At 43.8% G+C, this 57671-nt stretch carries 32 protein-coding genes and 1 pseudogene (2 of these 33 only partly in view); 18 read left to right on the forward strand and 15 right to left on the reverse strand.

The annotated features are described in order from the left end of the window. Both BSCG_RS19595 and BSCG_RS19590 read left to right on the forward strand, forming a co-directional pair. A protein-coding gene (locus BSCG_RS19595; protein ID WP_008775372.1) for an efflux RND transporter permease subunit crosses the window boundary here: on the forward strand, positions 1 to 1555 show its end. It extends 1625 nt beyond the left edge of the window; the window shows 1555 of its 3180 coding nt (coding positions 1626-3180); its start codon lies beyond the left edge, outside the window; it ends in the stop codon at positions 1553 to 1555. 12 nt (positions 1556 to 1567) lie between these two features. Further along, positions 1568 to 2932 (forward strand): efflux transporter outer membrane subunit, encoded by a 1365-nt coding sequence (locus BSCG_RS19590; protein WP_008641485.1) that lies wholly within the window; start codon positions 1568 to 1570, stop codon positions 2930 to 2932. Between the two features lie 157 nt (positions 2933 to 3089). Here the strand turns inward: BSCG_RS19590 and BSCG_RS19585 are convergent, their stop codons facing one another. Further along, on the reverse strand, positions 3090 to 7034 hold the full coding sequence (locus BSCG_RS19585; protein ID WP_008775375.1) for a hybrid sensor histidine kinase/response regulator transcription factor: 3945 nt from the start codon (positions 7032 to 7034) through the stop codon (positions 3090 to 3092). Between the two features lie 36 nt (positions 7035 to 7070). Next, positions 7071 to 9518, reverse strand: coding sequence for a glycosyl hydrolase family 95 catalytic domain-containing protein (locus BSCG_RS19580; RefSeq protein WP_008775376.1), 2448 nt, complete (start codon positions 9516 to 9518; stop codon positions 7071 to 7073). A 485-nt stretch (positions 9519 to 10003) separates the two neighbouring features. Between BSCG_RS19580 and BSCG_RS19575 the strand changes: the two genes are divergently transcribed. The 7 genes and pseudogenes from BSCG_RS19575 (at position 10004) to BSCG_RS19545 (ending at position 26243) form a co-directional block, all read left to right on the forward strand. Continuing rightward, positions 10004 to 11737 carry an ATP-binding protein gene (locus BSCG_RS19575; protein ID WP_004312058.1) on the forward strand — a complete coding sequence of 578 codons (1734 nt, stop codon included), beginning with the start codon at positions 10004 to 10006 and terminating at the stop codon, positions 11735 to 11737. 838 nt (positions 11738 to 12575) lie between these two features. Continuing rightward, a complete protein-coding gene (locus BSCG_RS19570; protein WP_032849393.1) occupies positions 12576 to 15902 on the forward strand; it encodes a SusC/RagA family TonB-linked outer membrane protein in 3327 nt (1108 codons plus the stop codon). 15 nt (positions 15903 to 15917) lie between these two features. Then, on the forward strand, positions 15918 to 17783 hold the full coding sequence (locus BSCG_RS19565; protein WP_004312055.1) for a RagB/SusD family nutrient uptake outer membrane protein: 1866 nt from the start codon (positions 15918 to 15920) through the stop codon (positions 17781 to 17783). 28 nt (positions 17784 to 17811) lie between these two features. Next, positions 17812 to 19704, forward strand: coding sequence for a DUF5006 domain-containing protein (locus BSCG_RS19560; RefSeq protein WP_008775378.1), 1893 nt, complete (start codon positions 17812 to 17814; stop codon positions 19702 to 19704). Between the two features lie 107 nt (positions 19705 to 19811). Further along, positions 19812 to 22135 (forward strand): annotated as a pseudogene (locus BSCG_RS19555) (family 20 glycosylhydrolase). A gap of 72 nt (positions 22136 to 22207) precedes the next feature. Then, positions 22208 to 23341 carry an acyltransferase family protein gene (locus tag BSCG_RS19550; protein ID WP_004312052.1) on the forward strand — a complete coding sequence of 378 codons (1134 nt, stop codon included), beginning with the start codon at positions 22208 to 22210 and terminating at the stop codon, positions 23339 to 23341. 22 nt (positions 23342 to 23363) lie between these two features. After that, positions 23364 to 26243 (forward strand): hypothetical protein, encoded by a 2880-nt coding sequence (locus tag BSCG_RS19545; protein ID WP_004312051.1) that lies wholly within the window; start codon positions 23364 to 23366, stop codon positions 26241 to 26243. 200 nt (positions 26244 to 26443) lie between these two features. Here BSCG_RS19545 and BSCG_RS19540 read toward each other — a convergent pair whose 3' ends face one another. Continuing rightward, a complete protein-coding gene (locus BSCG_RS19540) occupies positions 26444 to 28123 on the reverse strand; it encodes a SulP family inorganic anion transporter (protein WP_004312050.1) in 1680 nt (559 codons plus the stop codon). A gap of 248 nt (positions 28124 to 28371) precedes the next feature. On the opposite strand from BSCG_RS19540, the gene rbr reads away from it, so the two are divergent. Continuing rightward, entirely contained in the window at positions 28372 to 28950 is a 579-nt protein-coding gene (rbr, locus tag BSCG_RS19535) for a rubrerythrin (RefSeq protein ID WP_004312048.1), read from the forward strand. A gap of 130 nt (positions 28951 to 29080) precedes the next feature. Here the strand turns inward: rbr and BSCG_RS19530 are convergent, their stop codons facing one another. The 9 genes from BSCG_RS19530 to nadB form a co-directional block, all read right to left on the reverse strand. Then, a complete protein-coding gene (locus BSCG_RS19530; protein WP_008775380.1) occupies positions 29081 to 33034 on the reverse strand; it encodes a hybrid sensor histidine kinase/response regulator transcription factor in 3954 nt (1317 codons plus the stop codon). A 118-nt stretch (positions 33035 to 33152) separates the two neighbouring features. Then, positions 33153 to 34856, reverse strand: a complete 1704-nt coding sequence (locus BSCG_RS19525; RefSeq protein WP_008775381.1) for a hypothetical protein — start codon at positions 34854 to 34856, stop codon at positions 33153 to 33155. A gap of 59 nt (positions 34857 to 34915) precedes the next feature. Further along, positions 34916 to 36469, reverse strand: coding sequence for a RagB/SusD family nutrient uptake outer membrane protein (locus BSCG_RS19520; RefSeq protein ID WP_008775382.1), 1554 nt, complete (start codon positions 36467 to 36469; stop codon positions 34916 to 34918). A gap of 24 nt (positions 36470 to 36493) precedes the next feature. Continuing rightward, a complete protein-coding gene (locus tag BSCG_RS19515; protein ID WP_004324170.1) occupies positions 36494 to 39562 on the reverse strand; it encodes a SusC/RagA family TonB-linked outer membrane protein in 3069 nt (1022 codons plus the stop codon). Positions 39563 to 39579: 17 nt separating this feature from the next. After that, positions 39580 to 41313 (reverse strand): hypothetical protein, encoded by a 1734-nt coding sequence (locus tag BSCG_RS19510; protein ID WP_032849395.1) that lies wholly within the window; start codon positions 41311 to 41313, stop codon positions 39580 to 39582. Continuing rightward, positions 41297 to 42559, reverse strand: a complete 1263-nt coding sequence (locus tag BSCG_RS19505; RefSeq protein WP_004298829.1) for an MFS transporter — start codon at positions 42557 to 42559, stop codon at positions 41297 to 41299. Before BSCG_RS19505 ends, BSCG_RS19510 begins: the two co-directional genes overlap by 17 nt. Beyond that, positions 42559 to 43617 carry a glycoside hydrolase family 130 protein gene (locus BSCG_RS19500; RefSeq protein WP_008775385.1) on the reverse strand — a complete coding sequence of 353 codons (1059 nt, stop codon included), beginning with the start codon at positions 43615 to 43617 and terminating at the stop codon, positions 42559 to 42561. The genes BSCG_RS19505 and BSCG_RS19500 overlap by 1 nt, the downstream gene beginning before the upstream one ends. Positions 43618 to 44084: 467 nt before the next feature. Continuing rightward, complete coding sequence (locus BSCG_RS19495) at positions 44085 to 44360, reverse strand: DUF4884 domain-containing protein (RefSeq protein ID WP_004312856.1); 276 nt, start codon at positions 44358 to 44360, stop codon at positions 44085 to 44087. 2 nt (positions 44361 to 44362) lie between these two features. Then, on the reverse strand, positions 44363 to 45934 hold the full coding sequence (nadB, locus tag BSCG_RS19490; protein WP_004298834.1) for an L-aspartate oxidase: 1572 nt from the start codon (positions 45932 to 45934) through the stop codon (positions 44363 to 44365). A gap of 106 nt (positions 45935 to 46040) precedes the next feature. Between nadB and BSCG_RS19485 the strand changes: the two genes are divergently transcribed. From BSCG_RS19485 to dacB, 4 genes are all read left to right on the forward strand, one after another. Further along, positions 46041 to 46493 carry a PH domain-containing protein gene (locus tag BSCG_RS19485; protein ID WP_008775386.1) on the forward strand — a complete coding sequence of 151 codons (453 nt, stop codon included), beginning with the start codon at positions 46041 to 46043 and terminating at the stop codon, positions 46491 to 46493. A 41-nt stretch (positions 46494 to 46534) separates the two neighbouring features. After that, a complete protein-coding gene (lpdA, locus tag BSCG_RS19480) occupies positions 46535 to 47878 on the forward strand; it encodes a dihydrolipoyl dehydrogenase (RefSeq protein WP_008775387.1) in 1344 nt (447 codons plus the stop codon). Positions 47879 to 47942: 64 nt separating this feature from the next. Further along, positions 47943 to 49145 (forward strand): TlpA disulfide reductase family protein, encoded by a 1203-nt coding sequence (locus BSCG_RS19475; protein ID WP_008775388.1) that lies wholly within the window; start codon positions 47943 to 47945, stop codon positions 49143 to 49145. A gap of 48 nt (positions 49146 to 49193) precedes the next feature. Continuing rightward, complete coding sequence (gene dacB / locus BSCG_RS19470; RefSeq protein WP_008775389.1) at positions 49194 to 50600, forward strand: D-alanyl-D-alanine carboxypeptidase/D-alanyl-D-alanine-endopeptidase; 1407 nt, start codon at positions 49194 to 49196, stop codon at positions 50598 to 50600. A gap of 314 nt (positions 50601 to 50914) precedes the next feature. Here dacB and BSCG_RS19465 read toward each other — a convergent pair whose 3' ends face one another. Both BSCG_RS19465 and BSCG_RS19460 read right to left on the reverse strand, forming a co-directional pair. Next, positions 50915 to 52414, reverse strand: coding sequence for an acetyl-CoA hydrolase/transferase family protein (locus BSCG_RS19465; RefSeq protein ID WP_008775390.1), 1500 nt, complete (start codon positions 52412 to 52414; stop codon positions 50915 to 50917). Positions 52415 to 52548: 134 nt separating this feature from the next. Then, entirely contained in the window at positions 52549 to 53019 is a 471-nt protein-coding gene (locus tag BSCG_RS19460) for a hypothetical protein (RefSeq protein ID WP_008775391.1), read from the reverse strand. Positions 53020 to 53355: 336 nt separating this feature from the next. On the opposite strand from BSCG_RS19460, the gene miaB reads away from it, so the two are divergent. After that, on the forward strand, positions 53356 to 54729 hold the full coding sequence (miaB, locus tag BSCG_RS19455; protein ID WP_004310131.1) for a tRNA (N6-isopentenyl adenosine(37)-C2)-methylthiotransferase MiaB: 1374 nt from the start codon (positions 53356 to 53358) through the stop codon (positions 54727 to 54729). A gap of 74 nt (positions 54730 to 54803) precedes the next feature. On the opposite strand, the gene BSCG_RS19450 is transcribed toward miaB, so the two are convergent. Beyond that, positions 54804 to 55517 (reverse strand): S24 family peptidase, encoded by a 714-nt coding sequence (locus BSCG_RS19450; protein WP_008775392.1) that lies wholly within the window; start codon positions 55515 to 55517, stop codon positions 54804 to 54806. A gap of 482 nt (positions 55518 to 55999) precedes the next feature. On the opposite strand from BSCG_RS19450, the gene BSCG_RS19445 reads away from it, so the two are divergent. From BSCG_RS19445 to BSCG_RS19435, 3 genes are all read left to right on the forward strand, one after another. Continuing rightward, a complete protein-coding gene (locus tag BSCG_RS19445) occupies positions 56000 to 56401 on the forward strand; it encodes a hypothetical protein (RefSeq protein ID WP_032849396.1) in 402 nt (133 codons plus the stop codon). A 21-nt stretch (positions 56402 to 56422) separates the two neighbouring features. Continuing rightward, positions 56423 to 57292: a DUF4373 domain-containing protein gene (locus BSCG_RS19440; RefSeq protein WP_008775394.1), complete on the forward strand. Its 870-nt coding sequence runs from the start codon at positions 56423 to 56425 to the stop codon at positions 57290 to 57292. Between the two features lie 204 nt (positions 57293 to 57496). Further along, positions 57497 to 57671: the beginning of an HU family DNA-binding protein gene (locus BSCG_RS19435; RefSeq protein ID WP_004302871.1), read on the forward strand. 344 nt of this gene lie beyond the right edge of the window; only the first 175 of its 519 coding nucleotides appear in the window; its start codon is at positions 57497 to 57499; the stop codon falls past the right edge of the window.

Genomic DNA, 57671 nt, shown 5'->3' on the forward strand with positions numbered 1-57671 from the left:
TTCACTGGCTGTTGCCGTTGCCTTGCTGGTTTACCTGATGAGTACCACTAAAACGGGACTTGTGCCGCAGGAAGACCAGGGTGTCATTATGGTGAATGTCAGCATTTCACCGGGAAGTACGCTCGAAGAAACCACGAAAGTGATGGACCGCTTGGAAAATATCCTGAAAGATACGCCCGAAATAGAACACTACGCCCGCGTAGCAGGATACGGACTGATATCCGGTCAGGGAACTTCGTACGGTACGATGATTATCCGCCTGAAAGACTGGAGCGAACGAAAGGGCAAGGAGCATAGCTCGGATGCTGTGGTGTCACGCCTCAACGGACAATTCCAGGCGATAAAGGAAGCGCAGGTATTCAGCTTCCAGCCTGCCATGATTCCGGGTTACGGTATGGGTAACTCCCTCGAACTGAACCTTCAGGACATGACGGGTGGAGAATTGGCTACGTTCTATGAAGCGGCTATACAGTTCCTTGGTGCTCTGAACGAGCGTCCGGAGGTAGCGATGGCTTATACATCGTATGCTATCAACTTCCCGCAGATATCGGTGGAAGTGGATGCTGCCAAATGTAAGCGTGCAGGAATTTCGCCGAGTGCGGTGCTCGATGCGGTGGGCAGTTATTGTGGTGGCGCGTATATCTCCAACTATAACCAGTATGGTAAAGTATATCGTGTGATGATGCAGGCTTCGCCTGAATACCGCCTCGACGAGCAGGCATTGAATAATATGTTTGTACGCAATGGTACGCAGATGGCTCCGGTGAGCCAGTTCGTGACGCTGAAACAAGTGCTGGGACCGGAAACGGCCAACCGTTTCAATCTTTACAGCACCATCACCGCCAATGTGAATCCTGCCGACGGTTACTCCTCCGGCGAGGTGCAGAAAGTGATTGAAGAAGTGGCTGCGCAATCTTTGCCGGCAGGCTACGGATATGAATATGGTGGTATGGCACGCGAAGAAGCAAGTAGCGGTGGTGCGCAGACGGTTTTCATTTACGCCATCTGTATCTTCCTTATCTATCTGATTCTGGCCTGTCTTTACGAAAGTTTCCTCATACCGTTTGCCGTTATCTTCTCCGTGCCGTTCGGGCTGATGGGGTCGTTCCTTTTCGCCAAAATACTCGGGTTGGAGAATAATATCTATCTGCAGACGGGTGTGATTATGTTGATCGGTTTGCTGGCTAAGACGGCCATTCTGATTACGGAGTACGCCATAGAACGTCGCCGCAAGGGAATGGGTATCGTGGAGTCTGCCTACTCTGCCGCACAAGTCCGCTTGCGTCCTATCCTGATGACGGTGTTGACGATGATCTTCGGTATGCTTCCGCTGATGTTCTCCTCCGGTGCGGGTGCCAATGGCAACAGTTCGCTGGGTACGGGTGTTGTGGGCGGTATGGCTGTCGGGACACTGGCATTGCTCTTTGTCGTTCCGGTTTTCTACATCATCTTTGAGTTTTTGCAGGAGAAAATCCGCAAACCGATGGAAGAGGAACCAGATGTGCAGGTGCTTTTAGAGAAAGAAAAGAGTGAAGTTGAACGCGAACGTAAATAAATGAAAGAAAGAATGAAGAAGAATATCATCACATTAGTTGCCATCAGTCTGTCGTTGAGCGGTTGTGGCATCTATACCAAATACGAACCCGCCACTGTCGTTCCCGACGATCTTTACGGCGGGGAAGTGGTGACCGAAGACACTGCCGGTCTGGGTAATATGGACTGGCGGGAACTCTTCACCGACCCTTATTTGCAGTCTCTCATTGAAGTGGGATTGCAGACCAATACCGACTATCAGTCTGCCCAGCTCCGTGTGGAAGAAGCACAGGCCGTACTGATGTCCGCCAAACTTGCTTTTCTACCCGCTTTTGCGCTTGCTCCGCAGGGAACAGTGAGCAGTTTCGATACGCACAAGGCTACGCAGACTTATTCGTTGCCCGTTACTGCCAGTTGGGAGTTGGACGTTTTCGGGCGTATGCGCAACTCCAAGAAACAGGCGAAAGCGCTTTATGCTCAAAGCGAGGATTACCGTCAGGCAGTCCGTACGCAGTTGATAGCAGGTATCGCCAATACCTATTATACCCTGTTGATGCTGGACGAACAACTCGACATCTCCCGCCAGACGGAAGAGGCATGGAAAGAAACCGTTGCGTCTACCCGTGCATTAATGAATGCGGGACTGGCAAACGAATCGGCTGTGTCGCAGATGGAGGCGGCCTATTATCAGGTGCAGGGCTCGGTCCTCGATTTGCAGCAGCAGATCAGTCAGGTGGAGAACAGTCTTGCCTTATTATTGGCGGAGACGCCACGCAACTATGAGCGTGGTGTATTGGCAAAGCAACAGTTTCCTGCCGACTTCTCGATAGGAATTCCTGTACGGATGCTTTCTTCCCGTCCGGATGTCCGTTCGGCAGAGCGGACGTTGGAAGCGGCGTTCTATGGCACCAATGCGGCACGTTCGGCTTTCTATCCTTCCATCACTTTGAGCGGGAGTGCCGGATGGACAAACTCCGCCGGGGCGATGATTATCAATCCGGGCAAGTTTCTCGCGTCGGCGGTAGGTTCGCTTACGCAGCCGCTCTTTAACAGAGGACAGGTGGTGGCACAATACCGCATTGCCCGTGCGCAACAGGAAGAAGCGGCGCTCGGTTTTCAGCAAACGTTGCTCAATGCCGGTAGTGAGGTGAATGATGCGTTGATTGCCTATCAAACCTGTCAGGGAAAAAGAATCTTGCTGGATAAACAGATCACTTCCCTGCAAACGGCTCTGCGAAGCACTACTCTGTTGATGGAGCATGGTAATACAACCTATCTGGAAGTGCTTACCTCCCGGCAGTCGTTGCTTAGTGCGCAACTCTCGCAGACGGCCAATCATTTTACTGAAATACAAAGTTTAATTAACCTATACCGTGCTTTAGGAGGAGGTCAGGAATAAACTGTATCATACTCTCTGTTTTCTAATTTAATGAAAGAAGGGCTGCCGGAGAAGTGATTCTGTGGCAGCCCGTTTGTTAATCGGTCAATATCGGTCAATATGCGGCGAATTGGCTTGCAGCCGGAAACTTCAGCCAGCATAAAGAATAATGATGGTATTATTTATCAGCCAGACCTTTCTTTTTCCTTTCTTTATATTGACTAGGTGTTTCCCCGGTATATTGCTTGAAAGCCGTACTGAAATAACTCGGAGTGGTAAACCCGGTTTTCTCTGCAATTTCAGAGAAGGGCATATCCGTGCCGGATATCAATGTAATAGCTTTTTCTATACGGAGCTTACTGATATACTCGTTCGCTCCCATGCCTGTAAGTGCTTTCAGTTTGTTATAAAGCGAAGAACGGCCCAATCCTACTTCCTGGCAGATAAACTGGATGCCCAGGTTGGAATTTTCTATATTTTCCTGGATGATACTATTCAGTTTAATCAGGAATGTTTCGTCTGTCAGGCTGATGGTGCTTTCTTCCGGAGTGGGGATTAATCCTGCATTCAGATACCTTTTCTTGGTATATTCCCGGTTTTTCAACCGGTTGCGGATAAGTTCCATTAGCATTTCCACTTCGAAAGGTTTGCTTAAATAGCCGTCCGCTCCATTCTTATAACCGCTTATTTGGCTTTGCCTGTCATCTCTGGCAGTTAGCAGAATGACTGGGATGTGACTGATATTGATATCCTCTTTAATCGTTTTACAAAGTTTATACCCGTTCATCCGAGGCATCATCACGTCACTGACTATAATATCAGGGACATGGCTTCTGACCAGTTGAAGGGCTTCCACCCCGTCTCCGGCGATAATTATCCGTTTGAAGTATCCTTCGAACGTTCTTTTCAGAAAGTCTGTCATATCCGGATTGTCATCCACTACGAGAATAGTGTATGGAGTGGTGTCGAATACCTCTTTCGCGGACGGCTGCCCGCTGTTATCATCCATCATCAACTCGTTCAGATAAGCTTTTGGCTCGCAGATGATTTCTTCCGGTTCCTGCCTCAACGGCAACTCAAAGAAAAAGCTGGCTCCGGTTTCTTCATTATCCTGTGCGCCGATAGAGCCGCCGTGCAGTTCCACCAGAATCTTGGAGTAAGACAAGCCGATTCCTGTTCCGCTCTGTTCTCCCGTTCCCTGGTAGAAGCGGGTAAAGAGCTTGTGCGTATCCACTTGCTTTAGTCCGCATCCCTGGTCGATGACGGAGATACGCACCCGGTTTTCTTCGGGCAGCAGTTCCGAAGCAATCGTTATTTCCGTGTCCTGCGGACTGTGTTTCAAAGCATTGATAAGCAGGTTACTTAGGATAATCTCGCATTTGTCCTTATCGAAACTGACTTTCTCTATCCGTGGGTCGAGCTGATAGCGGATATGCACATTCTTTGCTTCCCCCTCACTGATAAAATCCTGCGAAACGTGTTCAATCCATTGATTGAGCGGATGAGGCTGAATTTGCAGTTTACTCTCCCCTACTTCCATTTTCCGCACGTCGAGCACCATATTAATCAAGTTCTTCATCCGTTGTGCCTGCCGGTAGATGGCTTTTAACGGCAGATATTGGCTGTCTCCGGAAGAGAGCGACTTCAAAATCTGATTGAGTGGCGCATGAATCAGCGTCAGCGGAGTCCGTAGTTCGTGGCTGATATTGATAAGAAAACGTACCTTTTCCTCGTACATCTGTTTCTCATGCTCTTTCATCGCCCATTTCAGTTTTTCCTGATTACGTTTCAATGTTCTGCGGAAAGTTTCGATGATTATGGTGGCAATGAGAATGGTGCAACCGAGAATGAACCACCACGTGCGATACCATGGCGGAAGTACGGTTAGTTCTAGTATTTTCTGGTTGGGAATCCAGCTGCCGTCTTTCGCTGTGCATGAAGCCATAATCTTGTAATTGCCCGGTGGTAACGACCGGATTACCAATTCCGGCTGGTACGATTCGATATACTGGTCGTTCAGCCCCTCTATCCGATAGCGGTAGACTTTCTTACGGAAGATATCCTCTTCTTTCGACATGATTCGGATGGTGATATTGCTGTCCCATGGGACAGAGATTGCTGCCGGATGACTATATAGCTTGTTCTGTGCAGGCTCACCATTGATGATAATATCCAACAGTTGCAGTTCCGGCATTTCCGATGTATTCAGCAGCAGTTGGCCGTCAATGCGCAGCATACCCTTTACACCGCCGATATAGACATCCCCCTCATTGTTTACCAACCGGGCGTTGGGCAGATATTCGTTTTGGATAGCTCCGTTCGACTCTCCGAAGAGAACGAACTTCTGTTCCTGTATAAGCCAGGCGAAAAGCAGATTATCCGCACCTATCCATACTTTGCCCCTCTGGTCGCATTGCACCATGTTGACTTCGGTAAACAGGTTGGTAGGGATGTGCGTCTGCTTTTGGGAAACGGGGTTGTAGTGGATAAGGCCAAAATTGCTTCCTATCCAGAAATCACCGTGCTCGTCGTGTGACGCCGAACTGATTACGGTATCCTGATAACATTCGAAGGTTGTTTTCAGCAAGGAATCCCCGTCATGCAGTTCGTAGATATGTTTGAAGTCGTTGATATAAGTCCGATTGTTCTCGTGCTTGAAGGGGACGAGCGTGCCGACAATACTTTTCCCTTCTTCTCCGGTGACCTTGTCGAATTTCTTTTCTTTCAGGTGATACTGGTAGACATGGTCGCCCAGTAATAACACGGTGTTGGGGGTGTTCTGGTATAAGTTGACCGATTTTCCCCGGTTGCAAAGTTGCGTCGTCGTTTCTTTGTCGACAATGGTAAAAGGTTGTTTCTCCCCGGTTGCGGGATTGAATACAAATACTCCTTTGGAGAAAAGGGAAATCAGTAGTTTTCCGGGAGTGAATCCGCTGATAAACGCTATTTTATCGTTCCAAGTAGAAAGATAATGGGTGAATTTCTCGATACGCGGGTTAAAGAGGTTGATACCGCCGCCGTCCGTACCAATCCAGATACTGTCGGGCGATTGGCGGTAAAGGCTTCGCACGGTGCTGTTGCTTAGTCCGCGGTCGTTTCCGGGGACTACGTCGGTGTAGGTTTTCATGAACACTTCCCGGATGCTGATCAATCCGTTGCAGGTGCTTCCTGCCCATATATTGTTGTTGTGGTCGTTGTGCAGGCAGAGAATAGAGTTGGCGGGGAGAGAGTAGTTTTCACGTCCCGGGATATATTCCAGTTGGAAGATTTCCCCAGTTTCGGGGGTGAGGATATTGATTCCGCCGCCGTCCGTTCCTATCCACAGTTGCCCTTCCCTTTCGGCGAGGCTTAGGACGATGTCGTTACTGAGGGCGGAGTTGCGGGTGGAGTACGAAGCCAGTAGTTTGCCGTCGTATGAGTAGCAGCGTAGTCCGCCGCTGTAAGGGGCAATCCATATTCTTTTCCGGCTGTCGGTCATCATAGTGGTAATTTCCGGCCCGCAGTCGAAAGGGGGGCGTCTGTGCTCTCCGGTATGCAGATCTACGAGGTATATGCCTGTCCAACGGCTGCAACAAAACAACGTCTTTGAATCCCACATACTGATAGCGTTGATTTTAAAAGAGTTGGCGTTGAAATATTGCAGAAGCCGGAGAGAAGAATCGTCATAACTATATTTGTAAATCCTGTCTTTGCCGCCAAAGAGGATTCCGTCCGGGACAAGGCAGAAGGAATAGGCGGTGATATTCTTCCCGTCCTCGTCCGTGGGGAACGTGAAGTCGTTGCTCTGCTGTTGGTAGCGGGCAATACCTTTTTCAGTCAGTACCCAGATATTGTGTTGCTTGTCTTCGGCAATCTGATAAATCAGGTTGTGGAGAAGCGAGTTCGGGTCGTTTGCTTGGTGTTTGTATCTTTTCAGTTCGTGCCCGTCGAACTTTCCCAGTCCCGATTTGGTGCCTATCCATACGAATCCTTGCTCATCCCGGAGAATACAGCGCACGTTGGACGGCAGCCCTTCTTTCAGAGAGATTTGTTTAAAGTAATAGTGTTCTGCCCGGAGAGGGAGAACACCGATTAACTGTATGATAAAGAAAAGGCTTGACAGAACAGCGTATTTTGTTTTCATGTGAAGCAGATTTGTTTGTGATGACAGATGCCTTCTTTATAGAACGGTCAACCTGTCTCCTTTTAAAGTGATTTCGTATTTCTTCTCTTTTACGGTCTTGAACTTGAGCGTCTTGTCTCCGTATCTTACGTTGCAGGGAACCCCGGATTTGGAATGAATGATAGCTTTCTCCAGTTGTCCCTCTTTCCAGGAGACAGAAACCTCAAAATTCCCTTTGGCGCAGATTCCGCTTATCGAGCCGTTTGCCCAGGCATCCGGCAAAGCGGGAAGAAGTTGGATGAATCCCATGTGGCTTTGCAATAACATCTCGGTTATTCCTGCCGTACCGCCGAAGTTTCCGTCTATCTGGAAAGGCGCATGGGTATCCCAGAGGTTATCCAACGTACCGTTTTTCAACAAATTGCCGTACAGTTTATACGCATGGTTTCCGTCTTGCAGTCGTGCCCATTGGTTGAGTTTCCAACCCATGCTCCAGCCGGTAGCGCCGTCTCCGCGATGTTCCAGTACCACTTTGGCTGCCTGTGCAAGTTCGGGGGTAGTCACGGGAGAGATGGTATGTCCCGGATGCAATCCGAACAGGTGGTTGACGTGCCGGTGTTCATCTTTCGGATCGTCTATGTCGGTAGACCATTCCAGTAACTGGCCGTAGCGTCCTATGCGGTACGGAACGAGTTTGGTCAATACGTTTTCCCATTGCTTGCGCTCTTTGGCGTCCGTTCCGAGTACCTTGCTTGCCTGAATAGCGTCCAGTAATATTTCACGTACTACGGCATGCGCGAAAGTGACTCCCTCGTCCACCGGACCGTGTTCGGGAGAGGTGGAAGGCGCGGCGGTGTAAGTCCCGTCGGGCTTGTGCCACAAGTGGTCTACCGCAAACTGTGCGCTGCTTTTGATAAGGTCGTAGCCGATTTCCTTTAAGAATTTCGTGTCACGCGTATAATCATAATACTCCCATATATGCGTTGCCAGCCACGGACCGGCAGTAGGATTCAGGTTCCATGCCATAGATTTGCTGGATAAGGGAGCTGTGAATCCGAAGATATTGGCAGAGATGGACGCTGTCCACCCGCGGGCGTTGAAATAGGCTTGCGCTGTTTTCTCGCCAGGTTTTACCAGACTACGTATAAAGTCTATCAAAGGCCATGTACATTCCGGAAGATTGGTGGGGCACGCAGGCCAGTAGTTCATTTGAATGTTGATATTATTGTGGTAATCTACCCGCCACGGGCCGTCGGTATTGTTGTGCCACAATCCTTGCAGGTTGGCGGGCATATTGCCGGGGCGTGAACTGGCTATGAGCAGGTAACGTCCGAACTGATAGTATAATTGTTCGAGCTGATAGTCCGGCGTACCTTTCTTATAGTTAGCCAGTCGTTTGTAGGTCGGCAGGTTGGGACTGCCGATTTCCTGATTAATTTCAAAACGTACCCGATTGAACAGTGCGGTATAATCGGCTTCGTGATTACGATAAAGCTCGTCATAACCTTTTTTCAGGACATTGTTCATCATAGCCAGAGTCGTTTGTGACGGGTCGTTGCCGACGTAGGCTTTCGGGTCTTTGAAGTCCGGGGCAAAGTTCATCTTATAATCGGTGTCTGCCGTAAGCAGGAATACCACTTCGTCAGCATCCTTCACAATAATCCGGTCGTTTTCTGCTTTCAGTGTTCCCCCTTTGTGGATAGCTTTGATTCGGAAAGTGAATTTCATTCCGTTGTTATTGAGAACGCCGGTATATACTAATCCGTCGTTTCCATCTGCTTCCAGATGGCTTTTTGCTTCGTTGTTGGGACAATAGCTAAGTACAAGATTCTGTTTTCCGCCTTTGTCGGCAGTAAACTTCATGACCATAACGCTGTCTGGATAGGATATGAAGTATTTACGTTGATACCGTATCCCGTCTTTGTAAAATTGCACCACAGCCATCGCCGAATCCAACGACAGGATGCGGCGGTAATTGCTCATATTGATTTCGCTGAGTCCGGTTTCCACATAAAGCTCTCCCATCGTGGTAAAAGCACCGAAGCGGAACGGAGTCTCGTCTTTTTCTTCATAAGCTCCCAGCCCGTTGAAGTTTTCCTGCGTGAGATACCCCGCCTTTTTAGAATCCCCGTCCAGGAAAGCCTGCCGGATTTCTTTCAGTACACCTGACGACTGTTTGTTTACGTTCCAATAATACTCGGCGCCTTTGGCGGTATTCGGTCCACCTTTCCAAAGCGTCTTTTCATTCAGTGTGATTCGTTCCGCGGATATGGAGCCCATGATATTTGCTCCCAGACTACCATTCCCGATGGGTAGCGAACGGCTTTCCCATGTCTTGTCCGGATTCGCCCCTGTGCCCGAAGCGCGTAGCCAGACAGCTTGTCCGTCGAGATTGTTGGGAGTGTCGAACCATATGGAAAGTCCTTGTGTATAATCCACCGTTTCTATTGATGATGCAGTGAGTGAAAAGAGAGTGCAAAAAATAAGGAAGCAGAGTTTCTTCATAAGATGTATTATTTATAAGGAATGTGATGTGCAAAGGTATTGTTTTTTTAGGATTTCAGCGAACGGCCTGCTTTCGATTATAACCAATAAGCTTTTAAAAATCACCAAAAGTGCTTCTTTGTGTAGGTAGTAAGATGTTTCTAATGAGAAACTGTATGACGAAGGGCATAAGGACCTCATTGTAATATCGACCAAAATGAACATGTTTATAGATAAGGTCCGTAAGAAAGCAACGATGATGAATCCATTTCCTGTGGCAGCCCGCTTTGTTTCAATAATGCAACTTTCTTTATGACAGTTATTACCTAAACAGTTTCTGCTATAAATCTCATCCGGCTAATAGCATGAAAAAATAAAAGGATTTATGTCTGTCACTTCAATGCGGCAATCTTTCAACTTTCTTTCCCTTTCTTTGTTCTTTCTGCTGAAATATGCTACTTTTGTATTATCCTCATAGATATGAGAACTAAAGAAAGGAACAAATCATGGAAGAAGTAAAAAGAATCCCTTATGGAGTTTCCAACTTTGTGGAAGTGGTGGAGCAGAACCAATATTACGTGGATAAAACGATCTATCTGCCTTTGTTGGAAGAGCAACCCAGTAATTTGTTCTTTATCCGTCCCCGCCGCTTCGGCAAGAGCATCTTTCTGAGTATGCTCCGGGCTTATTATGACATCGCTCAAAGAGAAAAGTTCGATAAACGCTTCGGCAATCTATGGATAGGCAGTCGCCCTACACGGCTGCAAGGGACTTTCCAGATACTCTTTCTTGACTTTTCCCGTGCCAGCGGTGGTAGTGGTACGTTGGCCGAGAACTTCGACCGTTACTGCTGTATGGTCATGGATTTGTTCGGTATGTCCTATGAATCTTATTATTTTCCGGGATTTGCTCAGGAGATGAAAGCACAGCCCGATTTTGTAAGTAAACTGAATTATCTGAATCTTCATGCGGCTGAAACCGGAGCGCATCTTTATCTTATCATTGATGAATATGATAACTTCACCAATGTGGTGTTGAATGAGCAGGGCAAGGAAGTCTATCATGCGCTGACCCATGCTAGCGGCTTTTACCGTGAAATCTTCAAGAAGTTCAAAGGTATGTTTGAGCGCATCTTTATGACCGGTGTCAGCCCCGTGACGTTGGATGACTTGACTAGCGGATTTAATATCGGTTGGAATATCAGTACCAAGCACCAGTTTAATATGATGCTGGGATTCAGTGAAACGGATGTGCGTGAGATGCTCCAATACTATAAGGATGCCAGACAGTTGCCGGGCAATGTGGATATAAGTGCGATGATAGAGGAAATGCGTCCGTGGTATGACAATTATTGTTTTGCCGAAGAAAGTCTGGAACGTGACCCGAAGATGTTCAATTGTGACATGGTGCTCTATTATTTGCGCAACTATATGGATTTGGGCAAATCACCCAAAGAGATGATAGACCCCAACACCCGTACTGACTACAACAAGATGAAGAAACTCATCCGTTTGGACAAATTGGACGGTAATCGCAAAGGCGTGTTGCGCAAAATCACCGAAGAGGGGCAGATTATCACCACATTGACGACTACCTTTCCCGCTATTGATATCACCAAGCCGGAGATTTTTCCCAGTCTGCTCTTTTATTACGGTATGCTTACCATCACTGCTACTCGGGGCAACTATCTGGTGTTGAGTATTCCCAATAATAACGTGCGTAAGCAGTATTACGAATTTCTGTTGGAAGAATATCAGGATAACCGGCATATCAATCTGAATGACCTTGGCTTGATGTATTATGAAATGGCTTACGAAGGTCATTGGCGTGAAACGATGGAATTTATTGCTCATGCCTACAAGGAAAACTCTTCCGTGCGAAGCTCCATCGAAGGCGAGCGCAACTTGCAAGGCTTCTTTACTGCTTACCTGAGTACAAATGCCTATTACCTGATAGCTCCGGAACTAGAATTGAATCACGGTTATTGTGACCTGTTTCTTATGCCTGACTTGATACGCTATGACGTGAAGCACAGCTATATCATCGAACTGAAATACCTCTCCACCAAGGATTCCGAAGCGAAAGCCGAAGCCCAATGGCAAGAAGCTGTAGAGCAAATAAAAGGTTATGCCGTTGGTGCTAAGGTGCGTCAGATGGTGCACGGAACCGAGTTGCATTGTATTGTGATGCAGTTTCGCGGATGGGAACTGGAACGGGTGGAGGAAGTCATGCAGAAATAAGCTCAATTTATACTGTCATTTCTCATTTTAGGCAAAATATCTCTGTAATTCCCTTATTTCAACAAAGAGTTGTCTGATTGCCAGACTTTGTATGATAAACTAATTTATGCGCTAAATCTATATATTTAGCTTGGTAGGCATATATACTCACCACGTGGGCTTATGGTTGCTTACCTGTGGACTGGAAATATTTTAGACAGAAGAACATAAGAACAAAAGATAAAGCAGTTATGTGTAATTATTATTGTAATAAAATAAGTGTTAAAGATGACTCAACCTATTAAAATGGATAAACAAATTTCTTAAACATTCCAAACGAAGAGTATGATTCTGTAATATATTGATATATAGATATTTATCTTTTATCTTTTTCCCTTTAAAACCAACGACCTGTTGCACACCGAGAAACAAAGTGTTCGACACCGAGAAACACATCGTTTCTCGGTGTCGAACAAATCGATAGATAAGGCTCGGAGTATAGAATAAACAAATCGTCCGTCTTTTTCTATTTTATGGATTATTCCATAGATATATGCATCAATATATATTCCCATAATTACCCTATTGCATCTGAAATGTAATATTATAGAGTATGGTACCGATTTTAAACTAATTTTTTGAAAAACAATCATTCCCCCCGATGAAATGGTTTGATTTGGTGAAAAGTGAATATTTAATGGCTATTTTTAAAATAACTCTTTTTAAAAGCTACCCTACCTTTGTGACAAGAATGTTAGTCGGAAAAGTTATCCCGGTTCTTCATTCTTAAATCTAATGCCTGTGAGATTTATTTTGTTAGCTAATAGAAATATGAATCTTTATTATTAAATGTAGTATTATGAAAAAAAAGAAGCTTATGAAGAAACAAAGCTGCTTTGTTGTTCTTTTGATGATGCTCCTGTTATTTCCTTCGGGAGCGTTTGCGCAGCAACAAATGATTAAAGGACAAGTGGTGGATGATAAGGGGGAAACCATTATTGGAGCTACGGTCATGGTAAAAGGGGCAAAAGAAGGTACGTTGACCGATATTGACGGTAACTTTTCTGTCAAAGGTAAAGTCGGCAATACCTTATCTATCTCTTATGTCGGTTTTTCTCCTCTCGAAGTAAAAGTGACAAAACTTGAAGGTAATCGTTTCATATTAAAGGAAGACTCGAAACTTCTTGATGAAGTCGTTGTGGTGGGTATGGACAAGCAGAAACGTAATACCATTACGGCTGCTGTGTCTACTGTAGCTTCCGATGCTATAGTCAATCGTCCTGTAACCGATTTGACCAGTGCCCTTCAAGGTAATGTAGCCGGTCTGAATTTTGTGACCGACGCAGCTCCTGACGGCGTTGGTGGTGAAACAGGCGCGGAAATCAAGTTCAATATCCGCGGTGTCGGTTCTATTAATGGTAACGGGGGCGAGCCTTATGTATTGGTGGACGGAGTGGAACAAAGCCTTCAGAACGTAAATCCAAATGATATCGAAACAATTAGTGTATTGAAAGACGCTTCTGCCGCTGCCGTATATGGTGCACGTGCCGCTTATGGTGTGGTATTAGTAACTACAAAAAGTGGTCGGCAGGAAAAGACACGGGTTTCTTATCGAGGCACAGTAGGTTTTAGTTCACCTATCAATATGCCGGAGATGATGAACTCTCTTGAGTTTGCTAAATATGTGAACGAACGGAATGATAATGATGGCGTGAATCATAAATTTTCTGACGCTCTTATAGAGAAGATGGAAGGATTCATGAAGAACCCCTATTCAGCAGAATTTCCAGGTATAGGTCCCAATCAAAACGGGACAGACTGGGCTTCTTCAATGGATGCGGTATATGCGAATACAGATTGGTTTGATTATTATTTTAAAGATACTGCTATTCGTCATTCACATAACCTGAGTGTAACCGGAGGTTCGGAAAAGTTCAACTATTATGTAGGTTTGGGTTACACTTATCAGGATGGTTTACTTGACAAGGTAGATGATAACCTGAGCAAATATAATGTAAATACGAAATTCCAGATTATAGCCAATAAATGGTTGAAGTTCAATTTCAATAATAATATAACATTGAGTATCCTTAAAAGGCCGATGGCCAACCAGACCATCTTTTATGGAACTCTTGGACAAACAATACCAAATGCTCCTACTCATTATCCGATTGATTCGGAATATAATGATGCTTCTGAGTTCCGTTATCTAAAAGAATCCCATTATGTACAGAACCGCATATCCGATGCAATGTCTTTTGCTGCTACCATTACCCCGTTACCGGGTTGGGATATTGTAGGGGAAATGAAAGTACGTTTTGATGTAGAAGACAACAGTTTCAAACGTGGATACCCTACAGTAGAAAAACCTGATGGAGAGTTAAAGGTTGACATAGGTACCAAGCAGGGATATGTATATCCGGGTATGGAATGGAAGAATTCCAAATGGGGTTCTTATACTCGCGGTAATGCATTTAATTATTATCTTTCTCCGAATGTATCGACATCTTACGTCCATACATGGGGAGAACACTACTTCAAGGCTATGGCAGGTTTTCAGATGGAGTTGCAGGAAAACTCCAATGGTTTCACTTATAAGGATGGAATTTTAGGTAGTGATATTTATTCATTTGCGAACTCCAATGGTACATTGTCTGCCGGTGAAGACCGTACTCATTGGTCCACAATGGGTATGTATGCCAAGTTGAACTGGAATTATCAGGAGACATATTTTCTGGAATTCAGTGGACGTTATGACGGTTCTTCCCGTTTTGCTCCCGGAAACCGTTGGGGATTCTTTCCTTCCTTCTCTGCCGGTTATGATATAGCTCGCACAAACTATTTCAAATCATGGAATCTTCCATTTTCCCAGTTGAAGTTGCGTGTTTCTTACGGACGCTTGGGTAATCAGAATGGCGCCGGATTGTATGATTATCTTGGAGTGATGGATTTGGTGTCAAACTCATCCAATGCTTGGTTACTGCCGGGAGTAAACGCCACTCCTGCCAAAGGAATGATTGCCAAAACTCCGAAAATGGTCAGTCCTTATATTACCTGGGAGAAGGTGGATAATGCCAATTTAGGTCTTGACCTGCTGTTATTGGATAACCGTCTGACAATAACTGCTGATATTTACCAGCGTACAACGCATGATATGATTGGTCCGGCTGAAGCAATTCCGGCTATCGGAGGTATCAGTAAAGACGACCGTGCAAAAGTAAATAATGCGACTCTCCGTAATCGTGGTTGGGAGTTGTCCGTCAATTGGCAGGATCAATTGAAATGCGGATTCAGTTATGGTGTCGGTTTTAATATATCCAATTACAAGGCAGTAGTCACGAAGTATAATAATCCTGAAGGACTGATATTCAATAACCATACCGGTCTGGCACGTAACAGAGGGTATTATGAGGGAATGGACATCGGTGAGATTTGGGGATATGAAGCTAATGATCTTTTCATGACTAACCGTGAAGTGGATGAATATTTGAGAACGGTAGACCTTAGCTTCTTTAAAGCTGACAACCAGTGGCAACGCGGTGACGTAAAATATATCGACTCCAATGGTGACGGGAAGGTAGACCCGGGAAAAGGAACTTTGGCGGATCATGGTGATTTGAAAGTAATCGGTAATACAACCCCTAAATATTCTTTCGGTATTAATCTGAATGCAGGCTATAAAGGATTTGGAATATCAGCTCTTTTCCAGGGAGTAGCCAAGAGACAATTCCCGATGGCAGGTGCTACTTACCTGTATGGAGGAAATTGTTACTTCAAAGAGCATCTTGATTATTTCAATGCATGGCATCCTGATGGATATTTACCACGCCTGACAGATAATTCTAAAGACAAAGAAGTGAATATAGGCTATAATACAACTCGTTATTTACTCAATGCAGCTTATATGCGTCTGAAGAACTTGACAGTCTCTTATTCTTTCAAACCACAATTGGTGGAAAAGATTGGCTTGAGTAATTTGAAAGTATATTTCACTTGCGATAATCTGTTTACAATTTCCAAGTTGCCGCAACAGTTTGACCCTGAAACACTGAATCAGGTGAATGGTTGGGTAGGAGGTAGTAATGCTTCTGCTCCCGCCCTTACTTCACCGCTGACTGCAAATGGTAACGGGCGAGTTTACCCATTGAACCGGAACTTTGTATTTGGAATTGACATCACATTTTAATTAGAGAGGAACATCATGAAAAAGAAAATAATTATACTGACTGCTTTTATAGGGCTGGTGTTGTCCGCTTGTTCCGACTTTTTGGATCGGCAACCGTTGACAATGCCTGAAAACGAAGGCTTCCTGGCTGGTCGCGAACAAGTAGAGAACTATATCAATGCTTTATATACTTCATTGCCGGCTCCGACGCAATATGGAATGAGTGTCCGTGGTGAAGAGGTGAACAGCGATAACATTTTGGCTGAAAAATATGACAGACGCCTGAATGGTGAGAATAATCAGTTCAGTGGCTCGACCGATTGGGAAAAAGGCTATCAGAACCTGCGTAATGTCAACTACTTCTTTCACTATTATAAAGTTGATGCAGGACTTGAGACTGCTGAAGTACTCTCGCTTAGAGGAGAAGCCTATTTTTTGCGTGCTTATTGGCATTTCTACCTGCTCACCCGTTTTGGAGATATACCTATAATGGATGATTTTTGGGATGAAAACGCTACGGTAGCCGGCTTACAGAAACCTGCGTCCAAGCGTGCGGATGTTGCCCGTTTTATATTGAATGACTTGAAGGCCGCTATCGGTGAAATTCCGGAAGCACGTGCAAATTTATTTACGCGTAGTAAATATCAGGGACTGCGTATCAGTAAGGAGGCCGCTACTATTTTGGCTATGCGGGTGGCGCTTTATGAAGGTTCGTGGGAGAAATACCACAAAGGTACTAAGTTTGCAACGGAAGACAATTCTACGGAATTTTTTCAGGAAGTATTGAACTGGGGAGACCAGCAACTTTTTACTGCTGGCTTGACATTGAATACGAAAGACACTGATAAGGAGTATGTAAATACCGAAGATGCTTTTGCACACTTATTTAATAAGGAAGATCTTTCTCAAATACCGGAAGCTGTTCTGTGGAAAAAGTATTCAGTGGCTGATGGTGTCTTTCATAATTTGGGTGGTTTACTCGCTTCAGGAGCAGTAGATGGCCAGGGACCGTCCGGCCTGTCAAAGTCATTGGTGGATAACTATTTAAATGCCGATGGAACTTTTATTAATCCCAAAGACGAGAAGTTCAAGGATTTTAATGAAACATTTGAGGGACGGGATGCGAGACTTCTCGTTACAGTAATGCATACCGGATGTAAATATCGCTCTAATGCAGGTTCTTCTTCCAATAAGCCGATGAATGTGAGGGCTTATGATGCGACAGGCACTGATGATGAAATGAAAGAAAAGAATAAAGATATTGTCTCTCCTAACTTGAACGGCGACGGTAATAGCAAGAGTGTTACCGGATTCCATATCAGATTAGGTATTGACACTACTTATGTGGAAGGGAATACGCAGACTGGCATTATCCTGTTCCGGTATGCGGAAGGATTACTTTGTTATGCTGAAGCAGCGGCAGAATTGGACAAATGGAGCGACGATGTATTGAACAAAACATTGAAACCCTTGCGCGAAAGAGCAGGCGTGACATGGATAGAGCCGCAAGCAGATGCTAATTTCCCATTTACCGGGCTTACTCCCTTGATACAGGAAATTCGTCGTGAAAGACGTTCGGAACTGGCACTTCAGGGATTCCGTCTGGACGATCTGATGCGTTGGGCGGAAGCCGGAACATTGAAAGGAATCAACGGTCGTGGCAGGGGTGCATATCTGGGCGAAGAGAGTGTCCTTTACAAAAGCTTTTCACCCAAAGGGCGCGAATCATTGGAATTGGTGTTGAAAGATAACGACGGGTGGATGGATCCGTTACAGCAATATTTGCCTGAGGGTTACCTTTTCGACCTGAACCGGGATTATTTATTACCGATACCACCAGATGAACTGCAATTAAACCATGAATTGAAACAGAATCCGGGCTGGGGAGATGTTAGCGAATAAGTATCTCAATTTAATAAATTACACAATTATGATAAAAAGAATACTATATACATTTTTACCTGTTTGCCTGCTTTCAATAGGTTTTGCAGGGTGCGAGGACGATGCGGTAGAACCACTGCCGGAAACTGTACCTTTAATAGTGGAATCAAGTGCCAAGAGCTTTGTAATGGGTGAAGAGCTTACCCTTACTTTGAAAGTGAATGACGCTAAGAATCCGGAACGTGTGACAAACGAAGATTTTGATATTTATCTGACTGCTAAGGACGGAGAAAAAGATGTATCAAAGACAGCCTTTAAAGCATTTCCTTCAATGGTTACCTTCCCGAAGGGAGTCAGTTCTTTTGATATAAAACTACCGATTACAGAAAGTGGAATTAAGCCCAAACAAAAGTTGTATGTGAATGTAATGTCGTTTGTACGTGGCTATACGGTGACTAATCCAACTCAATCGATTGTTATTTCTGATCTCCATTACACAGTTGTATCAATAAAAAATAATTCGGACAGGGTTATTGACGAAGGTGATGAGTTTACTATTTTGGCAGAAGTTCCTGTGCCGGTCACGGATGATATGGACATCCATATCACTGTACCTGATGAGCAAAAAGATTTCTATGTAACGTTACCCCCCGCCACATTGACGATAAAGGCAGGAGAAAAATCTGCAGAAGTGAAAGTTAAAACTAAACACAATATGGAACCTACTAAAACGGAAACGCTGACTTTGAATTTTACGACCGTTTCTGCAGTTCATCCGTTGGATAATGAAACATTGGAAGTTACGATGAAGGACCTCGAAGCTGAAAAGGGAGATGGGATTCTGGATGAACGTTGGGTTTACGAACGTCCGGGAATTGCATTTGCTTCAAGTGGCAGGTTGGCAGCAGCCAAGACACAATATGGAGATGATAAGGTTGTTGAAATGAAAGAACTGGATCCGCATCCCAATACAGATTTAGCTACGGCAGGCTGGAAGTTCTACAATGCATGGGAATTCCATAGTTTCGGAAATACAGGTGATATGTGGAATACTAATGGTGCAGGTAATTCATGGGGTAATAAAGTTCCTCTGTTTTTGGCAGATCGTAATACGGTGATTGTACAGAATCATGCGGCTTGTGTCAATGTGCAATTCTCTAATATAACCGATCAAGGATATCTGAAGATGATAGAAATGAAAGTTCCGTCGAAGGGTACAGGGCCGGCAGCAGGAAAAGATAGGGATTATGGTACTGCTGCTTTCTATGGATGTGGAGTTAATACTACATATAAAGCTAATAGTCAGTTAATATCAGAAGGTTGCAGAATGGAAATTCGTGCCCGGCTTCGTGGTGAGAAAAATGGCTTTAACATGGGGATTTGGCTGATATCTGATGAGTCGGGTAAATATAATACTTACACGGAAGTTGATATTCTCGAAAATCCGACAGGTCCTGTTACAGGAAATAAAGCGCATCAGACATTCCATACGGGAATTTCAGGAACCGATAAAAAAACTCAAACTGCAAATCATACGATAAATATAAATGAATGGAACATTTATTGGTTTGAGTGGCGTTCTGATTCGGAAGTCGCACTGGGCATTAATGGGCAAGAGACTGTATGCTATAAAAAAGCTGATTGTCCTGCAGGCTATTGGACTTTTACAGATGAACAAAACTTAAATGGGTTGAAATTTATTCTTACCATGGGAGCACCTAATAAATGGGGGCTTGGAGGTGGAACTGAGGTTAATGGTGTATGGTCTCCTGATGCCGGCTGGGATTCTGGTTTTGCAAGCTATGATAATTATGAACGGGATCGTGATAATAATGCTATTCCTCGTTTGGAAATAGATTGGGTTCGTACTTATATAAATAAATCTTCAGTAGCAGAGTATGACCAAGGTAGAAATAGGCATACAGGAACGAAGTTTTATTAATTCTTAGTTGCCTTAATCAAATTTCGCAAGTGCCTTATTCAGTCTTCAATAAAAAGGGGCAAAGAGGTACTTGCGATTTTTTTAATAAATAAACTGACTGTCAAACCATGACGAAATACATCTTAATCATTTGTATGCTGTTTGCATCCATATCGGGTGCATGCGCGGACAACTTGACATCACCCCCTGTTTCAATAGTTCCCCGTCCGGTGCAGGTCGTGCCGGGCGAGGGTAACTTCACCTTCTCCGCCCGAACCTTGTTTTCGGTAGAGAACCATGAGCAGGCTGTCATCGTCCGCAACTTTATAAACTTATTCAAGAGAAGTTCGGGAATAACCCCACAGTTGGCAATAGGTAGCAGTGAGAAGAGTCATGTCCGTTTTACGACTGACTCTTCTTTAAAAAGCGAAGCCTACCAGTTGGAGATTACTCCGGAGCAGATACAAGTAAAAGCATCGGATATAAAAGGCTTTTTCTATGCATTGCAGACCATCCGCCTGCTGTTGCCGTCGGCTGTCGAAGGCAACCGTCGGGTTGAGAATATCCAATGGAGCATTCCCGCGGTAACCATTCAGGATGAACCGCGCTTCGGCTATCGGGCATTGATGCTGGATGCCGCCCGCTTCTTCATTCCCAAAGAGAACGTGTTGCGTATCATCGACTGCATGGGCATGCTCAAAATCAATACGCTTCATTTCCACCTCACGGATGATAACGGCTGGCGGGTAGAAATCAAGAAATATCCCCGCCTGACGGAAGTGGGTGCATGGAGAGTGAACCGCATGGATGTTCCTTTCTATTTCCGCCGTAACGCCGAACCGGGAGAACCGACCCCTATCGGAGGATTCTATACGCAGGAAGACATCAAGGAAATGGTGGCATACGCTGCCGACCGCCAGATAGAGGTTATCCCCGAAATAGATATGCCCGCCCACAGCAACGCCGCACTGGCTGCCTATCCGCAACTGGCTTGCCCTGTGGTGAATAGTTACATTGGAGTCATTCCGGGCTTGGGCGGAGGAAGTTCGGGAGTGATTTACTGTGCCGGAAACGACAGCGCCTTTACATTTCTGCAAGATGTTCTGGACGAAGTGATGGAATCTTCCCCTCGCGATATATTCATTTGGGAGGAGATGAGGCGCAGAAAGGATTCTGGAAGAAATGCCCGCTTTGCCGGCAGCGCATGAACAAAGAGCATCTTGCCGACGTAGAAGATCTGCAAGGTTATTTCATGAAACGGATGAGCGACTATGTACGCAGCAAGGGACGCGAAGTGATAGGTTGGGACGAACTGACAAACAGCAGTTTCCTGCCCGAAGGCGTTATTATTCAAGGTTGGCGCGGACTCGGCGCGGCTGCCTTGAAAGCTGCTGAAAAAGGACACCGGTTCATTATGACTCCTGCCCGCATCATGTACCTGATCCGCTATCAGGGCCCGCAATGGTTTGAACCCCAGACCTATTTCGGCAATAACACACTGAAGGACGTCTACGATTACGAACCTGTGCAGGCGGACTGGAAACCGGAATATGCTTCCTTACTTATAGGCGTACAGGCATCCCTATGGACGGAGTTCTGCAACAAACCGGAAGATGTGGACTATCTGCTCTTTCCCCGTCTGGCCGCCCTTGCGGAAGTGGCATGGACGAAGAAAGAACGCAAGGATTGGACTTCATTCCTGAAAGGACTGGATGTCTATAATGAACATCTGACAGCTAAAGGTATCGTCTACGCCCGTTCGATGTACAACATCCAGCATACGGTCACTCCAAACGACGGGATGCTCGAAGTGAAACTGGAATGTATCCGCCCCGACATGGAGATACATTATACGACGGATGGAAGCGAGCCTACGGCAACTTCACCGCTCTACGAAAAAATAGTGCCTGTAAAAGAGCCGCTTACACTGAAAAGTGCTACTTTTGCGCAAGGCAGGCAGATGGGAAAAACATTGATACTCCCTGTCCGGTGGAACCTGGCTACCGCCAAACCTGTATCGGGAGACAGTCCGTCTGTAAAGCTCCTGACGAACGGAATACGTGGAAGCTTGAAATATTCGGATTCCGAATGGTGCACTTGGAATGATAATGATTCCGTCTCTTTTACAATTGACCTGCTGAAGCCGGAAACGCTGAACACATTGACATTGGGCTGCATCACGAACAATGGGATGGCTATCCATAAGCCGTCGTCCGTGAAAGTGGAAGTTTCGGATGACAACTCTAGTTTCTGCGAAGCTGCCATGCGGAGTTTCACGCCCGAAGAGATTTTTCGTGAAGGAAACTTTATAGAAAACTTGCCGTTGAAGCTGAGAGGTACACAAGCGCGTTACGTACGTGTGACAGCCAAAGGCCCGGGAGTTTGTCCGGCATCTCATGTACGGCCGGGACAGGTGTCGAGAATCCTTTTTGACGAAATGATACTGGAATAAGGCAAAGGGTACAAACATGAATAAAGCGACATTGGATAAAACGATAATCAAGTTTATACAAAAGCTATACTTATGAAAAACAAATTACCGGAAAACAATTCCATCCGTCTTGCCTCATTGGATATTCTAAGAGGTTTCGATTTATTTCTCCTGGTCTTTTTTCAACCTGTATTCGTGGCATTGGCACGGCAGATGAATATGTCATTTCTCGATAGCATACTTTATCAGTTTGACCATGAGGTTTGGGAGGGATTCCGTTTCTGGGATTTGGTAATGCCGCTTTTCCTCTTTATGACGGGAGCTTCCATGCCGTTCTCACTATCGAAGTATATAGGGACTACGGGAAGTTATTGGCCTGTGTATCGGAGAATCCTGAAGCGTGTTTTTCTCCTGTTTATCTTCGGAATGATTGTTCAGGGAAACCTGCTCGGTCTGGACGCCACGCATCTTTATTTGTATTCCAATACATTGCAGTCTATTGCTGTCGGTTATCTTATTGCTGCGGTCATTCAGTTGCACTTCCCGTTCAAGTGGCAGGTAGGGATAACGTTGCTACTCCTTCTCGTCTACTGGGTTCCGATGACGTTTTTGGGGGATTTCACACCGGCGGGGAACTTTGCGGAACAAGTGGACAGATGCGTTTTAGGGCGATTCCGTGACGGTGTTTTCTGGAATGAGGACGGAACCTGGAGCTTCTCGCCATCCTACAACTATACATGGATGTGGAGCAGCCTGACATTCGGAGTGACCGTCATGCTCGGAGCGTTTGCCGGAAAGATAATGAAAGAGGGCAAGGCAAATCGGAAAAGGGTGGTGCAGACGTTGCTAGTTGTCGGACTTGCTCTTGTTGGCCTGGCGTTACTGTGGAGTTTGCAGATGCCTGTTATCAAACGTATCTGGACAGGCAGCATGACCCTGCTTTCCGGCGGCTATTGCTTTCTGCTGATGGCATTGTTCTATTACTGGATTGATTATAAAGGATATACCCGGGGATTGAACTGGCTGAAAGTGTATGGCATGAATTCCATTACGGCGTATCTGCTGGGCGAAGTTGTGAATTTCCGTTGCGTTGCCGCTTCGGTCAGTTACGGGCTCGAACAATATCTGGGTGGTTATTACTCCGTATGGCTTACCTTCGCCAATTATCTGATTGTCTTTCTCCTGTTGAGGGTGATGTATAAGCGCGGATTATTTTTAAAGGTTTGATAAATGAAAGAATAAAAATAGTATGATTAAACGAATATATTTGCTGTTGATGTTGTTTGGAGGATGTTTGTTTTCCATGAGGGCAGCTGTAAAGGAAGAGATTTATGTCAATCATATAGCAGATACTGTGGAGATTGGCAATGAATTCCTCGCTCGCAAGTTTCTGGTGAAGAATGATAAAGTCCGCACGTGCATGATTGAAAATAAGCGTATGGGGAAGGAAGTTTCCCGTATTATTCCCGAAACCATTTCGGAGGATTTTATCATCCGTACGTTGAGTGCGGATTCGGTCGTTGCGGATATTCATTCTTCTGATCTTTTCTTGCAGAGAGTACAGGTCACGGATGAAGGGAAGAACGGCAAGAAGCTGGTTTTCCATTATAAGGGCTTCCGCCATCAGGAGGTGGACTGGCAGGTGGACATGGTTCTTACATTGGAGGAAGGGAAGCACTATATGAGGAAATATCTGGAGATTACCGTCCCCGATTCGCAACGCCATCTGGCGCGTCTGGATTATATTGATTTCGAGCCGATGAGCCTTCCCGAAGGATATGCTGTCTGGACGCATCCGGTGATGGAACAGGGAGTGGGCGGTGTCAGCGGATATTACATCTCTTTGGGGCAACCGGTGTACATACAGGGCATGTTCTTCGGACTTGAATTTCCGGCTTCGGAGACGGAGATTGAGGGTGATCGGAAAGTACGTATCCGCTATTATTCGGGAAAGAGCTTTGAGATGCTTGCTTCGGAAGGCCGTCTGGCGGACAGCGGGACGTTTACCACCTGGAAAGAAGTGACCGGTGCCACCCGCAGTACGGATATGGATGTCATTCAGACGGACTTTTTCAGTTATATCCATGATATTTCCGTTCCGGTCGACTTCCGTATCCAGTACAATTCATGGTATGACTTTATGCTCGACATCAACGAGAACAATATCCTCGACTCTTTCCGTGAAGTGGAACGCGGACTGACGCAGAACGGAGTTCGTCCGATTGACTCTTATGTGGTGGACGACGGTTGGAATGCTTACGGTCCGTGGCAGGAAGAGAACAAGGCCAAATTCTGGTCGTTCAACAGCAAATTCCCGAACGAACTGTCCACCCCTTCGGATTTGTCACACCGTTTGTCCTCTAATTTCGGATTGTGGCTGGGCCCCCGCGGAGGTTATAATTATTATATCAAGTTCGCGCGGTTTCTGGAAGAAAACGGGAATGGAAAACTGAACTGCAACTCAAGTGATATTTGCACCAACCATAAGGTGTACTGCGAGAAACTGAAAATGTTTTTTCTGGACTGCCAGCAACGGTTTGACGTGAATTACTGGAAACTGGACGGTTTTCTGGTTCGTCCGCCGCAACCCGACCCGCAGGGGAATTATATCTCCGGCGGTTATCAGGGAATGTGTTATGTCACCGAGCATTGGGAACGTTGGATTGATATATTTCAGGCGATGCGCGACCAGCGCGGGGCGAAAAGGAATGATTTGTGGATTAACCTGACGTGTTATGTCAACCCCAGCCCGTGGTTCTTGCAATGGGGAAACTCCGTGTGGATGCAGAACTCGCAGGACATCGGGCGGTTGAACGTAAAACGCCCGTCACAGCTTGACCAACTTTTGTCTTACAGGGACGACCGTTATTTCGATTTTGTGAAGACACGCGCGTTCCAGTTCCCTTTGGCGCATCTTTATAACCACGACCCGATTTATGGCAATACCGCCAATCTCGCCGGAAAGATGGATGATGATGAATTCCGCACTTACCTGATGATGATGGCTACCCGCGGCAGTGCTTTCTGGGAACTTTATTATAGCTATAACATGATGAACGAGGGGCAGAAATGGGTGATAAATGCCGATGTACTGCACTGGATTAACGACAACTATGAGACTCTGAAACATGCTAAACTGATAGGACAGACTCCCGCAAAAGGAACTCCTTACGGCTATTCGGCATGGTCGGGACAGGAAGGGATTATTTCTGTCCGCAACCCGTCCGATGAAGTGAAAGAGTTTACCTTCCCGCTCGACCGCACTATCGGAATGCCTGAAGGATTGAAAGGATTGCATCGTACCTATGTGTGGGCGTACCGGACGGATGAACAGAAGGCAGAGGACACGGAGAACCATTTGTTTGATTATGGCGGACAAATCTCCCTTAGTTTGCAGCCGGGTGAAGTGCGGATTTGGAAATTCAGTACCGTGCCTGATAAGGAAGCCCCTGCTCTGCGGATAGTGAAGACCACCTCTCCGACTTCCCTGACGGTCGAGCTTAATGAGCCTGTGATACTGAAAGACGGAATATTTTCCGTTTCGGGAAATGAGGTAACCGCTACTTCGCTTTCAGCGGACAGGCGTGTCGTGACACTAACATTGGCTCGTGAAATGAGAGAAGATGATAAATACCGCCTGAATATTTCGGGAGTGACAGATGACGCAGGAAATACGGAAGCATTGCGCACCGCTTTTTTCTATTTCGAGAATCAGGAGATACCTGTTTTGACAGGAGTCAGTGGCAGCGGGGATTTTAATCTGTCTTTCTGTTTGAAAACCGATAAGAACGCTGTTTCCTTGTTGCGTCAGGGAAAAGACATTTTGGTGGATTTGGATGCGGAAGGGCGGCTTGTATTCGTGGTAAAAGGGTTGAAAGTCGTATCCGGACAGGCTGTTGATGATGATAAAGAGCGCATTGTGTCTTTATGCCGTGAGAAGAATGGAATGTTGAAAATCTATCTGAATGGTGAATTGGAGCAGTCGGTTTATGATGTGGCAATAGTGAATCCGAATATTAAAGCAACTCCGGTTATTGTAAATGCTTCATTAGAGAATACTCTCGGACAGTTGAAGATTATGAATCGTGCGCTTGATTATAAAGAAAACAAGAACATGGTTCTGAAATAAAAGAGGTTGTGACTGTATCAAATAGAGGTCAGCATGATAGAATAAATGATGATAATATCCTGTTTGCAGGAGATATAGATGCTGTGTGTTGGATATATAGATCCAACACGCAGGTCATATATGCCGTACACATTGGATCTATATGTCCAATACGCACGGTATATATGGCTTACAGGCTTACAAGTAGCTGATAAACAGCACTATTTTACCAGACTTTTTGCCCTCTCCAATGCTACATTGATATTCGGGCAGATATTCTCTTTTCCCAGCAACTCGTAGAATCCGGCTTTTTCCAGTACATTATGCACGTTCTCGTTGACTCCGGAAAGGATAACGGTAGTCTTTTCCTTCTGTGACATTTCGCAGAGAGTAGTCAGGTTGTGAATCCCTGTGGAATCGATGAACGGAACCTTGCGCATACGGATGATACGTACTTTGGGGCGGTCTCCCAGTTGTGTCATTGTCTCTTCAAACTTGGTAGCGATACCGAAGAAATAAGGGCCGTTGATTTCGTATACCTCTATGCCTTTGGGAATCATCAGGTTTTCTTCGTGTACGGCAATATCCGATTCCTTGTTCGGGTCAATCTCGTCGGTAATCACCGAGATTTCGGTAGTCTCCATGACACGCTTCATAAAGAGGACGCAGGCAATGACCAATCCTACCTCGATAGCGACAGTCAGGTCGAAGATAACGGTCAGGAAGAACGTGATAAGCAGTACGGTAACGTCCGATTTCGGATTCTTCAGTAAAGCTCTGAATACACGCCATCCGCTCATGTTGTAAGATACGATGACCAGTACGCCGGCAAGGCATGCCATCGGAATATATTGTGCGAGTGGCATCAGGAAGAGCAGAATCAACAGCAATACTACTGCATGAATGATTCCGGCTATCGGTGTCTTACCCCCGTTGTTGATATTCGTCATGGTACGGGCGATAGCACCTGTGGCGGGAATACCTCCGAACAAAGGGGCTATGATATTGGCTGCTCCCTGTGCGATCAGTTCTGTATTGGAATCGTGGCGGTCGCCTATCACACCGTCGGCTACAGTGGCAGACAGCAGGGATTCGATAGCTCCCAATACGGCAATGGTGATAGCCACCGGAAACAATTCCCTGATAGCTTCCCAATCCAGCGCAGGCACAACGGCATCGGGCAACTCTGATTTAATGGTGAAGCGGTCACCGATGGTCTGGATGCAGTCGATTCCTCCGAAGGTTTTCATCAGGTAAACGGCTACCGTGACTACGATGATGGCAATCAGCGAGCCGGGAATTTTCTTTGAGAACTTCGGAGTGATAGCGATGATAATAATGCTGACAATACTAACGATGGTATTCCACCAGTTGATTGTATCGAAGTGACGGAAATAAATCATCCACTTCCCGACGAAGTCTCCCGGCACTTTCTCGTCTCCGAAAGATAAACCGAAAATATCGGCGATTTGGGTCGTGAAAATAGTGACAGCGATACCGCTGGTAAATCCGACGATGATAGGATAAGGGATGAACTTGATAACTGCTCCGAGCTTGAATACTCCTAATAATACAAGGAGTACGCCCGCCATCAGAGTGGCTACAATCAGTCCGGCCTCTCCGTATTGTTGTATGATGCCATAGATAATGACGATAAATGCTCCTGTGGGACCGCCAATCTGGACTTTGCTGCCACCCAACAGGGAAATGATGAATCCCGCAATGATAGCGGTGATAATACCTTTTTCGGGCGAAACTCCCGAAGCGATACCGAAAGCAATAGCCAGAGGAAGCGCCACGATACCTACGATAATGCCGGCCATCAGGTCCGCCATAAACGTTTCTTTCGAATAATTCTTTAGACAAGAAACCAGTTTGGGTTTAAATTCAAATAGCTTCATTTTTAGATGTTGTTATACGTATATTCCGTCTTTTTTGTAAAGTAGATGTTGCAAAATTAGATAAAATAATCGAAATAAGTATGTTTTTGAACATACTATTTGTCTGTTGATAGATTTCATCAATGAGGCAATCGATTTTATTCATCAAAAAAAGATGGTTTATTATGAACAAATCGCTTATATTTGCGTTATAAATAGTACGACAAGTTACGTTTGGTAATCAACCAATTTTAAAATAGATTAGAATTATGGCTAAGAGTATTAAAGGAACTCAAACAGAGAAAAATCTGTTGACTTCATTCGCAGGAGAATCACAGGCAAGAATGCGTTACACTTATTTCGCAAGTGTGGCTAAAAAAGAAGGCTACGAACAAATTGCAGCTATTTTCACTGAAACTGCCGATCAGGAAAAAGAACATGCAAAACGTATGTTTAAGTTCCTCGAAGGCGGTATGGTAGAAATCACTGCCAGCTATCCGGCCGGTGTAATTGGTAATACACTTGAAAATCTTCGCGCTGCCGCAGCGGGTGAACATGAAGAATGGTCACTGGATTATCCTCACTTTGCTGATGTGGCAGAACAGGAAGGTTTCCCGATGATTGCTGCTATGTACCGCAATATCTCCATCGCAGAAAAAGGTCACGAAGAAAGATATCTTGCCTTCCTGAACAATATCGAAAATATGACTGTATTCGCTAAAGAAGGCGAAGTGGTATGGCAATGCCGTAACTGCGGTTACATTGAAATCGGTAAGGAAGCTCCCGAAGTTTGTCCGGCATGTCTGCATCCACAGGCTTATTTCGAGGTGAAGAAGGAAAACTATTAATCTACGGATGGATAGATAAATCTCGGATGATTTAGATAAAGAAAATGCCGCTTGCAGTAATCTACAAGCGGCATTTTTTGGTAACGAGAAATACAAATTGCTATCTGAATGACAGATTGGCAGGATTTATCTATTGATTCCGGTAATCCTTGGGAGATACACCGTATTGCTTTAAAAACTCCCGATAGAAATAAGATTTATTAGAGAATCCACATTTGAACATAATCTCGGATACGGTCAACTTGGTTGTCCTTAATAACTTGGCTGCATATTCCAGTCTGATGCCTCGTACAAATTCACTCGGAGTCTTATCTATTATTTCTTTGAACTTCCGATACAAGGTAGCTTTGCTCACTCCTACAAATTCGGCAATAGAAGAAGGGCTTAATAACTCATCATCTATATTATTCTTTATGAAGTCTGTTACATTCTGTATTAATTCTTCGTCTTCCGGATGAAGAACAATCCCGTCTTTCACTTTCACAGAAGACATGCTGGAATTGAAATAGTCCTTTAAAAGCATTTGTCTCGACAGCAGATTCTCTATGGTGGATATAACCTGCCTCGGGTGAAATGGTTTGACGATATAAGCATCCGCACCATGGTTAAAGGCATTAATCTGGTCTTCTACAGAAGCCTTTGCCGATATTCCTATGATCGGAATATAACTTGTTTTCAACTCGGATTTCAATTTATTAATCAAGCTCAAGCCGTCCATATTGGGCATGACAATATCACTTATAATAATATCAGGATGATTATGTTCTATCTCTTTCAAAGCCTCCACGCCGTCTTTTGCTTCGTGTATCACATAATCAAAGAGGACATCTTTCAGCAGGTCTCTGATATTCTTTTCATCTTCCACTATCAGTATGACAGTATCTTTGCGAGGGGATAAGTGATCCTGCCCGTTCTTTTCTTTCTGCAACGAATCTTTTTCATCCGTTACAACAAGTGAATGATCGGATGGCAAAGAAGGAATCACGACTGAAAATTCAACACTTTTTCCCAGTTCACTATTTACACTTATCTGCCCGCCTAATAATTCAACCAGACTCTTTGTTAGATTTAAACCTATGCCATTGCTGACAGAGTTACCCAATTTAGGAGTATCAAATATCTTATACTTATCAAATATCTCTGCCATCTGTTGTTCTGTTAATCCCTTACCGGAATTTCTTACGAGCAAGTATAAGGTTTTATCAGGCTCATTTTGTGATATCTCAACATGAATATATCCATAACGAGGAGTATATTTGAACGCATTCGACAGTAAATTGAATATAATTTTTTCCAAAGCATTGCGGTCGGAATAGATCTCTGACGTATCATGGGTCTCTACCTTGAAGTCTATTTTATTCTCTTTCAGGATATCCACATAATTGTTGGAAGCATATTCCATCAATGATTTTACGTCCACATTTTCAGGATGCAAATCCATATTGCTCGATTTGGTTTTACGAAACTCCATCAACTCACTAATCAGCTTCTGCATCCTTTCGGCATTATTCTTTATTATTTGGAGATATTTCTTTGTACTACCATCTAACCCGTCCTGTTCCAACAAGTGCTGTGCAGGTGTATAAATCAAAGTTAGGGGGGTAAAGAATTCATGTGCCACATTGGTGAAGAAATTGAGCCGGGATTCATAAATCTTCTGTTCATGCCGTTTCTCTACCTGGGCTATAAGAACCTGGCGGCTTAACCGTATGCGATTTTTGATAACAGACTTTGTGATGTAGAAGATAATAATGCACAATATGGCATAGATAATCAATGCAGGAACACTAAGCCACCACGGATAACCTACTTTTATAGTTAAGCGATAAATGTTATCTCCCCATACTTTGTCGCCATTCGTGCTCTTCACTTCAAGCTGGTACTCACCAGGAGGAAGTTGGGTAAAGATAATATTCGGATTATTACCCATTTCCACCCAATCATCCGAATGGTTCTTCAAGCGATAAGCATATTCACAGTTTTCATTATTAATAAAGTCTTTGGCTATGAAATTGAAAGTCATGAATCTTTCTTCATAGCTAAGTTTCAACACTCCTTTTCTGATACGTTCATTAATGTCCTGTACCGTATTATATATCTTCAAACTACTTAATATAAGTGGAGGATTAAACTCGCGCAAATGTATATTTCGAGGATTGAAATAACTAAACCCGCTTACTCCTCCAAAGTACAAGAAATCACGATGATCCTTGAAGAAAGCTCCATCAGAGAATTCATCATTCTGCAATCCGTCATTCAAAGTATAATTATCTATTTTATTGTTTTTTACATTCAAGCTAGACAATCCCTGGTTGGTACTGATCCATATCTTTCCTTCGTGGTCTTTTAATATTCCATGAATCGTTTTATTATTCAATTTCTCGTCGGCATATTGTATCAGGTGAAAATCATTCTCCTCCTTTTTCAATTCGTTCAGTCCATAACTTGTTCCTATCCATATACCGGTATCATCACGCAGTAAGCACAATACATCATTATTGGTGAGTAAAATCCGACTGTCCATATCCTCCAATGATTTTATGCTGTTATCTTTCATATTGATACAGTTCAAGCCTCCGCCACGTGTACCAAACCATAACATATTGTCTTCCGGATCGGATGTAATGGCATAAACAACATCGTTATTCAATGAGATATTTTTATCCGACGAATTATATTGCCTGAATCCTTTAACGTGATAACGACCTTGCTCTCTGGAAATATTTATTTTGATTAAACCATATCCTGATGTTCCCACCCATAAAAGAGAATCATTGTTCGTAAAATAAATGTTGTACACAGCCTTGAAAGGCGGATATTTATCAGGTATCTCAAGCTTTTCCAGTCGCCCCGTAGCAGCATTCAATATATTGATTCCGGTTCCTTCCGTTCCGATAAAAATGTCATTCGCTTTATTTCTTCTCAAGGCATAGACAGAATTGGAAATCAATCCTTTACTCTCATTCAGATAATCTGTCAATTCCTTCGTAGCAGGATTCAACAGTTTTATTCCGCTTCCTTTTGTGCCTATCAGAATATTACCATCTTCATCTTCACAAAAACATCTCACAGGGTGACTGGTGTGAACGGTTTCAAATAAAGAGTCGTAATGATAAAGTTGAATTAATCCTTGTCCGTCCGTTCCTATCCACAATATGTTCTGACTACCGGAATAAAGAGTGAAGACTGATAACTGACTGGATAGTTCGTTCAGGTAGGTAAAAGTATTCTTTTTTAAATCATAATGAATACATCCCCCTTCTATAAAGCTGACGTACATCTTGTTCTCTGCTAAAATAACCTGCGATACAGGTTTGCTACTATCCAGCTCAATGCATTGGGAAACTGTAAAGTCGGGATTTAAAAGGAAAAGTTTGTTATCTTTGTTTAAGATAAATCTGCCTTTCGACAGAAATATCTTATCTACAGGAGTCTGTATGTCGACTGTGCGTAAATCACTCTGTTTTCCTCCGTTAATGAGTAGATTGTAGGTCAGATACACAGTATTTCCATTATTTAAAAGGAAAAGCATACGATCGGAATCATTCACGGAATAGTCCTTTATATGACTTGCAAAGTCTGTGTTAATCGGATTAAACTCATCTTCAGAATCATTGTAGACAAAGAACCCCAGCCCCTTTATGAGGCAGATAATATCTCCTGCCGCACTCTTTCCTAAAATAAAAGACTTTTCCTGATTGGGTACTTTATTATCTGTTCTTAAATAATACCTTGTTATCTGACGGGTTCGTTTATCTAACCGATTGATTCCATTATCTGTTGCTATCCATAAACTGCCCTTACATTCGATAATCTGGCGGATAACGTTATTACTTATAGAATTCGGATTGTTTTTGCTATATCTGAATGTCGTAATTTCTCTTCCATTATATGCATTCAGTCCATCCCATGTCCCAATCCAGATCGTATGTTCTGCATCTTCCAAAATACAGTTTACTGAATTATTCGTCAGCCCGTTAACATTTGATATGTGTTTTGCCACATTAAAAGCATAAGACTTTGTGGAAGTGACAAATGCAATAATCAGAATAAAAAATAATTGTGCGTATAAGATGTTTCTCATGTAAATGAATGTTATTTATACGGTTAGGATAACAGCAAATATAAGGAATTTATTTTATTCCGCGCATATTTTCATCGGTAACGGAGGATTTATACAATTGTGGAATAGTCAATCCGAATTACAAACGATAATCTACGATTTCACCGTCAACAATCAATTTACCATGTTTCTTTGTCTTTTTAGCGGAAGCAGGAATACAAACAATAGTTACGGCATTGTCCGGGTTCAGGATAATGCTTGTTTCGCCGGTACAATTCTTCTTTATGTATTTTTTGGATACCAGATCGTACAAGTCCGTAGGTTCCGTAAAGTGTTGATTCAAGGTTACCTCTTTGGCTTCAAAATAAGGATTGAATAAAAGGTAAGTAGGATATTTTCTTGTGGAATAAAAGTCTGTGGCATTACAATCCAGTTGAAGAATACATTCCACATTAGTAGTATCTACAATAGAGGCTAGCATACCCACCCAGGCCGAGCCATACAAGCAAATATCTGTAGCTGAAGACATGGTTTTTACTTGATCCCCAATAGCATAGGGACCCTCATCGGACAATAATCCCTGGAACGGTTCAAAGTGATTGCCATGATACAAGTCCTTCCTCAATCCTTCATAGCAAATGACGTGTTGAGGATCACCTTCCCAGATAGAACTCGACTGACGGTTGCGGGGGTGCTCGTCTGCATAAAATAAACGGCAGGCGTTTGCCAAGTTCAACATCCACTTGCCTATTGTGGAAGCATAAGCCGGGTTGTATTTTACAATTGGGACAAGTGCGGCAGCTTGTGAAAAGGTGTTCATGGCAAAAGCATATTGTTCATCCTTTTTTTGTCCTACCAATCCGTGTACGTCGTATTTGTTCCAACGCTCACACATCACTCCCCATCCGTCACGGTCTGAATTATCACCGTCGAAGCACCAGTTCAACATTTTCAGCTCATCATAGGCAGTTCCAAGTTCCGCATTCATGCGCACTGCCAGATAAGCCCCATAGGGCATCATTATCTCATAGAAAGTTCCTTCTTTTTCGGGACGGTTCTGCAAGAATGTCATGCATTGGCGTGTAGCATTCAGATACTTTTTATCTCCGTATTTAATCCAGGAGATGTATTGCAACCAAGCAAGTCCTGCGGCTGCATCCGGTTCACGCCATACTTTATTATAGTACCCTTTACGGTTCTTAAAGTTGAAGGCGGTGAAGTTGAAGTCCGGATATTCTCTACCTTCACTCAAGTCCTGGATAGCAGCATACCAATTGTCGATAGTGATCTTCATCGGCTCCTGCATCTCTGTTTTTTGAGGATATAAATCTACCAGCATCGAATAAGCCATTGCCGGCCATATCTCATACCAGAAACTTTCTCCGGCTTTCCTGTCGAGTCCGTTCAATATAAGATTGGTTCCGTTCTTCTTGTTGAAGAATTGTCGTATCATTGATACATAATCTTTTCCGTCGTCATTGCTTTTGTCTACTCCTATCAGACTTGCACTAATGAGTGAGCCCATAGTGGGAAGAGATTCATAAGAATTTCCTCCTAACCGTCTTTTATCTACGTAGCTTGGAAGTCCGAAAGTGCGGAATGGAAAGTTTACTTGCGAATCGTCCCACCAGATAAGAGGCAGGTTCTGTCCTTTGGCGTTGAAATCGTAAAATAGTCTGTCCTGTTTCGTGGCTATATCTTTCCAGTTTTTCATTTTATAGGGGAAAGGTATATTGGGCATATACTGTACTAAGCGGATCTCTTTTTGTTCTATCGGCTTTTGTGCCGGCAGGTTGTTGAGAAAGAAAAAACCTGCTACGAGAAATAATAATGTCTTTTTCATGGTCAGTTGGTTGTTAAAAAAGGGCGGATTTTATAATCCGCCCCCTCATTTTATTCATATTAAAAACCCGGATTTTGGGAAAGAATATTGTTGCTCTTATCCCTTTCACCTTGCGGTATCGGAAACAGATAATCTCTGTCGTCCCTAAAATTGGCACCTTTCGATGTATTATATTTGGTTGCATAAGCACGCATAACGGTTCCGAAACGTTTTTGTCTCATCAGGTCATCCCGTCTCCATCCTTCCATTGCCAATTCACAACGACGTTCCTTCCAGATGATTTCTTTCAGACGCTCCTGATCGGTTTCTGTTATGTCGGGCAGTGTATTAGTTGTTGTAGCAGGAATATACGCCTGTTGATCTCTTCTCGGATCGACCGGATTAGTTTTGCGGGCTCTTTCTCTTACATCATTCAGGTAAGGAAGTGCAAGCCCTGGTTTTCCATTTTCGTTTAATACTTCGGCATACATCAAGAGAACATCGGAATAACGGATCAAACGAATGTTGTAACTAATCATCCAGACGTCGAAACCAGTTTTTTCTACTGCTGGCACAGTCATCTTGTAATCATGATAACCGCTTGGAGATTCAGCATTGTCCTGCGCTTCAGTATCACCTTTATATCTGTCACCAGTTTGTGTGAATACATAAGTAATACGCGGGTCATCTGCATCAAAGGCATCATAGAGGTCTTGGGTCGGTACATGAAATCCATATCCCTGATAACCGGAGATGCGTCTGCTTGTGAAAAAGTGAGGGACATTGGTACCTGTGGCTATGTTTTTGTCATATACTTTGTTGGCAATCTCAAATACTGATTCCGAACTGTTTTCATATTCAGTGCGCCAGTTCATGCCGTAATCACTCAACAATGTATAGTCTTTGTCTACTTCAATAATATCATGAAGTACCGTTTCGGCAGAGGCAAAATCACCTTTGAACATGTATGTTTTAGCAAGCATTGTTTTAGCAAAGCCACGTGTTGCACGATAAGCATCATCTTCAGAGTAATCTCCTTTTGCAGGAAGTGCGGAGGCATCGGTTAAATCATTCACAATACATTCGTATACCTTCTCCAATGGGGAGCGGGGTATTTGCAGTATTTCAGCGGGTTGCATCGGCGTAGTGATTAAAGGCACTTCTCCGAATGTAGTGACCAGGCAATAATACCCGAATGCTCTCAATGCTTTTGCCTCGTTTGCATAACGTTTCAATAGTTCTTCGTTTCCTATTGCATCAGGAGCATAATAAATCACATCGTTACAGCGATTGATTAATCTGTACAGAATCTCCCAACGACGTCCTACTTCACCATTGGTTGTGTAGATCGTAAAGTCGGACAAGTCGCGTACTTCGGCACGGTCACCGTCATTTCCTCCTCCTTTTAGAGCATCATCCGTACTGCAATCACCTACAAAATAATGATTTAATGCATATTCATTCCAAGTTGTACGTAATTGAAGATAAGCTCCAGTCAAGGCTTGTTCAATATCGCTTTCCTTCTGATAATAATTATCGCTTGTGGTTTTACCATAACTTGGTTCGTCGAGAGAGCAGCTATACAACCCCACTCCGGCAAGAGCCCAGCATATTATAAATAATATTTTTCTCATAATGTAATGTCTTTTTAGCTAGATTTAAAATTGCAAATTAACTCCAAAAGTGAATGTACGTGAAGACGGATAACGTGTAGTATCCACTCCCATATCCAATGGGTTATTGATACCCAGTTCCGGATCAAGTCCGGAATAACCGGTTAAAGTAAATATATTCTGACCGCTCACATAGAATCTACAACTTGAAAACAGTTTGCTCTTCTGGCAAATGTGACTCGGCAATGTATAACCTATTTGCATATTCTGTAAACGCAGGTAAGAACCATTCTCCACATAGAAAGAAGAACCTCTCATATTGTTGTTAGAGTCAGAGTTGGTTATGCGTGGATATACAGCATCCAAATCCCCGTCTTTTGTCCATGCTTTTGTATAAGCATCCGCCAACGCATTCTGGCGTCCTGCTGAAGCAAGGCTTCCTTTAGCAACGTTCCAGATGTCATTTCCAATAGTTCCCTGGAATGCCATGCTTACATCAAAGTTCTTATAACTAAATCCTAAGTTGAAACCATAAATGAGGTCCGGATTAGGATCACCGATAAAAGTACGGTCATCATCATCGTTCAATTCGCCTGATTCTCCTAATTTGGCAAACTTGAAATCACCCGGTTGTGCATTAGGTTGAATCTTGGTACCATTCTTATCCACATAATTGTCTATCTCTTCCTGATTCTGGAATATTCCTATTTGTTTGTATCCCCAGAAACGTCCGATAGGACCTCCTACATACGTACGGCTAGTATTTCCACTCAAATATTCCGATGTAAGTTTGGTTACTTCTGTCTTATAAGTAGACATGTTCAGCCCTACATTGTAATTAAAGTCTTTTCCTATCTGGTTACGGTAGTTGACTACTATTTCGAAACCGGTATTCTTCAAGTCTCCTGCATTGAAGAAGGGGCTGTTAGGGAAGGCGCCAAAAGAAGGAATAGGCATATTGAGCAACATGTCACTTGTTTTCTTTACATAAAAGTCCATACTTACATCAAGGCTGTTTTTAAAGAAAGACATATCTAAACCGACATTGGTTTGCTGGCTGGTTTCCCATTTAATATCTGCATTTCCCACATAAGTCGGGACGTAACCTTGTGAGTACCCGTTTCCAAAGTACCACTGATTCTCATTATTGGTGCCAATCAACGTAAGAGGCGCGTCTCTATCAATTCGTTGGTTACCATTCTGTCCCCAGCCTACACGCAGTTTTAAATTGGAAATTGTATTTTCAATGTTCAGGTTCTTGAAGAATTCTTCATTGCTCACTCTCCAACCTAATGAAACTGATGGGAAATAGCCCCAACGGTTACGTTTGGCAAATCTTGAAGAACCGTCGGCACGGAAATTGACTGTAGCAAGGTATCTGTCATCATATACATAGTTGATACGTCCCAGGTACGACAACATAGAAGATGTTTCTTTACCTCCCGAGGTGTTATCTCCAGCTGTTTGTGCATCAAGTATCTGATAGATTTCATCGTTACCTAAAGCCTTTCTCTTAAATGCATTAATGCCTTCGCTACTGTTCTTCTCATAAGTCATGGCAACCATTGCATCCAGTTTATGCCTGCCTATTGTCGTGTTGTAATTAAGGCGTTGTTCCACCTGATAATTAGAAGTAACAGCGCTATTATTATTCAATTGAGTTTCTTTATTATATTTACTTTCCTGATTCGCTAAGTTATCTTCCGAAAAAGTAGACGAATAGACAGGACGGAAGTCTTTGAAAGTATCATGGTATCTTTCGAAACTATACTGTACCCGATAGCTCAATCCTTTATACAATTTGATTTGGGCAAACACATTACCAAATACATTGAATATGTCATTGTATCTATTAGGAAGTTCGAGCATGGCTACCGGATTAGGGTCGTAAGACCATTCGGTAGGCGCATATTTGTTATATTCGTAATTTTCAGAAGACGGATCTACCAACGGGCTGATAACAGGGGTAAAAGGATCAGCTTTTTGAATGAAATCGAATGAAGGAATTGCTCCTGCGTCACGTTTTCTTATCTTTGCCAGATTGACATTGGCGCCAACAGTGATAAATTTGTTAATATCATATTCAAGATTCGCTTTAAGTGAAAGTCTCTTGAATTCAGTAGTGATGATTGCACCCTGATCGTCTACATATCCTAAACTTAAAGAAGATCTCGAATTATCTGTCCCCTTACGGATGCTTAGATTATAGTTCTGGTTGAAAGCTGTACGGGTTACTTCATTCCACCAGTTGGTATTATAACCTTTCTGATACTGATTGGTAAACTTATCTTTCATTGAGTTTTGAAAGCTTGCATCGTTTTCATACGCTTTCATGATGAAGTTGTAGTATTGGTCGCTGTTCATCATGTTCAATGCTTTATAACTGTTTTTTACACCTACATAAGCATCCAATGTTACAGTCGTTTCACCTTTCACCCCTCCCTTGGTAGTAATGAGGATTACTCCATTAGAACCTCTCGAACCATAGATAGCGCAGGCTGAGGCATCTTTTAATACTTCCATACGTTCAATATCAGATGGATTCAGGCTGCTGATGTTATCCATGAACTGTCCATCAACTACGTACAATGGATTGTTGTCATTGACGGTCCCTAAACCTCTCACGCGGATCACTGCATCCGATCCCGGCTGGCCGGAACTGGCGGCAACAAATACGCCGGCTGCCTTACCTGTAAGTAGTTCGGATGCGTTGGACACTGCATAGTTCTTAATATCCTTACTACTTATAGAAGCCAAAGCACCGGTAAGGTCACTCTTTCTTTGAGTACCGTAACCAATCACTACAACCTCATCCAATTTATTATCGGACACTAGATTTACATTGTACGTTCCGCTATTTGTTACGTTTACAATTTCAGTTTTAAAACCTACATACGAGAATGAAACTTTATTTGACGATACTTTTAATGTATATCTACCGTCAAAATCAGTGATAGTACCATTGGTCGTTCCTACTTCAAGAACAGAAACTCCAATTAAAGCCTCTCCGGTATTACTGTCGTATACCACACCCGAAATACTCTTGGTTTGCTGTGCAAAGACATTTGTGCAAACAGCAAGAATAAGAATGAATAATAATAAATGCTTACTCATAGTTTATACACTTAGATTTAATTATATGAAATGATATTTTGTTTATTCGCAATAATCTTACCATCTTTCAGTTCTAATTCTGTTCCGGCGGGAAGTTCCACAATTACTCTTGCGTCGTTGGCCGGGATCTCAACGGAGCCATTTGTCTTTATATTTTTTGCTATATATTCTTTGGCAACAATATCAAACAAATCGCATGGTTGGGTAGCTTGATAAGTAATGGTTTTGGTCTCTTTATGAGGGTTATAATAGAGATAGACCGGATAAGGTTTCTCTGTATAGAAGTCTGTGACATTGCAATCCAGTCGGAGAATACCCTCCACATTCGTTTGACAAACAATGGCCCCAAAAATACCAACAGGAGAAGAACTGTAAACGCTGAACATGCTCTCCGTCGGATTACCTTTTATCCATTTGGGACCATCGCCGATTGCAACCGGACTAACCCCTTTTAATGATGCTTTTCCATAGTCATCCGTTTTTCGTAAACCTTCATAAGAAACATTATCATAAGTAATGTCCTTCAATTCCGGAGCCCATTGATGTGTTTCATCTATTTCCCCCGGATAGAACAAACGACATGCACTTGCATTGTTCAACATCCACTTGGCGATAGCTTTTGCATATTGAGGCTGATATTTCACCATCGGAATGAAAGGCCAGGCAGGTTTGATACTGTTCATGAGGAATGCATATCCTCCGCCGTCTGTGATACTTCCTTGCAGACCACTTACATCATAATCACCCCATTTTCCTACAATAATCCCCCAACCGGTTCTTCCTGCAGGGCTTTTACATCCGTCAAATACCCAATCAAGAAGTTTGGCTACATCATAGTTGGCTCCCTCTACTGCATTCAAATAGGCTGCCGTATAAACTCCGAGTGGTAAAAGAGCCTCGTAAAAACGGCTTTCTTTCTGGGCAAGCAGGGCTTCGATAGCACTCTTACTATGTTGCAGATAACGTGGATCGCCAAACTTATGATAAGCACACAACAATACATAAGCATGACCACCGGCGGCGTCTTGTTGCAATGGAATATTATTCACCATTCCTTTCATTTGTGCATAGTCAAAATAAGAATAGTCGTAATTTCCATTTAATACGGAATCTGCTTTAACAAACTGCTCCGCAATACTTTTTTGTATCTTCTCTGCCCCGTCTACATTGGGGAAAACATCGCAAATAGCATAATATAAGGCATTGGGTAATACATCATACCACCAGTCACGACCATAGCCTCCTCCTAAAAGGGCTACTGACGGAGTCGTATTGTTCATGACTATATTCCAGCCGTTATCAGAATTGAAATAATTCTGCACCATTTTTACATAGTTATATCCGTCTTGATTCGTCTTGTCAATCCCTACAAGGCCGGCACCAAGAATAGCAGCCAATGAGTTCAGACTTTCATGGAACTCTCCGTTATTGGCATTCTTTCCCTGACGAATATCTTTAATGGCAGTATATAAGCCAAATGTAGTCTGGTCCATATTTCTGCGGGCGTCATCTAACCAGATTAATGGTCCGACTTCACTTTTATTATTCCAGTCAAAGATAAACTGGTCATACTTTTGGGCTTTTTGCTTCCAGTCCAGCATTTTATAAGTTTCAGGCATATCAGGCATAGAGTCTACCCTATGGATGGAAACCTGCTTTACCTTTTCACCAAAGTTATTTCCGTTGCCCGAGCAAGATGCCAGGAGACAAACGGTTATAAGTACAAAAACACCTTTACTTGTCATTTTCATGTTCAATAGTATCAGTTTGATTAGTAATATTCTTAGCTAAAGGATATGCCGCTAATTGTAATCCGGCAACAATCACCAGCGCATATTTCAATGCAAAATCCTGCGATACACAATAAGCAAGGAAGATAAACAGTAGTAAACCGAAAGCTCTTCCAAGGAAAAGGCCGAACTCATGACTTAGGATATATGCATATTCGTTTCTATTCTCAATCTTTGCAACTGCATCAATTGTTCTCATCATAATGGGGAAGTAAGCCAGGTCGAACAAAGGCTGGAATATCACTTTGCAAAGGACGAAAAGGATCACTCCCGTAGCAGAGAAGAGAATACCGTTGAATAGTGTACCGACAAAGAATACGATTAGTCCTCCTACAAATATTTTCAAACGGTCTTGCGGGCGGGCCATACGTCCTAATACATACACCAGGACAGCGGTCAATGCTCCGCTAACTCCCTGAATCAATCCTAACGCTCCTTCATCTCCTACCAGCTTCAATACTAATATAGCCGGTGCCGTTACTAAAAAACCTTGAACCATTCCTTTCAATCCGGCTAGCCACAGCATCTTTTTCCAAAGTATGTTGAAGCGGAAATAGAGGAAGTTCGTTTCTTTGGGGTTCTCGAATTTACCTTTCCACAGTGTCATGCAGGCGATAACGGTAATGACTACTGCTGCCATCGTAACTACACAGTAAGAGGTATTGATATTGAAGAGGAATCCGAAAACTTCTTTTCCATCTATCTGGCTGATAAATGCGCCTATAATTAAAGGAACACCGATGGAGGTAATAGAAAAGAAGAAAGACTCTAGTCCGAAGAAATAGTTACGGCTGTTGTCGTTGGTATTATAGAGAGCCAGCAGGTATCGGTTGGTCCAGAAGAAACCAGAAGCTGCTCCCATTAAAAAGCCGGCCAGACCAAGTTCGACGAAGCCAAGTGACTTGATAGTCATCATACCGAACATGGAAATGCCACTTACCAAGATTCCTACCGAATAAAGCGTTTTCACACTGTATTTCTTTAGCAGATAACCGTTAACAAGAGAGGTAGTAATGATGCCTATATACATTGCCAGCTGATAAAAAGCAACCATCACCGGATCGCTTGTGTTCCTCATGATATAGGCTCCCACAAAGATTTCTACTATCGGTAGTACCAATGCATAAAGCATATTGGTAACCAACAGTGTTCTCATGTTAGGTTCCTGTTGTTTAAAGAACAGATATTCTTTTTTCAGTTTATTCATTACTTCTCTTGTGTCTGTTTTAATACGTTTAATATCTCTGAAATGGAAAGCTCTGCCTTACAAATCACTTCATCGCTTGCTCCATAATACATGGTTATCGTATCACCGTCCACTAAATGCCCATTAGTGAAAACTACATTCCCAAAGAAACCTGTTTGCTCATAAGCTGCGATAGGTTCCATGATAGGTTCTTCACTTCTTGCAATCACTTTCGACGGGTCATTTAAATCGAGTAATAAAGCCCCCAAGCAATAACGGTGATTAAAATCGGCTCCATGATAAATCTCCAGCCAGCCTTCTTCTGTCTTTATTGGAGCTGCCCCTGCCCCTACACGTGCGCAATCCCACATTCCGTCACGAGTGGTTGCCACACATTTGTGATTTCCCCAATGCAAGCGGTCGGGCGATTCTGCCAACCATATATAATTGTCGCCAAGTTCGGGACTGCTTGGGCGATGAAGAGCGAAATACTTGTCACCTATCTTCTGTTCGAACAATGCACAATCTTTATTATGCGGTGGGAATATCATTCCATGCTGTGTATAGTTTTTCCAATCATTGGTGTGAATCAGTCCAACTCCTACAGCTACCGATGATACTTCTGTGAAAGTAAGGTAAAAACCATCTTCGGTTGTTGCAACACGGCAATCCTCAATACCGAATGCTTCCAGCTCTCCTTTTCCGAAAATGGGTGGAAATTCCGGTTCATCTTTGAAGTGAATACCGTCGGTACTTGAAACCAATCGTAAGTAAGACATCGTAGTCAGATAATTCTTTCCTTTGTAACCGATAACGCGTGGGTCTGAAGCATCTAAATCGGGATCATTCTTTAAAAACGAAACCACTTCTATTTTTCCTTTTTCATTATATATAGGAAAACTGATAATTCCTTCTTTCTGTATAGGTCTCTCTGCGACGCGCAAAAGTAACCAAATTTTGCCTTGATATTTGAAAACTCCGGGATTTAACAAACATGTAATTTCCATTCCGTTGATTCCCGCTTTTAAATCTTTTGGAGCCAGTAGGGGGTTCTGCTCACATCTTTTAGCTATATCCATAATATTTCGATTAGTGATTATTTCTGTGAACAAAAGTATGAGATGAGAGACAGGAAAGCGTTTACTATATTCTCAAAGAGGTGTACACATGCTCAAGAACATGTTTTTAAGAGGATGATATTGGGGAATGATTTTAGAAGAGGCAGAGGTATTCGTATTTATATGCTGCTGTTATTTAAATGCTTGATTTATAGATGGATGCGCAGTTTGTTGAAGTGTATTATATTCTCATAAGTGTATAGTATAGTTTCTTTGAGGAATGCAAAAGAAACATATAAAGATAAAAAAATAAGAGGCCAAACTCAAAAATATAATTTGAGGAAGCCTCTTGTTTTTTCTTTTTGATAAAAATAATACTGTAAATCCTATTTCTTCACGTACGGATAATCTATCGTATATAATCTGTCAGAGTTTGTTTGATAGAGGTGAAGCCGTTAAAAAGAAATTTGTTAGACACCCTCTTTTCATTATCGGTTTGGTATACTGTCTTTATAAATAGTAATTGTCCTTTTTCTTGTTGAATCATTCTTGATACTGGTTACATCTCCCCGGGTCGTGAAATACACATAGTTTCCCAAATCGAGAAAACGGTACACTTTCACTCCGTCGTGCTCGAACAGATAACTGACTTCATAAGTCTGGTTATTTTCCGATTTTCCACTTTTCAGTGGAATACCTGCATAGCAGGAAGCTAGTCCCGTTATGCAGAAGAAAAGAATAAAGGTCCGAATCAATGTTTTCATAATCATTTCTTCACGTGAGGATAATCTATCGTATAATGTAATCCGCGGCTTTCCTTACGCTCCATTGCTTGGCGCATAATCAGATAACCCACATTCACCATATTACGCAATTCGCAGATTTCTCTGGACGCTACGCTACGTTTGAACAGGCTTTCAGTCTCTTCGTAGATAATATCGAGTCTGTCCCAGGCACGTTTCAGACGGAGGTCGCTGCGGACAATGCCTACATACGTACTCATAATCTGGTTCACTTCCTTCATACTTTGCGTAATGAGCACCATTTCTTCCGGCGAACGGGTTCCTTCATCGTTCCATTCGGGAATATCTTCATTATAAGAATATTGATCGACCACTTGTAGACTGTGCTTGGCGGCAGCGTCGGCATATACGACTGCTTCTATCAGTGAGTTGGAAGCCAGGCGGTTGCCTCCATGCAATCCTGTGCAGGAACATTCTCCCACGGCATAAAGACGTTCGATGGAAGATTGTCCGTCCAAGTCGACAAGGATACCTCCGCAGAGATAATGGGCGGCCGGGGCTACCGGGATATAATCTTTAGTGATGTCGATGCCCAGGCTAAGACATTTTTCGTAGATATTGGGGAAATGTTTTTTTGTTTCTTCGGGATCTTTGTGGGTGACATCCAGATATACATGGTCGTCTCCGCGGTTCTTCATCTCGTTGTCGATGGCGCGTGCCACGATGTCACGGGGAGCGAGCGAAAGACGGGGATCATATTTCTGCATGAACTCTTTGCCGTCCATTGTACGCAGTACACCTCCGTAACCACGCATTGCTTCCGTTATCAGGAAAGAAGGGCGGTCTCCCGGATGATACAGGGCGGTAGGGTGAAATTGTACAAACTCCATATCCTTCACCGTACCTTTGGCACGGTAAACCATGGCGATACCGTCTCCGGTAGCGACTAGCGGGTTAGTGGTTGTTTTATAAACGGCTCCTACTCCACCGGTAGCCATTAGCGTCACTTTGGCAAGATAGGTATCTACTTTTCCCGTTTTCGGATCGAGGATATAAGCACCATAACATTTGATGTCCGGTGTCTGGCGGGTTACAGTCACTCCCAGGTGATGTTGTGTCAGGATTTCAATGGCAAACTGGTTTTCGATGACCGTGATATTCGGATGGCGTTGTACGGCTTTAATCAGGCTGTCCTGAATTTCCGCTCCCGTATTATCTTTATGGTGAAGAATACGGAACTCCGAGTGTCCGCCTTCGCGGTGCAAGTCAAATTCGCCTTTCTCGTTTTTGTCAAAATCCACTCCCCACTTAATCAGTTCTTCAATTTGTGCGGGAGCTTCGCGCACAACCTTTTCTACTGCGGCACGGTTACTGATCCAGTCACCGGCAATCATTGTGTCTTCAATGTGCTTGTCGAAATTATCCACCAGAAGGTTGGTGACGGAGGCTACACCTCCCTGGGCGAAGTACGTATTGGCTTCTTCCAGCCCACTTTTACAGATAAGAGCAACTTTACCTTTGTGCGCCACTTTCAGCGCAAAACTCATACCGGCAATTCCGGAACCGATAACGAGGAAATCGAATTTTCTTACCATAATCTTGTTATTTCTCACCGCAAAGCTACAAAATAAGTTACTTCGTTGTACTTTTCGTTGTCACTAATTCATAAAATTGCTACCTTGCAGGCAAAAATCTGACAAAATGAATCGAATTTTTCATGCCCGCATTGCCTGGTACCAATATTTCCTGTTGGTGGTGCTTACTGTGAATGCCGTCGGCGCATTGTGGTGTAAGTATATCTTAGTGGCGGTACTGTTTATGTTGATGCTGATTGTAGTGATCGAACAAATTATACACACTACTTATACATTGACAACAAACGGTGATCTGGAAGTCTCACGTGGTCGTTTTATTCGCAAGAAGATCATCCCGCTTTCCGAAATTACCGCAGTCAGGAAATACCATTCCATGAAATTCGGCCGCTTCTCGGTGACGGATTATATCCTGATAGAATACGGAAAAGGGAAGTTTGTTTCGGTGATGCCTGTCAAGGAACAGGAATTTGCAGAACTACTCGAAAAGAGAATGTTCGCAAAGAAAATAAAGGCCACGGAGGCAATAGACCCTGTAGACTCTCAAGAGGATGAATCGTAGCATGTTTTGATAATAATGAAAAGATTAACTGATTATATACTATGAAATATCAAGTAATTATCATTGGTGGCGGTCCTGCGGGATATACGGCTGCCGAAACTGCCGGTAAAGGCGGTTTGAGCGTATTGCTTATCGAAAAGAATAGTCTGGGTGGTGTCTGTCTGAATGAAGGCTGTATTCCTACGAAAACATTGTTGTATTCGGCAAAGACTTATGACAGTGCAAAACATGCATCAAAGTATGCAGTCAATATCCCGGAAGTCTCTTTCGATTTGCCTAAGATAATAGCTCGTAAAAGTAAGGTAGTGCGTAAACTGGTGCTGGGAGTGAAAGCGAAGCTGACTGCCAACAATGTTACAATTGTATCAGGAGAAGCGCAGATCATTGATAAAAATACGGTTCGCTGCGGGGAAGAGACTTACGAAGGAGAGAATCTGATATTATGTACGGGTTCGGAAACTTTCATTCCCCCTATTCCGGGAGTGGACGCGGTGAACTACTGGACGCACAGGGATGCTTTGGACAGTAAAGAATTGCCGGCTTCTCTGGCTATTGTTGGTGGCGGGGTAATCGGTATGGAGTTTGCGTCGTTCTTCAATAGTTTGGGAGTACAGGTGACGGTGGTTGAGATGATGGACGAAATCCTGGGTGGAATGGATAAGGAGCTTTCCGCTTTGCTCCGTGCAGAATATACAAAACGAGGTATTAAATTCCTGCTTAGTACGAAAGTGGTTGGCTTGTCGCAAACGGAAGAAGGAGCTGTTGTTTCTTATGAGAACGCAGAGGGAAACGGCAGTGTCATTGCAGAAAAGCTGTTGATGAGTGTCGGCCGTCGCCCGGTGACGAAAGGTTTCGGGCTCGAAAACTTGAATTTGGAGAAGACAGAGCGTGGCGCTATCAGAGTTAATGAAAAGATGCAGACTTCTGTGCCGGGCGTGTATGTTTGTGGTGACCTGACAGGATTCTCTTTGCTCGCCCATACGGCTGTTCGTGAAGCGGAAGTTGCCGTACATTCCATCTTGGGAAAGGAAGATGCCATGAGTTATCGGGCTATTCCGGGCGTAGTCTATACCAATCCGGAGATTGCCGGAGTGGGTGAAACGGAGGAATCGGCGTTGGCAAAAGGTATCACTTATCAGGTTATCAAACTTCCGATGGCTTACTCCGGCCGTTTTGTGGCGGAGAATGAAGGCGTCAACGGAGTCTGCAAAGTATTGTTGGATGAACAGCAGCGGGTGATTGGCGCTCATGTGTTGGGCAATCCGGCTTCGGAGATTATCACTCTTGCGGGCACTGCCATTGAGCTCGGATTGACGGCAGCGCAATGGAAAAAGATTGTTTTCCCGCATCCCACGGTAGGAGAGATTTTCCGGGAAGTGTTATAAACGGATTCCGATATCTGCGATCGTTCATTGATGCGGGTATCTTACTGATAAAATCAAATATATGATGAGAAAATATATAATCACTCCGGTCTTATTGGCAATAGTTTGTATGCTGATGTGTCATTGTACATTTAATCGGAAAGCGTCAGTTGCCGCCAATGAATATTTGATTCAGGGCGAATTGGCCAATCTTCCCGACAGCATTGTGATCGGCCTGTATGAAGAAGACGGAAATATTCTCAACTGTGTCTTGAGAGATACGCTTATGAATGGACAGTTCTCTTTTCGCGACACGGTTTCTACCACACGGAAAATGCTGATAATGTCTGATAATCGGGGCTTCCCGGGTACATGGTTGGAAGTGTGGATTGCACCGGGAGAATACATTGAAATCAAGGGACAGGATAAACTAGTGAAAACATGGGAAGTAGTAAGCGGTGTGCCGGAACAGCAGGAAGAAAACCGCTTTACGGCTTGCGCGATGGCTCAACAGAAAGAACTGATGCAATACATGGCAGCGGAATATGACTGGCAACGGATGATGTTCATAGACCATCCGGGCGACCGGGAGTTTGAAAGTCAGGCCTGGGCCAAAATAGATTCTATCCGGAAACTGTCAATGCCGTTGCAGCAGGAAATCTGGAAAAAGGAAATGGAATACATGGAAGAAGCTCCCGTCTCCCCGGTGTGGATGGATAGATTATTGTTTTTTGCTTCCATGATGAAATATAAAACCATCATGCCTTATAAAGAAGAGGTGAAAAAACTCTATGCCCGAATGTCCGAAGCCGATAAACAAACAGATGACGGACAGGAGATTACAGCCTATGTTTATCCTCCCACTACCGTAGGAGTTGGAGATATGATGGTGGATGGAGACTTGTATGATGCGAATGATTCTCTCCGTCATATTTCCGAATTTAAAGGAAAATTCATCTTACTCGATTTCTGGAGTAGCGGGTGTGGTCCTTGCGTGGAGTCGATACCCGAAATGGAGAAGGTGATGGATCTGTATAAGGATAAAATGACTGTGATTAGTATTAGTGAGGACCCGAAAGCACGTTGGAAAGAGTATATCAAGACGAAAGGAATGGGCGGTAACCAGTGGAATGAACTTCGTAAAGGACGCACCGGTCTTGCCCTAAACTATCAGGTACGGGGAATCCCTCATTATGTATTGATTGCCCCTGATGGAAAAATTCAGGATGTATGGTCCGGCTATGGCTCCGGTTCGCTTCTTGGACAGGTCGAGAAAAATTTGAAATAGATATAGAGGTAAGATACTATCATTTGTTGATGTCATAAACTGTATTGTATGAAAAAAAGTCTTTTGTTGGTCGCCCTTTCAGTTTGTTTGTTGCCACTTTGGGGACAACAAAATTTCTCCCGGATAGATTCGCTTATCAAGAAGATGCTCCCCGAAGCATCCGAGGTCGGCATATCCGTCTACGATCTGACGGCTAAGAAATCGCTTTATAACTATCGTGCGGAGAAACTTTCCCGTCCTGCCTCTACCATGAAGCTGCTGACGGCTATTACCGCACTCTCCCGCCCCGAAGCTGCCGAACCTTTCCGCACGGAAGTATGGCACGATGGCGTGATAGAACATGATACTTTGCAAGGCAACCTGTATGTGATAGGCGGCTTCGATCCTGAATTTAACAGCCAGTCGATGGATTCATTGATAGAAGAGGTAATCACTTTCCCTTTTTCGGTGATTAACGGACAGGTGTACGGCGATGTTTCGATGAAAGACTCTCTTTATTGGGGTAGTGGATGGGCATGGGACGATACCCCTGCGGGCTATCAGCCCTATTTGTCTCCACTGATGTTTTGCAAGGGGACTGTGCAGGTTTCTGTCGTTCCCTCTACGGTGCAGGGAGATACCGCGAGTGTTTCCTGTCAACCTGTATCCTCCTATTATACAGTGACGAATCAGACGAAAACACGTACCTCTTCTGCCGGAAGATTCTCTTTCACGAGAGACTGGTTGACGAATGGAAACAATCTCCTTGTTTCGGGAAATGTCACTTCGATCAGAAAGGACGATGTAAACATCTATGACTCTCCCCGTTTTTTTATGCATACTTTCCTGGAGCGTCTTCGTGGGAAAGGAATCACGACTCCCCAGTCGTATGGCTTTGCCGAATTGCCTCGTGATAGTGTGAATGTAGAACGGATGGCTTGCTGGAATACTCCCGTGCAGAAAGTGCTGAACCTGTTGATGAAAGAGAGTGATAATCTCAATGCGGAAGCATTTCTTTGTCGCTTAGGGGCGCAGGCTACGGGAAAGAAGCAGGTAGCTGCCGAAGATGGTATTGTCGAGATTATGAAATTGATCCGTCGCCTGGGGCATGACCCGAAAGACTATAAGATTGCCGACGGTTGCGGACTGTCCAATTATAATTACCTCTCTCCTGCCCTGCTGGTGGACTTTCTGAAATATGCGTACTCGCAAACAGAGGTGTTTCAGATGTTATATAAATCTCTTCCCGTTGGCGGAGTGGACGGAACATTGAAATTCCGGATGAAAGGTACTCCTGCCTTCCGGAATGTTCATGCCAAAACAGGCTCGTTTACGGCAATAAATGCGCTCGCGGGCTATCTGAAGATGAAAAACGGACATGAAGTGGCATTTGCCATTATGAACCAGAATGTGCTTTCGGCAGCTAAGGCACGGGCATTTCAGGATAAGGTGTGTGAGGTGATTATTGGGAAATAGATGGTGTCATAATACTCAAATTGAAAGACTTACCCCTGCTAAAGCTCTGTGCAACAGAAGCACTTTCCTAAAGAAAAGTGTTTTGACACCCCAAAACAACCCAAGTGGAATTTCGTTGTTGAATCCGATTTCTATGTTGTCATAGGTTAAGTTTCTACTCTTTATGAAGGGCTTATTGATTCTTCTATAACTTATTGATTTTTCTATAAAAAGATAATTGCATTCTCTGATAAGCAAAAATCGTTGGATTTTGTTTACCAGAGAATACAATTATACTTGTTTAGAATCGAATATTGTAAATCCTATATTCTATATTACTTGGCGTATTCAGCCCAATTGGTATTCTTCATATCGCCACTTTTAGCCAACTCTGCGTGCATACCAAGTGCAGCCTGAATAGCGTGTGGAGTCTGCGCGCGGTTGCCGGCCAGTTTGAGGTAATCCCAAAGAAGCTCTTTGTAGTCAGGATGAGCACAGTTTTCGATGATGGCTTGTGCACGTTCTTTCGGACTCTTGCCACGAAGATCGGCAACACCTTGCTCGGTGATAACGATGTTGACATCGTGCTCCGTGTGGTCGTGGTGGGATACCATCGGTACGATTGCACTGATCTTACCTTCCTTAGCCACAGACGGACAAGTGAAGATAGAGATGTAAGCGTTGCGGGTAAAGTCTCCCGAACCACCGATACCGTTCATCATTTTTGTTCCGCCGATATGGGTAGAGTTTACGTTGCCGTACAGGTCGACTTCGATGGCTGTATTGATAGAAATGATACCGAGACGGCGTACTATTTCCGGGCTGTTTGAGATTTCCGACGGACGGAGAACCAATTTATCGCGGAAGAAATCCATATCGTTGTAAATGCCTTCCAGACAGTCGTTTGTTACAGTCAGTGAGCAGGCGCTACCAAATTTGATACGTCCTTCGCGAATCAGTCCGATCACGGAGTTCTGTATTACCTCTGTGTACATTTCGAATGGAGGAATCGTTTTATCACGTCCCAATGCACCAAGTACGGCGTTGGCGATGTTTCCTACACCCGATTGCAGGGGTAAGAAAGTAGACGGAATGATACCGCGTTTCATGTCGGCAGCGAGGAAGTCGGCAACATTCTGTCCGATTTTGTCGGTCAACGGATCAGCGGCAGCGAAAGAACGCGCTTCGTCCGGCCAGTTGGTTTCCACTACGCCTATAATTTTTTTCGGGTCTACCTGAACGTAAGGCAGTCCGATACGGTCACTCGGTTTATAGATCGGTATTTCGCGGCGGTAAGGCGGGTCGAGCGGTTCGTATACGTCGTGCATACCCATACCGGATTTGCTGTGTGCGCTGTTCAACTCCACGATGATCTGGTCGGCAAGACGGCAGATGGTCGGGGCGATGCCACCGGCGGCAGTCAGATAAATTTTTCCGTCCGGAGTTACTTCGCAGGCTTCGATGATGGCTACGTTCACTTTGCCCATGAACCCGTAGCGCACTTCCTGTGCCATTTGTGAGAGGTGTATGTCGTTGTAGGCAATCTCTCCGTTGTTCACAGCTTTGCGGAAGTCGGCGTTGGTAGTATAAGGAGCGCGGTAGCGGATGGCTTTGGCACGTGACAGTACGCCGTCACAGGATTCCCCTGTCGATGCGCCTGTGAAAATTCCTACTTGAAACGGGTTTCCTTTCGCATGTTCTGCTTCAGCAATTTTTGCGAGTTCGGCTGTTACAGCCTTGGCCGTTCCGGCGGGAGTAAATCCGCTTAGGCCGATGTTGTAGCCATGTTTGATTAGGCTTGCAGCTTCCGCTGCCGAAATACGATTGAGTGACATAAATAGTAAATTTCGTGTTAAATACAGTTGATATTTTTATTGATAATTAATTCTCTGTTTGTACGGCCTTGTACCAATGCGTGGCAATGACTCGTCACATAATGATTCGAAACTCAATGAGTTTACGGGCTCTCTCAATACTTCCGTTGAAGTATCTCTCCCCAGATAATAGCGCGGCGGGCTTCTTCTGCGGAGTGAATCGTGAAATCATGTTCGTTATCAGTTGATTCGGTGTGAGAGTTATAATGAGAACCTTGTTGGGAATTTCGTTTATCTTGCGCGGCACTGTTTGCCAGGGATGCGGAAACGGATATTTCTTCTTTTTTTCTTTTCTGCTGCGCTGCTGGTTTCGCCGTCTGTTTGGGAGACTGTTGCGGTGGCGTCTGTTTCAGGGGGTTAGGCTGGAATAATTCTTCCAGCGACTTGGGGCCACCCCATGCCTCGGGCATAGGAACTGCATCCGGAGCTACTTCAACGGGGGATGGCATCGGGGAAACGGGGCGTTTATTCTTAGCTTTTTTCGATTTACTATTCTTATTCACCTCTTTGAATATTCCCACAAGAATGACACCTGCTATCAAGAGAAATTTCAAAAAATCTTCCATTGTGTTTCACTGCTAATTAGTTATCTGCCAAAGTTACGTATTTTATCTGGTTCAGGCTAACATTTTATTATGAAAAAAGGGCAGCTTCACAGCTCCCCTTAATTTTTTTAACCTAAACCTTAACTATGAAAAAATCTAATGTTTCTTTCATTGCACAAATGTGAAAAATAAATTTAAATTTGCCAAGCATATCGCCTAAAAATGTTTATTCTCTTAACATAAATTACAAATTTGCTTGCCAAATCATAAGTTTTTGCGTTATTTTGATATCAATTCACTACTTATTGAAAGCGAAGCCGTATCTTTGCATCCGAATTTTTAAACTAAGATTTGAGTATGAACGAATTAACGGGAGCGGACTTTAAATCCGCAACTGAAATGAAGGATGACAACAAAAAGTTGTTTATCGAAACCTATGGCTGCCAGATGAACGTAGCCGACAGTGAGGTGATTGCCTCGGTGATGCAAATGGCGGGTTATTCCGTAGCCGAAACGCTGGAGGAAGCCGATGCCGTGTTTATGAATACCTGTTCCATCCGCGACAATGCGGAGCAGAAGATTCTGAATCGCCTGGAGTTTTTCCACTCGCTGAAGAAAAAGAAAAAGCATCTGATTGTAGGTGTACTGGGCTGTATGGCCGAACGGGTAAAGGATGATCTGATAACGAATCATCATGTAGACCTCGTTGTGGGGCCGGATGCTTACCTGACGTTGCCCGACCTGATTGCGGCCGTAGAAACCGGTGAAAAAGCAATCAATGTGGAACTATCTACTACCGAGACTTATCGGGATGTGATTCCGTCGCGTATCTGCGGCAATCATATTTCGGGTTTTGTATCCATCATGCGTGGCTGCAATAACTTCTGCACCTATTGTATCGTGCCCTATACTCGTGGACGCGAGCGCAGCCGTGACGTAGAAAGCATCCTGAATGAAGTGGCAGACCTCGTGACGAAAGGCTATAAGGAAGTCACCCTGTTGGGGCAGAACGTCAACTCTTACCGTTTTGAAAGACCGACAGGCGAAGTGGTTACTTTCCCGATGTTGCTCCGAACAGTGGCCGAGGCTGCTCCGGGAGTGCGTATTCGTTTCACGACTTCCCATCCGAAGGATATGAGTGATGAAACGCTGGAAGTGATTGCGCAAGTTCCGAATGTGTGTAAACATATCCATCTGCCTGTGCAGAGCGGCAGTTCGCGTATTCTGAAACTGATGAACCGTAAGTATACCCGTGAGTGGTATCTGGACCGGGTGGCAGCTATCAAACGTATCATCCCCGATTGCGGACTGACTACCGATATTTTCTCCGGTTTTCATTCTGAAACGGAAGAGGATCATGCCTTGTCACTTTCGCTGATGGAAGAATGTGGATATGATGCCGCTTTCATGTTTAAATACTCCGAACGTCCGGGAACGTATGCGTCCAAGCATCTCGAAGATAATGTGCCCGAAGAGGTGAAAGTGCGTCGCCTGAACGAGATTATCGCTTTGCAGAACCGTCTGTCTGCCGAATCCAACCAGCGTTGCATCGGTAAAACCTATGAAGTGCTTGTGGAAGGAGTCTCCAAGCGTTCGCGCGACCAGCTGTTCGGCCGTACGGAGCAGAACCGTGTGGTGGTGTTCGACAGAGGTACGCACCGTGTCGGTGATTTCGTCAATGTGCGTGTCACGGAGGCCAGCTCGGCTACGCTGAAGGGGGAAGAAATCTGATTTCACCACAGAGGACACGGAGGTCTTTTTTCTTCCTTGAAACTCTGTGTCTTCTGCATTCTTTGTGGTAAAACTTACATCATCATGTGTCTCCTGATGGAGAACTTCACAATCGCCATCGCATTGATGGACGCGAATGGAATATCCATCGGCTCATGATGAGTATTATAGCTCACGAGCTTGAGATACCCTTCTTTTTCCGAACGATTCACGTACTTCACCGCCAGATACTCGTCTCCGTCAATCATAAACGACACCAGGTATATTTCCCCGTAAATCACGTTGTCGAAACTGCTAATTTCCTTGTATCCGATAATATCTCCCGATTTCAGTATGGGATACATGCTGTCTCCGTTGACGTAGACCGCCCCGTCGCAGACGGAAATATTGGGAATCCATATCTTCCCCAGTGCATATTGCTGTTTGTTGGTGAATAATGTTTTCAGGTTCGCCGCCGCCGTAATATCGTATAATGTCACGCTACGGTCGTCTATTGGTTCGGGCGTTTTCGGATTGTGTATAATTTCGACTTCTCCCTGTACCAGCTCGCTTTGGCAAAATCTCGGCTGATGTTTCGGATTTCCTTTTCCCAATAATAGCCAGTTATAGTCCACCTTGTCTCCGAATTTGTCAAGCAGCAGACGGAAATCAATACTGTTTCGTGCTCCCCAATTGGTAACTGTTGCTCTCGAAACTTCCAGGTATTCAGCTAGTTCGCTGTCTCTCTTTAAGTTCAATGCCTGTTTGGCACGCTTGATGATACCTAATACATCCAAATTTGTATCCATTCTGTTTTTTTATTTAAAAGACTAATCTCGGATTTACAAATGACAGCTATAAAAATGGCTGCCTCAAAAATATGTTTACTATATGTTTATAATCAATGATTTGTGAAATAGTTGAGATTTAATATTGAAAATTGCTATTTTATTTATGAAAAATATTCTATCTTTGTCCCATTGATTAATAGAAAACGTTTCAAAAATATAAATTAAAAACGGATATGCCATGCAATACTTCAAGAAAAACACAAAAAACTTGAAATTTTCTCATCCGCCACCTGCGGAAAGCTTACTGATGCCTGTTAACAGTTATTCTCTCAAGTATTAATAGCTATTTCTCTAACCATTAATATCTGAAACGCCAGATGTTAATACCTGGCAATAGGATAACAAAAGGATAACATATTGTATACGAATACTCCGTATTTGAATGATTACAGACCTGACTGATAAAAACTAGCATTTATAATTTATAATTGGATAACAAAATGAAAAGCTCAAAAGTACAAACACTGTGCGTTTGCGGATGTTGCAAACGCTCTCTTCCGGCAAGTGCCTTTTATATCAATAAGAAAACCGGCCTTCCCGGCAACTACTGTAAGGAATGTCGTAAAACTGTCAGCCGGAACCACCGGAAGAACGAGAAACGCTCCCTGGCATGCGACAGGGAAAGCAATTATCCGGTAATAACCTCTACGGAAAATCCCACGTTGCGACGGGAACTTATTCTGCATGCCCTTGAAACCGTAGCTGCCAGCATTGAACGGAAAAGGCGGAAAGTCCGTGAATCGGAATTTGAATACGAATCAGGTTCTGAATCTCAATCCGGATCAGTCTTTGAATTGGAATTAGAATCAAAATCAGGATCAAAATTAGAATTGGCGGACTGATTTATAAAAACAATTTATATCATGGGACGAATAAAACAAGGGCTTGACTATTTCCCTTTGAATACCGATTTTATGCACGACCGTGTCGTACGCCGTGTGATGAAGCGTGAAGGCGATTCCGCCTTCACGATCCTGCTCTATACCCTGTCTTATCTATATTCGGGCGAGGGTTATTATATTCATGTCGACGATGACTTCTATGACGAACTCTCCGACCAGCTCTTCAGCACGGACAACGATAGTGTCCGCCGGGTGCTTCATCTGTTTGTGGAGTACGGTTTCTTCGATTCCTCTCTCTACGAACGTTACGGCATCCTGACTTCCGCCGACATTCAGAGGCAGTTCCTTTTTATCACTAAACGCCGCAGCCGCCGTCATATTTCTCCGGACTACTGTCTGCTGCCGGATGAGGAAACCGTACACTCCACCCTTCCGGATGCTGTTGCAGAAACCCCGGATATTGTAACGCAAACCCTCGATACTGTAACAGAATCCCCGGATACTGCAACAAAAAGCACCTTCATAAAAAGAAAAGAAAAAGAAAGGAAAGAAAACATCCTCCCTAACCCTCCTTTGCCCAAAGGAGGGGATGAGGAAGAAGAGGGAGGAGATTTTTCTAACAGAAAACCGGCGAAGAAGAAACGTGAACTGACACAGTCGGATATTGACCGGATGCAAGCTCCTGCTGACGGACACCCGCGCAACCTTTCCGGACTGTTGGATAACCTTCGCCTTTATCATATTCCTCCCTCCGAACAGTATGCAATCGTGCTGAAAAGTAATTACGGAGAAATCGGTGGTAAGGTTTGGAAGGGTTTCGGCGTCATTCGGGCAAGTGCCGGAAAAATCAAACTGCCCGGTCATTATTTGTTGAGTGTCCTGAATAACTGAATTAATGAGGATTATGATGCTATTATGTTATGTAATGTATTGTAAATTAGTAGTATAGTAACAAATTTTCATATTAACGAATTTATTAACGCACACTTTTAAAATCTCTTGCACAGACAGAAATAAGGTCTTATATTTGCATTGTCGATAAGCTTAAAGACATAGACAAACTAGAATTATTAACGACTAAAAACTATTACAATTATGCCAGTATTGTACAAACCCTTCCAGTCAACTCTGGAAGACAAAAAAAGCGGTAAAAAACTCTTCTATCCCCGAGTTGTACGTTCGGGAAACGTGGATTCCGCACAACTTTCGAAAGAAATAGCAGCCTACTCTTCCCTCTCTCCGGGTGACGTAAAAAACACACTCGACAACC

Origin of the sequence: Bacteroides sp. 2_2_4 (assembly GCF_000157055.1) — a bacterium.
Classification (GTDB): Bacteria; Bacteroidota; Bacteroidia; order Bacteroidales; family Bacteroidaceae; genus Bacteroides; species Bacteroides ovatus.

Bases quoted from the DNA above. Each gene is read 5' to 3' on its own strand.
- BSCG_RS19590 (WP_008641485.1), top strand. From the start codon at position 1,568: ATGAAGAAGAATATCATCACATTAGTTGCCATCAGTCTGTCGTTGAGC.
- BSCG_RS19585 (WP_008775375.1), bottom strand. From the start codon at position 7,034: ATGAAAACAAAATACGCTGTTCTGTCAAGCCTTTTCTTTATCATACAG.
- BSCG_RS19580 (WP_008775376.1), bottom strand. From the start codon at position 9,518: ATGAAGAAACTCTGCTTCCTTATTTTTTGCACTCTCTTTTCACTCACT.
- BSCG_RS19575 (WP_004312058.1), top strand. From the start codon at position 10,004: ATGGAAGAAGTAAAAAGAATCCCTTATGGAGTTTCCAACTTTGTGGAA.
- BSCG_RS19570 (WP_032849393.1), top strand. From the start codon at position 12,576: ATGAAAAAAAAGAAGCTTATGAAGAAACAAAGCTGCTTTGTTGTTCTT.
- BSCG_RS19565 (WP_004312055.1), top strand. From the start codon at position 15,918: ATGAAAAAGAAAATAATTATACTGACTGCTTTTATAGGGCTGGTGTTG.
- BSCG_RS19560 (WP_008775378.1), top strand. From the start codon at position 17,812: ATGATAAAAAGAATACTATATACATTTTTACCTGTTTGCCTGCTTTCA.
- BSCG_RS19550 (WP_004312052.1), top strand. From the start codon at position 22,208: ATGAAAAACAAATTACCGGAAAACAATTCCATCCGTCTTGCCTCATTG.
- BSCG_RS19545 (WP_004312051.1), top strand. From the start codon at position 23,364: ATGATTAAACGAATATATTTGCTGTTGATGTTGTTTGGAGGATGTTTG.
- BSCG_RS19540 (WP_004312050.1), bottom strand. From the start codon at position 28,123: ATGAAGCTATTTGAATTTAAACCCAAACTGGTTTCTTGTCTAAAGAAT.
- rbr (WP_004312048.1), top strand. From the start codon at position 28,372: ATGGCTAAGAGTATTAAAGGAACTCAAACAGAGAAAAATCTGTTGACT.
- BSCG_RS19530 (WP_008775380.1), bottom strand. From the start codon at position 33,034: ATGAGAAACATCTTATACGCACAATTATTTTTTATTCTGATTATTGCA.
- BSCG_RS19525 (WP_008775381.1), bottom strand. From the start codon at position 34,856: ATGAAAAAGACATTATTATTTCTCGTAGCAGGTTTTTTCTTTCTCAAC.
- BSCG_RS19520 (WP_008775382.1), bottom strand. From the start codon at position 36,469: ATGAGAAAAATATTATTTATAATATGCTGGGCTCTTGCCGGAGTGGGG.
- BSCG_RS19515 (WP_004324170.1), bottom strand. From the start codon at position 39,562: ATGAGTAAGCATTTATTATTATTCATTCTTATTCTTGCTGTTTGCACA.
- BSCG_RS19510 (WP_032849395.1), bottom strand. From the start codon at position 41,313: ATGAAAATGACAAGTAAAGGTGTTTTTGTACTTATAACCGTTTGTCTC.
- BSCG_RS19505 (WP_004298829.1), bottom strand. From the start codon at position 42,559: ATGAATAAACTGAAAAAAGAATATCTGTTCTTTAAACAACAGGAACCT.
- BSCG_RS19500 (WP_008775385.1), bottom strand. From the start codon at position 43,617: ATGGATATAGCTAAAAGATGTGAGCAGAACCCCCTACTGGCTCCAAAA.
- BSCG_RS19495 (WP_004312856.1), bottom strand. From the start codon at position 44,360: ATGAAAACATTGATTCGGACCTTTATTCTTTTCTTCTGCATAACGGGA.
- nadB (WP_004298834.1), bottom strand. From the start codon at position 45,934: ATGGTAAGAAAATTCGATTTCCTCGTTATCGGTTCCGGAATTGCCGGT.
- BSCG_RS19485 (WP_008775386.1), top strand. From the start codon at position 46,041: ATGAATCGAATTTTTCATGCCCGCATTGCCTGGTACCAATATTTCCTG.
- lpdA (WP_008775387.1), top strand. From the start codon at position 46,535: ATGAAATATCAAGTAATTATCATTGGTGGCGGTCCTGCGGGATATACG.
- BSCG_RS19475 (WP_008775388.1), top strand. From the start codon at position 47,943: ATGAGAAAATATATAATCACTCCGGTCTTATTGGCAATAGTTTGTATG.
- dacB (WP_008775389.1), top strand. From the start codon at position 49,194: ATGAAAAAAAGTCTTTTGTTGGTCGCCCTTTCAGTTTGTTTGTTGCCA.
- BSCG_RS19465 (WP_008775390.1), bottom strand. From the start codon at position 52,414: ATGTCACTCAATCGTATTTCGGCAGCGGAAGCTGCAAGCCTAATCAAA.
- BSCG_RS19460 (WP_008775391.1), bottom strand. From the start codon at position 53,019: ATGGAAGATTTTTTGAAATTTCTCTTGATAGCAGGTGTCATTCTTGTG.
- miaB (WP_004310131.1), top strand. From the start codon at position 53,356: ATGAACGAATTAACGGGAGCGGACTTTAAATCCGCAACTGAAATGAAG.
- BSCG_RS19450 (WP_008775392.1), bottom strand. From the start codon at position 55,517: ATGGATACAAATTTGGATGTATTAGGTATCATCAAGCGTGCCAAACAG.
- BSCG_RS19445 (WP_032849396.1), top strand. From the start codon at position 56,000: ATGAAAAGCTCAAAAGTACAAACACTGTGCGTTTGCGGATGTTGCAAA.
- BSCG_RS19440 (WP_008775394.1), top strand. From the start codon at position 56,423: ATGGGACGAATAAAACAAGGGCTTGACTATTTCCCTTTGAATACCGAT.